Source organism: Sphingobacterium sp. UBA6645 (assembly GCF_002455685.1).
Lineage (GTDB): Bacteria > Bacteroidota > Bacteroidia > Sphingobacteriales > Sphingobacteriaceae > Sphingobacterium > Sphingobacterium hotanense.
The window spans coordinates 230687-288357 of the sequence record NZ_DKLH01000045.1; the positions used below are offsets into that span (position 1 = coordinate 230687).

Here is a 57671-nt window from a genome sequence, read left to right on the forward strand (position 1 = left end):
GTGCGGGTGAATTTCCCGAGATATGTTGTCGTAAATTTGCTCAGAATTAACACCCACAGTAGAATCACCACGCTCAAGGAATAATTCCTCGGTAGTCTGATCAAAAACAGAGTCAAACTCTTGCGTATGGAAAAATTCTTTAAGCCGCTGTAACTCAGCTGCAGTTAATTGATTGTCCTTATATTTTTGGATTAAGCCTTTTAGTTCCTCTTTTTTCAATTGGTCTTTCTTTTCCTCTATAAAGGCGATGAAAAAGAAAAAGGACTAGTCTACATGAAAAAAAAGTAAAAAATAAGCAGATATAGTTTTTCTAGGTTGCTTTTGATTTTTTTCGATGCGGTAATGAGCTGGTTCTTCACCGTATTCCGAGAACTCCCGGTAATCAAAGAAATCTCCTCATAAGAATAGCCTTGAAGTTTACTCAATCGGTAGATTTCGCTTTGCTTCTGAGGCAATTGATCGATCAGTTTATTAAGAATGCCCCTAAGATCTCTTGATTTCAACTCCTGTTCTGTCTCTTCACACGGGACTTCCAATTGTTTGTTTCGTTCCAATTGATCCGTAAGGTTGAGGATTTGTTCTTTGAAGGTTTTGGCAACCAATCGTTTTGTAATAACAAAAATGTAGGGGTATAAGGCATCAGCACTGCTGATACGTGATTTATTCTTAAACAATTGAATAAATGCTGTTTGAACGATTTCCTCGCTTTTATAAACGTCGTTTAACGTGGTGTAGGTGTAGCGGAATAGAATCTTGTGATATCGATCAAAGACCAACTTAAATACTTTTTCATTTCCATCTTGAAAAAGTTGAAATTGATAGTCATTAAGATCTAAATCATGTGCTTTCATTCTTGGCTAGGCTATTCTTGGTCAAAGAAACATTTTAAAGATAAACGAATTGTTAATTCAATTTTAATAAAATGCAAAGAATATTATTCCCCTCCGAAAACACAAAAGGAATTGACTATTTCAGCCAATCCCTTTATTTATCTTTTTTCGACTTATCCTATCCCTTCCAGAGCGCCTTCAAAATCGCCAATTAAATCATCGATATGCTCAATCCCTACCGATATTCTCAACATTCCGGGCGTTATTCCCGAGGTTTTCTTTTGCGATTTATCATGATGGCTGCCCCACATACTTGCAGGATGCACCACTAAAGATTCCACACCGCCCAAGCTTGCCGCATTGGCAAAGATTTGTAACTTATTCAAAACTTGCTGCGCGTGCTGATAGGCCTGATCTTCATCGCCGAGAATCTCGATACAAAGCATACCTGTTCCGCCACGCATCTGCTCAGCCACCAATTCATATTGCGGATGCGATCTCAAACCGATGTAAGCGACATGTTTAATCGCAGGATGTTTTTCAAACCATTTGGCGAGGGCAAGAGCATTGCTGTTGATCTGTTTTACGCGCATAGAAAGAGTCTTCATGCCGCGAAGCAGAAGCCAAGAGTCAAATGGACTGAGGGAAGCGCCTAAAACCAGCGACCTGCGCCATGCCTTATGAATAAACTCTTTACTGCCACATATAGCACCCGCCGTTAAATCACTATGGCCGCCAAGGTATTTCGTCGCGCTATGCACAATGATGTCAATCCCGTAGTCTGAAGGCGTTTGATTGATAGGCGAAGCAAAGGTATTGTCGACCATGGTGGTAATTCCATGTTTCTTACCCAATTGCCCTATATATTCCAAGTCGGTCACATCAAGGTTTGGGTTGGAAGGCGTTTCCACATAAATCAATTTCGTATTCTGCTGAATTGCATGCTCAAAGGCTGCATTATCCGTTTGATCAACATGCGTAACTGTTACGCCGTAGTCGCTTAGGAATTCCTTAAAGAATAGCATCGCGCCCGAATAAAGCGAGTTTTGAGTGACCACATGGTCTCCTTGTTTTACTACGGCAAGGATAGCGGTGCTGATGGCTGCCATTCCCGTCGCCAATAATAAAGCATCTTCAGTTTTCTCTAAGCTGGCGAGGATTGCCGCAGCCTGTGAGTTCGTTGGATTGCCATGGCGATGGTAGAATGTAGGATGTTTAGTTTCTGTCGCTGCAACGATATACTGCTGCAAGTCTTCATCAGCGTAGTAAGTGGAGGTCTGATATATAGGCGTAACAACCGCTTTACTATCGTTGAAGGCTCTTCCTTGATGTATAAGGTCCGTTTCTAAATGTGACATAATCGGTAGATTGAAATAAATGAGATGGAAATTAGCAAAAATAGCGCGTAAATCGTTAATTTCAAGTCCTAAATATTCAAATGAATATTGCTTATTAACCTACTCGTATGAAGAATTTTATACTTTGCTTGCTATGTGCATGCTGTTCTTTGAGCTATGCGCAGATAAAATCACCGGCGGAGTTTCTTGGCTATCAAGTCGGAACCCGCGTGACTCCCCATTGGAAAATCCTGGCGTATTATGACCATATTGCTCAGCAGGTCCCCAACCAAGTGAAATCAGAAGCCTATGGCACTTCCGTTGAAGGACGTCCCATGCGTGTTTATTACATCTCATCAGCGAGCAACATCAGTAAACTCGAAGATATCCGAACCAATAATCTTCGATTGGCGCATGCTCTAGAAGGAGCTGGACAAACCAATATTCCCGCTATTATCTGGATGAGCAACAACGTGCATGGTAATGAAACGTCGTCGGCCGAAGCATCGATGATGACGCTATTTGAATTAGTGAACCCTGCGAATACGAAGGCAAAAGCCTGGTTAGATAAGTCCTTAATCATTATCGACCCATGCTTAAACCCGGATGGCACAGAGCGTTATGCGAACTTCCATAATGGCGTGGTCGGCAAGAATTACAATCCTGATTTATATGCCCGCGAGCACCGCGAGCCTTGGCCTGGTGGTCGATATAATCATTATTACTTCGACTTGAATAGAGATTGGGCATGGCAGACACAGGCGGAAAGCACGCAGCGCGCCGTTATTTACAATAAATGGCTCCCACATATCCACGTCGATTTTCATGAGCAAGGAATCAACTCGCCATATTATTTTCCACCGGCTGCCGAACCTTTCCATGAGGTCATTACCCCATGGCAACGGGAGTTTCAGACGACCATAGGAAAGCATAATGCAAATTATTTCGACTCCAAAGGCTGGCTATACTTTACCAAAGAGCGCTTCGACCTATTCTATCCGTCCTACGGAGACACCTATCCCTTGTATTCAGGGTCTATCGGCATGACCTATGAGAAGGCGGGAAATGGATCCGCTGGCTTAGGCGTCTACATGGACGACCGCGATACTTTAACCTTAGTAGATCGCGCTATTCAGCATCATGCCTCCGGACTCAATGTGGTCGATGTCGTTTCTGCAAACGCAGAAAAGGTAGTTCAAGAGTTCAAGAAGTTTGGTGACGATGCTATTGCTGGAAAACTGTCTTCGTATCATACCTACGTACTCAAATATGATCAGGCCAGCGATGGAAGAATAAGAGCGTTATTGAACCTCCTTGATAAGAACAAAATCAACTATTACAGTTCGGTAGGGTCCGTGAAAGGCTTAGATTACTTCAGCAAGAAAGAGCAATCGCATAGCTTAACAGCCAATGATGTCGTGATCCCGGGCAATCAAGCGAAGGCAGCCTTAATACGCGTTCTATTTGAACCGGAAGCTAAGTTAACAGACTCGGTTACTTATGATATTACAGCTTGGTCGTTGCCGTACGTATATGGCATCCCGGCGATCGCTTCTCACACCAAAACTAGCAATTTAAAACCCTATCAGCTTGCCAAGATCAGCAATGAGAGCAGCGCTGGGTTTGGTTACGCCATAAAATGGGATGGTTTCTCTGCAGCACAGCTAACTGCTGCCTTGTTGAAGAATAAAGTGAACTTAAAATCCTCCGAACAATCTTTCAAGATTGGAAGCGAAGAGTTTCCCAAAGGCTCTATCCTGATTATGAAGAATGCCAACCAGACAGTTAAGCTAGATCAGCTATTGAAAGAAAATGCCGATCGATTGCAAGTGAGAGTGTATAACCTAAGCTCAGGAATTGTAGAAGGCGGCAAGGATTTGGGAAGCTCGGACGTGAAAACGCTGAAAGCACCGAAGATCATGATGTTTGCTGGTGAAGGGCTTCGTGCTACCAATGTTGGCGAGGTATGGCATTATTTTGATGAGCAATTAGACTATCCAATTGCCCTGGTTAATCCTTTAGATTTTTCACGCGTTAAATGGGACGAGATCGATGTGGTGGTGTTAGCAAACGGTACACACCCTTTTCTCAAAGATAAAGCGCAAGCCGCACGATTCGCTTCCTGGTTAAGTGCAGGAGGAAAAGTCATCGCGCTAGAATCTGCAGTCGGGCAGTTAGCCTCGCAGGAGTGGAGTGCCTTGAAGCCATTAAAGCAAGACTCCGTGGCGAAAAGCAAAGCAAGTCCATTGCGGAAATATAGCGATCGCGAGCGCGAATCGCTAAAAGAATACACGGCCGGAGCCATCTATAAAGTAACATTTGACAACTCGCATCCCTTGATGTTCGGTATCAAAGATTACTTCACTTTGAAACAGGATGCAAATCTTTACCAATACTTCGAGGCAGGCAAAGGTTGGAACGTCGGCTATATCAACGAAGGTGCAAAAATGAGCGGCTTCGTGGGGAACAATCTAGCAAAAAAACTAAAGAATGGGCTAGTATTCGCGGAGCAAAAAGTAGGGCAGGGTTCTGTCATCTACTTAACCGATAATGTGTTGTTCCGTAATTTCTGGGAAAATGGAAAGGTGATTATGGCAAATGCCGTATTCCTAACGGCAGATTAAAATACCCACTTATAGGGATTGTATGATGTTCTATTGATAGCTAAATTAGCTCCTCAATAGAACATCTTATTTTGAAAAAGTACCTCATCCGAATTAGCAGATCCAGTAAAAAGGCAAGCGCGTTCATAAAGTTTATCTTGGGCTATTTAAAATTCCTTTATCAAACTGCTATAAAGCCCTAATTACCTCATCTCAGACAACAAGCTGATCGCATATTCTATGCTGTTCACATTGCTGATAGCAATACGGAGCTGCCCTTTTACCTCTTTCAGGTTGCTGATGCTGGCATGTCTTTGTACAAATGCCAATACCTTCCCAAACTGCTCAGATTGATAATAGCTCGACTTGGTATTGCTGACAAAGAATCCTTTCAATGTTTCTTTCTTATAGGAAATCTTTTCTAAGCCGATCTCTTTACCTAGCCATTGCAATCTTAAGGTATTGAATAGCTCAAATACAGGGGCAGGGATAGGTCCGAAACGATCGACCAGTTCCTGCTCAAATGCCTGTAGCTCCGTCTCATTTTTTAACTTCGCAATATCATTATACAGATTATAGCGCTCGGAGATATTCGTCACGTACTCATCCGGAATCAATACTTCCAAATCAGTATCTATCTGCGTGAAAGTCACATACTTTCTGTCCTTGTCGTCTGCGAAGAGCTCGCCGAACTCATCATCCTTCAGCTCCTGTACGGCTTCGTCCAATATCTTATTGTACATCTCGAAACCGATCTCTGCAATAAATCCAGATTGCTCCGCACCCAACAGATTACCGGATCCGCGGATATCCAAATCGCGCATCGCCACATTGAATCCCGATCCTAGTTCCGAGAACTCTTCAATTGCCGAAAGGCGTTTGTAGGCTTCGTTCGTCAAAGTCGATAATGGCGGGCTCAACAAATAACAGAATGCTTTCTTGTTGGAGCGGCCCACGCGGCCGCGCATTTGGTGCAGATCGCTCAAGCCGAACATATGCGCTTGATTAATGATAATCGTATTCGCATTCGGGATGTCCAGACCCGCTTCGATAATAGTGGTTGCAATCAGTACATCGTAATCATGGTTGATGAACTTCAACATCACATCTTCGAGTTCATCCCCCTCAAGCTGTCCATGCGCTATGCCTACTCTCGCCCCGGGTACCAGCTTACAAATAAGCATGCCCAATTGCGGAAGATCAGCGACACGGTTGTGGATAAAGAAGACCTGTCCGCCACGATCCAACTCGTAACTTACCGCTTCCTTGATCAATGCATCGTTAAAAACGTGCAGTTCCGTTTGTACAGGCTGCCTGTTTGGTGGCGGCGTAGAGATAATGCTCAAATCGCGAGCACCCATTAGTGAAAAGTGCAAGGTTCGAGGAATGGGAGTCGCCGTCAAAGTCAATGAATCCACATTGGCGCGCATCACTTTCAGCTTCTCTTTCACAGATACACCAAATTTCTGCTCCTCATCAATGATCATCAGCCCCAGATCTTTAAACTTCACATCTTTGCTTACCAATCGATGGGTACCGATGATAATATCGATCTTGCCTTCCTGCAAGCGTTTTAAGCTGTCTTTAATCTGTTTTGAAGACTTAAAGCGGTTGATGTAGTCAATGTTAGCCGGCAATCCTTTCAAGCGCTCAGAGAAGGTTCTGTAATGTTGCAGGGCAAGGATGGTTGTCGGAACCAATACTGCAACCTGCTTACTATCGGCAACAGCTTTAAACGCGGCACGTATCGCCACCTCTGTCTTGCCGAAACCAACATCACCACAAACCAATCTGTCCATCGGATGTGGCGATTCCATATCCTTCTTCACGTCATTGGTAGCCTTTTCCTGATCGGGCGTATCCTCGTAGATGAAGGAAGCCTCCAGTTCGCGCTGCAGGTAGGTGTCGGGGCTAAACGCATTGCCGGTTTGGGCCTTACGTTTGGCGTATAAATGTATCAGGTCGCGGGCAATATCCTTAACCTTCTTTTTCGTTGTTTTCTTCAGTTTTTCCCAAGCATCGGTCCCTAGTTTATTCATCTTCGGAACGGTGCCTTCTTTGCCGGAATACTTAGAAATACGGTTTAGGGAATTGATATTGACGTAGAGCAAGTCATTGTCGGCATAGATCAAGCGAATCATCTCTTGGGTCTTGCCGTTCACATCAATCTTCTCCAAACCTGCATATTTGCCGACTCCATGGTCGATATGGGTAATATAATCGCCTGGTTTCAGTTCGCTCAGCTCTTTTAAGGTAATCGCTTGCGAACGCTCATAGCCCTTGCGACGCTTATATTTATAATAGCGATCAAAGATTTGATGATCGGTATAGCATGCCAACTTCTGCTCATCATCACGGAATCCTTCGCGCAAAGCCTTGTAAACCGGCGTAAAGCTAGTGGTCTTGTCTAAATCGTCTAAGATGGCATAGATACGCTCGATTTGTTTGGTCGAATCAGAGAAGATCAGGTTCTTGATTGCATTCTTCTCATTTTCATGGAAATTATGAATCAATAAATTGAAATCCTTATTGAAAGATGGCTGCGGATGTATATCGAAGCTGATCGTATGATCTGCTTTATAGTAAAACTGCTTTCCAAATTCGATGACCGGGAATTCGAACAGCATGGCTGCAAAATTCTTCTCATCGGTAAAGGTAAAACGTGGGTCGATCCAGTCTGGATTGCGTTGAATATCTTGTTCAGAAAGCGCCTTCCAGAATTTAGAAGCACGATTATAGCCTTCTTTAATAATGTCTAAGCTATACTGCACATCCTTTGCCCATATAATGGCGTTCTTGTCGATGTATTCCAACAAAGAAATATGGTTGGCAGATAGAAACTTAGCCTGAACGTTCGGGACGATGGTAACTGTATGTATTTTGCTGACCGAAAGTTGAGATTCGATATCAAAGGTCCGGATACTTTCAATCTCATCACCAAAAAACTCAATACGATATGGGAGGTCATTGGAGAACGAGAAGATATCGACGATTCCACCGCGAATGGCAAACTGCCCTGGTTCATAGACGAAATCTACACGTTCGAAATCGTACTCATAGAGGAACTCATTGATGAAATCAATGCTGAGCTTAATATTCTGCGTAATCTCCAGCGTGTTCTTTTCCAAGTCCTGCTTGTTGATCACCTTCTCGGAGATCGCTTCGGGATAAGTCACTACGATACGTGGTAATTCCGAATTATGGTTCAAGGAGCTTAACGTCTCCGCACGTTGCAAAACATGCGCGCTATCGATAATGCTGATATCGAAAGCTTTCTTGTAGGAAGCCGGGAAAAATAAGATTTGCTTATCAAACAGGCTTTCCAAGTCGCTCAAAAAGAAGGAGGCATCCTCGTGATTAGGGAGAACAAAGACGTTCATCCTTTTTTCTTCCGCATACAAGGCTGCAGCCAGCATGGCATCGGACGAACCAATAAGCCCTTTTAGCTGAATCTTCGGATTTCGTGCTTGTATATTTTCCTTAATGGAATGAACTTGTTCGGATTGACTGTATTTTTCTAAAAGGTCTTGGATGTTCACGTGTGAGAATATTTTTGCAAAGTTACAAAAATTTATGTTTTGCTATTGATACTACAGGCTGTGGTCGTGGGCGAAGTCTATCACGCGGGTCATTTGATCTTGTAAGTCAAATTGCAGATCCTCATGCAGTTTGTCAAAGGAAGTCATCGCATTCTTGATGCGTCCCTGCACGTATTTCTGCAGTTTCAATGCAGGCGCTAATGCTGATGGCTCGAAAAGACGGGGGAAGAGATCGAATGCATCTTCCAGGATAATCATCCTGCACTCGACGACACTAAATTTATCCTTAGTAATTTTCTCATGCTCATTCACCAGACCGGAGGCTTGACGTAAATAAGCATGCAGTTGTTTGTAATTACTATACATCGGCAGGTTCTTGATGGAAGTTTGCGCTAGCTCAAAATGGCGATCTAGCCTATTTTTCAGATCAGTGATGCGGTCTTCCAGATCCAATTCATCCTCCAGAAGCTCATAATGCAGCTGTTTGACCAGCATCTTATCCTTGTTGATCAGTCGAATCAACAATTTGTCCTTCTCTTTTTGCGGAAGATTGAGGACGGCTTCCTTCAGGGTTTGATCTTTGTATAATGACATTTTTAAAAATACAGAATATTTTTAACGCCTTCTAATCTGAAGTTTTAATCCCAGGGATAATCCCAAGTAATCTTGTGCTTTCAGATAGCTGTTTTGAATTCTGCTGATCAGCATCAGGTCGTTGGTATGAATATCATAAAAGAATTTTATGCCTTCGAAATAGGAGCTGAATGAGGGAATTTTATATTCAATTCCCTGCCCTATAAATGCGTTGAAACGAAGTTTTGTCGAAAAAGTATAATAATTGCTCGGATATTTCTCAGGAGCATCAAACCAAAATTGATCGCCAATCATGGTATTGATGTATAATCCAGTACGCAGGGGCTGGTAAGCGAAACGTTCGTTGAGCGAGATGCTCCACGGCGTGTAAGTTTGTCGAAGGGTTAGGGTAACCTTCGCGCGATCGGTATCATAACGAGGAACAATACCGGCCATAAATTCGGTACCCCACTGGTCTTTGCGACCGTAATCCCAACCTGCTCCAACCGATATCAAACCGATCGATCCGGCAAATTGAGTAACAAAATTGGAAGGAACTAAGGTAAATGAGGCCTTTTTTAGCTGACGCGTTTTCTTTTCTACGAGCGCCGTGGTATCAAGATATACCGTATCCTTCACGTAGGCAGAGGCGAAGCCGGACAAGAACAACAAAAGGAAAATGAGCGTAAAAAACTTAGCGTTAAAAAGAGATGGTTTCATGCGTATAGCTGTTCTTGGTGATCGTGAAAAGTAGAAATTGGCGTTTTCCTATGTTCGGCGTGCCGTAGTAGTAAATGCCATCATTGAAGATGTCTTCATTCTGATAGCGGTGGTCATGCCCATGATTTGCATAAAGTAAGTTCGGGAATAGGTTAATACTGTATTGAAATACATCCTTTACATTGTTGTTGAACTGCTCCGAAGTTGGTTTCGCATGCATAACAAAAACCGTTTGGTCAAACTTATCTTTGTCAGCATCTCGCTGGGCTTGGATAAAGGAAAAGTCAGGGATGGGGTTGGAATAATCCGACTCCAAAGCATTCGTATTTAAACATACAAACTTAGTACGCCCTGCAATAAAGCTGAAATTCAACGGGCCGAACACAATACGAAAGATATCATCACCGTTTGCAAGAACATCGTGGTTACCGATCAATGCCACATAGGGCCTGTGGAGACCTTCCAATATATCGCGTTGTAATAAAAACTCCTTCGTAACACCAAAATCGGTTAAGTCGCCGGTATGTACGATAAAATCTAAATCATCTCTGTTGTTCGCAAAATCGACAAAATCATCAAGCTCATCATACCAGCGCTGCGAATCGCTGATTAGCGCGTAGCGAATGGTATCCTTATCTCGCATCTCTTCTTCAATGCGTTGGATATTGCTGATATTAATATCCCTTTTACCTTTAATGTCACCGTCATAGGGGTGAACATCAAACATTTCACAACCGCTCATTAGCAGAATCCCTATTAATAAGAACCAAAAGGCGTGTATTATTTTCATTTTGCTGACTATTTGAACGCGAAAGTAAAATAATATAAGCCAATCCCACAATTGTACTTCCATTATTACGCGAATATGATAGACCTACGCAAAGTATTTCGCAAGTCTGAATCGTTTATATAGAGGAAACCATTATGGTACTAATTGTTGCGCATTTTTATGAAATAGGTAAAAAACACCATTAAGAAATGTTTTATTACCATATTTGATGGTAGTTATTGCCTACCTTTGTGTTGTATGGCAAAGATACCTGTTATAGAGCAATGTACAGTTTCCTACAAGGAGGATAGGCACCTTCTTGCGGATCGTTTAGACGTGTATTTGCTGAACAATAGAAATCTGGTATTTCCGCATAGGCATAATTTTTACCATTTGGTACTTTTCCTGGAAGGATCGGGTTCGCACGAGATCGACTTTAAAACTTATCCCGTTTCTGTAGGACAGGTCTACTGCATGGGGCCAGGGCAGGTACATTCCTGGATGTTCGAAGGAAATATGCAGGGCTATATCATCAATTTCGATATCGACTATTTTAAATCCCTGTTGCTCCGACCGGATTATATCGAAAACTTGTCGATATTCTCGACACTGAACGACTCCGTTTTTTCATTGACGGAGGAAACCTTAAAACAAGTCGTACCTTTATTTGATCAGTTGGTCGGTCTGAAGAACAGTCCTGCGGAAGACGATTTAAAGAAGTCTCTTTTGCTCTATATTTTGCTTAAACTCGAGCAGGATTACATGCCTAGTTTTCCTACGAAAACGATGGACTATCAGATGATGCTGATCAAGAACTTTATTGCGCTGGTCGATAAGCGCTATAAAGACTTGCACCTGCCGAAAGCATACGCCGAGTTATTATTTGTCACACCCAATCACCTCAACGGTGTTTGTAAGGAGTATTTAGGCTTGCAAGCTGGCGAGGTTATTCGAAACAGAATACATCTAGAGGCAAAACGCTTACTAATTTTGCCTGACTGGACTATATCACAGGTGGCCTACGAGTTACAGTTTAGCGACAACTCCTATTTCACCAAATTTTTTAAAAAGGTAGCAGGGATGACACCCGAAGAATTTAGGAAATCACAATGGAAGTAAATGCAAAAATGAATACGAACTATCAAATTCCCTCAGAAATAAAAAGCGCGATCGACGGCAAATGCCCTCGATGCCGAACGGGCAATATGTTTAAGGGCCCCTTATTGAGCTTTAAATCGGCAAAAATGAATGTAAAATGTCCTGCCTGCGATTTGAAATTTGAAAAGGAGCCTGGTTATTTCTACGTAGCGATGTACATCAGCTATGCCATGAGCGTAGCTGAGCTGGTAGCATCCTGTGTGGCAACATACCTAATTACCGGAAATATGGAAAGCCCTTGGTTATACGTTATCGTAGCGCTAGCGGCAACATTAATATTCGCTCCGTTCAACAACCGGTATTCCAGGATTATTTTGTTGTATTGGATGACGCCTCAGTTCAAATTCAACCCGAAGATATACCAAGAAGTAAAGGACTTCGATCAAAAGAAATAAGCGTAATTTTTAGATTTTTTTAAAGAGGCTTTCCGAAGGGGAAGCCTTTTTCCGTTCAGGTTGTTCCTGTCTCGAATAACTCAACCAATTTTATAACTCTAATCGTACCCAATGGATAATCCTTTCGGAGTGGTCTTACTTGGGTTAGACATTGGGTTTGAAAGGGATTTTTATTGGGTTACGTCGAAGCTGACTCGATGAGAAATCGAGCTTGCCCTCCTTCCCGAAAATTAGAAAATACAAAAAGGGCTAGAAAGAACGTCCTAGCCTTTTTTGTATCCATAAGTAGCCAGCTACAGGTCTACATACTATGTGCTAACTCCTACCGAGCTAGGATATGGGATTTTCGCTTAGATATTTCTCCCATGCCCAAGCTGAAGCCATCATTTCTTCGATACCCAGTTCGGCCTTCCAGCCTAGTTCATTGGTAGATTTGGTAACATCGCCCCATACTTTAATGATATCTCCTTCACGACGTGGACCGATTACATAGTTCAGCTTTTGACCTGATGCTTTTTCAAAAGCGCCGATGGCTTCCAATACCGAATATCCATTTCCAGTACCCACATTGAAGACATCGTAGTTGCCATTTGGATTACCTTTTTCCAATAGTTTGATTGCTGCTACGTGTGCTTTTGCTAAATCCACAACGTGGATATAGTCGCGTACGGCGGATCCGTCAGGTGTTTCATAGTCATCTCCGAATACGGTTAGTTTTTCACGTTTTCCGATGGCAGTCTGCGTAATGAATGGCAATAAATTCTGAGGTACTCCAATTGGTAATTCGCCGATCAACGCTGTTTCATGTGCTCCAACCGGGTTGAAGTAACGAAGAGCGATTACTTGGTAATTGTCGTATGCGCTAGCCGATTCTTGTAAGATTTCTTCAGCGATTTGTTTGGTGTTGCCATAAGGGGAAGTTGCGCGTTTTACCGGCGCCGCTTCGTTTACTGGTAATACATCCGGCTCTCCGTAAACTGTACAGCTCGAAGAGAATACAAAGTTGATAGGTTTTTGACGATAAGCCTCTAATAAGTTGATTAACGAATAGAAGTTGTTGTGGTAATATTTCAAAGGATCTTGCACCGATTCGCCCACTGCTTTAGACGCTGCAAAATGGATGATTCCTTTGATATCCGGATTCGAAGCGACAAATTCATTTACTTTAGCCGTATCGCACAGGTCGAATTGGTGAAACTCTGGTTTCACTCCGATAATTTTCTCGATTTGATCTAAAATCTTAATGTTTGAATTTGATAGATTGTCGATTAGTACAGGTGTATAACCTGCATTGTGCAATTCTACTACCGTGTGTGATCCAATGAATCCTGTTCCTCCGGTTACTAATATTTTACTCATATGCTATATAATGTGCTAAGTTTATACTATTGCTCGTTAAATAATGTCTTGTAATAGGCTATTGTTTTCTCTAGACCTTCGCCTCGACCAACCTTGGGTTCCCAGTTTAGCAGGTCCTTGGCTTTCCGAATATCGGGTCTCCTTTGTTTTGGATCGTCGATTGGCAGCTCTTCAAAAACAATCTTGGAAGAACTATGCGTGAGTTCGATAATCTCCTTTGCCATATCTAGCAGCGTCATTTCATCGGGATTTCCAATGTTGACGGGTAGGGGGTAATCGCTAAAGAGTAGCTTGCAGATGCCTTCGGTTTGGTCTGTAACATAACAGAAGGAGCGAGTTTGCATACCGGTGCCAAAGACGGTCAAATCTTTGTTCTGAAGGGCTTGAGAGATAAATGTGGGCAGTGCTCTGCCGTCGTGTAGGCGCATCCGAGGCCCAAAAGTGTTAAAAATGCGCGCTATCCTTGTTTCTAAGGAATGCGCATTGTGATAGGCCATCGTCATGGCCTCTTGGAAACGTTTGGCTTCATCGTAAACACCCCGAGGGCCTACGGGGTTTACATTACCCCAATATTCTTCTGATTGTGGTGAAATCAAAGGGTCCCCATACACTTCCGAGGTAGAGGCGACTAATATGCGCGCTTTTTTGCTCTTGGCCAGTCCGAGTAAGTTGTGCGTGCCTAATGATCCGACCTTTAACGTCTGAATGGGTATTTTAAGGTAATCGATTGGACTAGCAGGCGATGCGAAATGTAAAATATAGTGCAGTTCGCCCGGCACGTGAACGAATTTGCTAACGTCGTGATGATAAAATTCGAAGTTAGGGAGGTGGAATAGGTGTTCGATATTTTTAATATCTCCGGTAATTAGATTATCCATCCCGATGACCTGAAATTCCTCTTTAATAAAGCGGTCACAGAGGTGCGAACCTAAGAATCCTGCTGCACCCGTAATTAATATTCGTTTGGGCTTCTCCCTTTGCACAATAGTGAATTTGAAAAGGTTTAATATCTTTGACGAAGATAAACATTACTTTTAACATTATGCGTTTACTTTACGATCTGGGCATATTTCTGTACGGCACATTACTTCGGCTGATTGCTCCTTTTCATGCAAAAGCGAGGCTATGGGTTGGGGGTCGTAAGGGGCTATTGAAGCAGATCAGTCAAACGGTTGATTCAAATCAAAAACACATCTGGTTTCACTTCGCTTCCCTAGGCGAATTTGAACAGGGGCGCTCCGTCATGGAGCAGATTAAGCAGCGCTATCCTGAAGAGAAAATAATTGTAACTTTTTTCTCGCCCTCGGGCTATGAGATCCGTAAAAACACGGCTTTGGCGGATTATGTATTCTATTTACCGGAGGATACCGCGGCAAATGCGCGCAAGTTTTTAGACACTATCAATCCGAAGTTGGCGATTTTCACGAAATACGAATATTGGTATCATTACTTTGATGCGCTTGAGAAACGGGGGATTCGATTGTTGATGATTTCAGCGATCTTCCGTGAAGAGCAGTTGTTCTTTAAGCGTCATGGTGGCTTTTACCGTAGGATACTGAAGAAAGTTTCCTTTTTCTTTACCCAGAATATGGAAAGCGTGCATATGCTGAAGTGGATTGGGATTACCAAAGCAGGGTTGGCCGGCGACACGCGTTTTGATCGGGTCGTGGAGCTACCAAAGACGCATAAAGCAATTGAACAGGCCAAAGAATTTGTCGGCGATAAGCGCGTATTGGTTGGCGGAAGTACTTGGCCAGCGGATGAGGAGCTGATCAAGGACTTGTTGTCGAGGTATCCGGATTGGAAAGCGCTTATTGCTCCCCATGAAATTCATGATGAGCATATTGCACAGCTAATAAAACTCTTCCCGTCGGCCCTACGTTTCTCGAAATTCGGCACTTATGCCGCTGAAGAAATTGCTCGAGAACAGGTGTTGATCATTGATAATATCGGGATGTTGTCTTCGCTTTATTATTATGGGGATATCGCTTATATAGGTGGTGGTTTTGGCGCAGGAATTCATAACACGCTAGAAGGGGCGACCTATGGCATGCCGGTTATTTTTGGTCCTAAATACGAGAAGTTTAAGGAAGCCATGGACCTGGTTGAATTGGGAGCTGGTTTCCCGATCTGCAGCAAGGAAGAATTGGAGCACATATTTGCTACATTACAAGACCCTGAGAAGCTGAAATTGGCGGGTGAATCAGCGAAGAAATATGTGCATACGCGTTCAGGGGCTACGCAGATTATTATGAAATATTTGGAAACCGAGAAACTGATAGGTGAAAACGGATCTTAAAAGCATGGATAAAGTTAAAGCTGCGCTAGCTGCCGAACCAAATTTTATCCATGCTATTTTGTATAGCTGTCCGTAGTTAATTAAATTTTCATATCAAATTTCTCGCCGTTCTCTTGAGTCAGAAGACTTGCTCTATGCCTAGACAATGCACTTTTGCGACCGTACAAGAGAATCTTAATAATAAGTATATCTTCTAACGCCTGCTATATGTCTTGCTAGGCGCATTACTTGGTGCGTATAGCCGTATTCATTATCATACCAAACGTAGATTACGACGTTTTTGCCGTCTGCTGATACGATGGTTGCTGGCGCATCAACTACGGATGCGGCAGTGGTGCCGACGATATCAGATGATACGAGCTCAGCGTTGTTGGCGTATTGAATTTGTTCTACTAGATTGCCTTCTAAGGCTGCTTTTTTCAATAGACCGTTTATCTCCTCTACCGTAGTGATGGACTTTAACTCTAGATTTAAGATGGCTAGGGAGCCATTAGGAACAGGAACACGGATAGCATTTGATGTTAGTTTTCCGGCTAGAACCGGTAATACTTTCGCAACGGCGCTTCCAGCGCCAGTTTCTGTGATAACCATATTTAATGCCGCTGCACGTCCTCGTCTAGACTTTTTGTGGAAGTTGTCGACTAGGTTCTGGTCGTTGGTATACGAGTGGATGGTTTCGATATGGCCTTTTACAATTCCGATACGTTTCTCTAGTACTGCCAGAACCGGTGAAATTGCATTGGTGGTACACGAAGCAGCAGAGAATATATTATCCTTTTTATTATCTGCATCATATTCATTTACGCCGTAAACGATATTTGGAACGCCTTTGCCTGGAGCTGTCAATAAGACTTGCGTAGCGCCATTAGAAGTTAAATGGCGACTAAGTTCTTGTTGATCTCTAAAAGCACCCGTATTGTCGATGACAAGGGCGTTATTGATATCGTATTGTGTATAATCAATATCTTCAGGATTTTTCGAAGAGATGATATAAACAGGTACGCCATTAATGATCAATGCACCTTTTTCTACATCAATATCTACCTGGCCTTCAAAGTCTCCGTGGATAGAATCTTGGCGTAATAAGCTAGCTCTTTTTTCTAGTGTTTTTTCATCCAACTGATCTCTGGTGACAATGGCCCGTAAACGTAATTGACGACCGGCAGCAGCTTTGCTGATCAATTCTCTCGCCAACAAGCGGCCAATTCTACCAAATCCATAAAGAACAACGTCTCTTGGTTCGAAGGTTTGGTGCTGATGTGCAGGAGCTAGTTCCTTGGAAAGGAAAGCCTCTAAATCTTCGAGTTGAACATGCTGCTTGCGCACCTCTAATGCTAATTTACCAATATCAATACGAGAAGGCGTTAGCTCTAAGCTTTGTATAATCTCAGCAATCTGAAGAGTTTCCTCTATACTGATTTCTTTCTCTGCCAACTCTTTTGTCTTTTGATGTAAATTAAGAATGAAACTTACGCGACGATCAATCAGTTGATTGCGGAATAAGACCAGCTCAATAGATTGATTGAACCATAGGTCGCTTACTACTTGAATAAGCTTTACGCAAGCGTTCTGCTTGACTTTGTAACTTTTGATTTGGTTCTCAAAAGTAGAAGATTGTACCATATCGATTATAATAGATTATTTTGGCGCAAAAATATGAATTATAATGCTGGTAATCAGAGGGGTTTTTAAAAATTAGTGAATTGCTAATAAATGCTAGTTAATGGATTTTATTTGCTAATGATTTCATGTTATTGTTAACATAAAGCAAAATATTAAACTCTGGAATTAAGAAACTATAAATAAATCGGAAGCTATTTGATCTGCAATTAGCTTTCCTGAGGCGGTTAAAACGAGATATTGCTCGTCTTTCAGCAGTAAATCTTCCTGTTTCAGATAGATGTCGGCTTCTTTTTTAAGGTAGGAGAGGTAGTCGCTATCAAAGTTGTTTTTGAGGTATTCGAAATCCACTCCCCATTTTGTGCGGAGGGAGGTCATGACGTATTCATTGAATCGATCGTCTAGGCTTAGCTTTTCGGTTTCTAATGCCAATTCGTTTTGGAAAAGCTGTTTGGTGTACAATGCATTATTGGCGATATTCCATGAGCGCGATACGCCATTGAAGGAATGCGCAGATGGGCCAATGCCGAGATAGTGTTTTCCCTTCCAATAATTGCTGTTATGAATGGCATGTTTGCCGGGCTTCGCGAAATTCGATATTTCATACTGCTCGTAGCCGTTATCTGTTAAGTGGGAAATCAGCATAAGCATCTGCTCTGCACTCTGCGCTTCGTTGATAGGCGCCGTTTTTCCTTTCTTTATCAAATGGTCAAGTGCAGTTTTCTTTTCCACGGTCATCGCATATGAGGAGATATGCGGTATCTGAAAATCAATGAGCTGCTGCATGTTGGCTTTCCACTTCTGATCGGTCAATAGCGGGTATCCATAGATCAAATCGCAGGTGATGTTTTCGAAGCCTGCGTCCTGAACGCGCATGATCGCAGATTTCGCCTCTTCAGCATTGTGTGCTCTATTCATCCATCGCAAATCTTCCTCATAAAAGGATTGGATGCCAATGGAAAAGCGGTTGACGTCGGTTTGCCTTAAGGCATTGACTTTGTTTTTATCCAGGTCGTCAGGATTTGCTTCCAAGGTGATTTCCGCATCGGGTGCTATTTCGTAATGCTCGGCAACTTTTCCAATCAGGCGTTCGATCTCGTCGGCTGTTAGTGTGGAAGGGGTGCCTCCGCCGAAGTAAATGGAGTTGATGGTTTTGTTTTCGAGGTAGTTGGAACGTATGCTCAATTCCTTATGCATAGCCTGCAGCATTTCGTCTTTGTATTGCATGGAAGTACTAAAGTGGAAATCGCAGTAGTAACAAGCTTGCTTGCAAAAAGGAATATGGAAGTAGATCATGGGTGCCCGCTCAGTTTGTTAAGAAGCAAATGTACGGTTATTTAGCAGACAGACTTAATTTTAATTTATTAAACTCAGTTTGTTAGGTAATCAAAAAAACACATAAATTGATTGACAAACCTATTTGTTATAAATTTATACACATCAAACTCGTTAGGTAGTCAAAAAACTTAAAAAATGATTAACAAATCTATTTAATATAAATTTATGTACATCAAACATTTTAGATAATCAAAAAATAACAAAATTGATTAACAAACCTGTTTAGCATAAATTTATGCACATCAAACCTATTAGATAATCAAAATTAACCAAAAATGATTGACAATTGATTTTGATTTGTATATTTGATATTAATAATTGTACAAATGAAGCCTATTAATTTCGACGAATCAGTTTCATATCATTATGATAAGTTTCCACCACAAAAAATTGATTTAAATATTTTTATTAATGAATTGTTAGGAGCGACAGCAGCATTAGCAAGATATGATCAAGTTTTAAAGAATATGCATAATAGCGAGATTTTGTTAGCGCCATTGAGAAATCAAGAAGCCGTAATTTCTTCTCGTATGGAAGGTACAGTGAGTACAATGGATGAGATTTTAAAATACCAAGCTGACGAAATTAACGATCCAAATAGTATTAATTCTTATAGAGGAGATGTATTGGAAACGTTATTATATCAGAGATCATTAATTAATGCACAAAAGGCATTGGAAGATGGTTATAAGATATCATCAAGCACTATAAAAAAAATTCACCAACAATTATTGTCTTTTGGTAGAGGTGCAAATAAATCTCCTGGACAATTTAAGTCAGAGCAGAATTATTTAGCTGATAAGGGAAAGCAGAAGATACTATTTACACCTGTTTCTCCAGAAAGATTAGAAGAAGGGTTGGAAAAGTTGTTTGACTATCTAAATAATTCCAATGATTTACCATTGATTAAAACAGCATTAATGCACTTGGAATTCGAGGCTCTTCATCCTTTCAAGGATGGTAATGGCAGAATCGGACGAATGCTAATTACGTTGTTTTTATGGTCTAATGGACTCATTTCTGCTCCTCATTTTTATATAAGTGAGTATTTTGAGGAAAATAAAGATGAATACATTGACACCATGAGATCAGTTTCGTTAAAAGGGAATTGGGAAGATTGGTGTAAATTCTTTTTTAAAGGAATAGAAGAGCAAGCAAATAGAAATCTTGAAATAGCAGAATCAATATCTGAGTTGTATGAAAATATGAAAACTGTTTTTTCAAATTTGCTATCTTCGAAATATTGTATAATAGCTTTAGATTATATATTCACTAACCCAATATTTAGAAATAATAATTTTACATCAAAAAGTGGTATTCCTCCTGCAACGGCACAGCGTTTTACTAGAACTTTAGCTGAAAACAATCTTATAGAAATAATGGAAGAAGCATCAGGTCGAAGACCAGCTTTATATTCATTTGAACCACTAATGAAACTTGTTCGCGTTTAATTTGCAATGGAAATGTCAAAAAATATAGAACATTCTATGTTTTCTTTAAGTTAATTTTAAAACACAACTAACTGATATTTAACACAATTATACATGCTGGGTGGCCACTCAGTATGTTAATAGGGAAAGGTAAAATTTGTAAATGGTTATTCCGAAAATCATTAATCTACCCTGTTCTCAATTTTATCCTTAAAAATCCGTGAATCATTTCAAAACCTTCGTGTCGGATCCGTGAATAGTACTGGGGCACCAAGTCCAAGTAACAGGAAACCAATAGCCGAGGTTTTATTGAGATGACCTGCCGTCCAGCAGTACAAGGTGAACAGGTAAAGATTATCTATCCAACAATAAAAGCTAACGAGCAAAATGCTAAAACGTATTCTGTAGCGGCTTCAATATGAACAATATCTTCTACATCGTCACTCGGCTCTAATACCTGTCAGCATAAGGTTTCCTCGATAGCATCAAACGATAGTGATAAATATTTAAATGTTTTATACGCATGATTAATAGGGAAATCTCCATTTCTGCGTAGCAACCAAAAAGGAGAGAAAGCAGATCGAAACATTTCGCCGATTTACGTTGTTAAATCATAAGCGGAATTGAATTAACCGATTTTGCATCCATTAATTCCGTGAAATCATAAAAGATAGAAACTATGGCTGCTGCTAATGAACTAACTGAAAACGAATTAAAAGCTTTAATTCATAAACTGGGACTTCCTAAGATTGTGATAGATATCTATGACGAGAATGTTTCTGATGATGTATTCGAGGAGGAAATAGGTGACTACTATTCAAAACCGCTAAGCATTCTAGATTTAGCTGCGGAGGAGCAGATGACCTATCGTGCGGATCGGTTTAAGCCCATACAGAGCTAAGAAATTATGATATCATCGCGTATGATACGGAGCAGAAGGGGTTTATTGTCTACGGATTAGAAGAGGATATCGAAGATCCAATCATCTTAAATTGGGATGGCGTATTTCTATATGAAGTAGTTTTCTGGTATGAATTGGAATTAGACGTGGACAGCATCATGCATCTTGCCGATTTGTTTAATCTTAAATATGCGGAAGAAATTGTCGAAAGCCTCTATGAAGAAGAAGACAATGATGAGGTGTCGACCTTCGAGGATCAAAATGTGTGGATGGCAAATATGATCAATAGTTAAATGCGAGTACAATAAAATATCGGTATGCTGGTTTAGTTACGCGGAAACGGTATGTTTCGACTTAACTCAACCAGCATTTTCTTTCTTCTTAAACCAATCACTCCTTGAACAAAATTGGAAAACGTTTCCAGTTTCCCGACTCATGTTATTCCCCACCTCTAATTCTCTAGCATCTGACCGCTAGATTTTTAATGTCCTGTTAGTTTCTTGTTTATAAGGATAGTTTTGCCATATTTGATTGTCTTGTGTAGACAAGCTATAGAAAGAACTTAAGCTTTTCATAATGACCTTAGTAAGTGAATATGCTGATGCACAATTGTTTGCCGCTTTCAAATCGAGAGTGCGATTAATTATACCCTGGATCTTCGCTTTCTGCTTCCTATCCATGTCAAGCTGCGCTCGTATAGCCAATAACGAAGAAACCAAACCAATCTCCTATCTCCAGTTGCAGACGGTTTCGTTATTGAGGAAGCAGTCTCACCGGAACTGATATCCTTCCCCCATGTTTGCAAGCTTTGATGACCAGGACGCTTAGCCAGCACTAAAGTTCGCGCTGCAGTTTTACCTTTCGCTATTCTAAGCGCTCCAGTCCTTGGGTTGAAGGACCATTTAGCATTTTGCCATTCACGTTAAACCGAGAGCCGTGACAGGGGCAATCCCAAGATAATTCTGCGTTATTCCATCGTACTTCACACTTGGCGTGTGGACATGTGCTTTTTAAAACATGCCGTTGGCCATTGCTTTCCGAATAAACAGCGTAAGCCTGTCCTCCGTATCGAACAACTTTCGCCTTTCCAGGTTCTATATCCAATAGCGAATTGATTCTCTCCATATTAATCTTATCGCCGATCATATCCTTCAGCACAGTAGCATTTTCCTTCAAGAAACTCTTGAAGCCGGCAGTCGGTTTAAATCGCTTCGGATCGAAAAGTTTAGCAAAACGATTAGGGCGTTGCAAAATCAAATCGGTAAGGATGGTCGAAGACAAGGTTCCAAACGTCATCCCGTTGCCTCTGAAACCTGTGGCCACGAAAAGACGACCCTGGCTCGATGGTAAAACGCCAATCGAGGGGAGTCCATCTGCAGGCTCGAAGTACTGACTCGACCACGCGTACTGAATTTGATTAATATCGAAGTAGTTTCGACAGTGATTCTCCAAGCGCGCAAAGCATGCACCCTCATCTTCGCTATGTCCTGTTTTGTGGTCCTCTCCTCCCGCAATAATCATTTTCTTTCCCTGGATAATATGAGTCCTATAATAATGATAGGGATTGCAAAGGTCATAGCCTAAGGTGTTCGGATAGTCTTCACTGTTTAGAGTAAAGGCAATTGCATAGCTGCGATATGGTGCAGTGGTAAAGTGTAAAAGGTTAACTCCAGGGGGAGTATGGGTTGCAAACACAGCATGTCCACCGCGAACGGTCCCCTGACTCGTATGAATGAGAACTTCCTGGTCGCTCTCGTCATGGGATTCGTAAATACAGTTATCAATAATGGTACCTCCGGCATTTGTAAAAGCCTCGGCTAAGGCTTTGATATATTTAAGTGGATGAAATTGTGCTTGTCGAGGAATCAACAATGCCTTTTGGAACCCCATGGGGTATTCGATACTATCTGTATATGCCATCTGATAACCAACCTTTTGAGCGCCTTCGAAGATTTTGTCTAATTCCTCAACCTGTTCCTCACTTGTTGCAAACAGCACTGCATCTTTATGCTCAAAATCACAGTCAATGGTATTCTTCATGACGTTCGACGTAAAAATTTGCATAGCTTCTTTTCCCGCCTCAGCAAGTAGCCGTGCATTCTCTAACCCAAACTTGTTTATTGTTTCCTCAAAAGTCGTGTCGAAAAAGTCATTTAGGTGAGCCGTGGTGCCCCCGGTAGTACCAAAACCAATATTACTGGCTTCCAAAATGACGCATTTTAACCCTTGATTTTGAAGCCGGTAAGCCGTTGAAATACCTGTTATTCCAGCGCCGACGATTACCACGTCGTATCTGTGGCCACTTGCTAAGAATCCTTCATACTTTTTTACTTCCGATTGCCATAAACTTTTGCGTGCTCCGTCTCTAAACATGTCAATATATTATTCGTAAATACCTATTGTATAGCAGATGAACACTTCAAAGGAAATTTGGTTGTACTACCCAAAAATTTTTTATAACAGTTTTAGTCTTAACATGTTGAGTGTTAGACTGACACGTTTGTCAAAAGATGCATGCTTATAATTCCACGGGAACCAACGAGAAGAGTCATGCTGATAAGACGTCGAGTAGTACAGAAAATTCAACTGATGCATTAGCCTCTAAAGTCGACACATTGACGGCGACCAGAGAAGAAGTCACTACCTCAAATGCACCACTCGAAAGCACAGGCAGTAGTTTGACAGCCAATCAAAGTAATTTAAATATTGATATACCGTTATCTGCAGATCAACTTTTCGATTTTGATAATGCAACGCTCAAACCAGAAGCAGATGCAGAACTAACGAAATTGGCGGACCAGATAAAGAAGAGTGGAAATGAGAAAGTGCAGATCACAGGTCACACCGATTCGAAAGGCAACGACGCTTACAACGAAAAACTTTCTCTAGATAGAGCTAATGCAGTAAAGGATTGGCTTAAAAATAATGGTATCGAAAATGATATTATAGCCCTCGGAAGAGGAGAGAAGGATCCTATTGCGGAAAACACCCTAGCGAACGGACAAGACAACGCTGAGGGGAGAGCTAAGAATCGTCGTGTCGATGTAAAGTATCTCGGCACACAAAGTATTAGTAAATAAATATTTCTATTCCGGGAATATGAATGTGATAATCATTTCCCGGAATAGAAATTATCTTTTATCTTCTTTCAGCCGGCTGTCTACCTCCAGATCGATAAATTCTACGATCTCAACCTTGCCAAACTCTTTGTAAAGTGGATTTAGAATATAATTATGCTCCATCGGAACGATTGTCGATGGAACCTTCAATGCAAAGAAATCTCTATTTGTTGCCAGCTTCGTAAAAACTCCGGCAGTCTTGGACGAATACGGATATTGATTCCAACGCGCCGGCAACTCCGATAGTTCTTCAACGATAAAATCATCAGGGAATTCGATCTTCGCTACTAATATTTGTTTGGGGAGTAATGCGATGTTCTCCGAATGCACATAGTATTCCAATAAGGCTAACGAAATATTCTCTGAGCAGTAGACTGCCCGCGTTCCGACCTGATTCCAACGACCTCCAACTTTCTCAGCACCAATACCACTCAATGTAGATTCTTTGAACTTTAAATTGGCAACCCGAAAAACAACCATTAGCTATATACGTTGTGTTGAATCCTGATGATCTCATTCTCGACCAACTCAAAACCAAAACTGCTATCTAATAAGTCGAATGGCTTTTTGCCGCCCAAGGCTTTAGATGGCGTCCAGAGCCATTCTCTGAACAAATCAGGGCTGTCAAAGACTTGATAACCCAGGCCAAAAAGCCTGGAAATCTCGTAAATACGCTCCGAAGTCTCTTTATCATAGCGAGGTTTCTTCTGCATACTGCTGATTGAGCTTGGTAATACATGCTCAAATTCTTTCTCGTTCTCGCCGATGCTGTTGATCAATTCTTTCCACTCTAATTTGGTGACGCCGATACGGATGCGGTCAATCAGTTCTAGCTTATATCCGGGCGCATCATTGACGTGTTGCACCACCCATGATGGTGAAAATTGGGTTTGTTCTAACCTGGAGCGGCTAACAACTTTCGCTCCTCTACTGACTGGAAATGTTGTTTTTGCTTTCATGATTGTAATTTTACTCCTTTCTACACGTAAATGTACAATTTTTCTCTCGGTTTTTTATACCTTCCCCCAAAATTTTAGTCCTTTTCCTCCCTTATTCTTGGTTTTTACGATTTATACATTTAGCTTAGTATCAATTAACCATCCGCAAAACCTGAAGAATATCAAATTTTATAAAAATATACTTCTTCATGTAAAATGTGGTGCCGTGAACGTAAACGGGATACAGAGAGGCGAATTATATTTTATGAACAGACGACAGTTTATTGGAAATTGTAGCTTAATTTTAGCAGCAACCCAAGCAAACGCTTTAAAGGCATCAACTAATCTGCAGAAAACAATGCTTAATCAATTAAAGGTTATCCATACGGGATACGCCGTGGAAAAAGAAAAGCTTCGATTCCCCTTCGGATTCAAAGGCGCATTCCTCACCGAACTATGGCAGGCGGTTGCATATGTTAAGGACCCATCTGGCAATTATGGGATAGGCCTGGGAACTCAGAGCGTCCTATACGGTGATGCCGATACTTTTGCGTCTACGGATGAAACCACCGGCAATTCTTGGATGCTCGAGGTCAGTAAAACTGCATTAAAATGGCTGGAAAATAAAGAGTTTAATACGCCAATGGATGCGATTGAGCAGCTTGTTCCCTACTTGGAGCAGGAAGGTAAAAAAATAACAAAGCGCGACAATCTACATGTCAACTTCATTTACAATGCCCTTGTTTCGGTAGATAATGCCTTGTGGATGCTGTATGGCAAAAAAAATAAAGTAGAAAGTTTCCAGCAGATGATCCCAGAGACTTATCGGTCCGCATTTCAAAACAAGAACAAACAGGTAGCCGTCATGTTTCAAATATCCTACAATATGCCACTTGAAGATATTGCTGCTGCGGTGGATCAAGGATATTTCGTCTTTAAGATAAAAACAGGCAGCCCGGGCGCTCAACAAGTGATGTTAAAGCAAGACAAAGCTCGATTGAAAGAAATTCACGACTGCATAAACAGTAGACTAAATAATCAAAGCAATAAAAAATCCATTTATTACACCATGGATGCAAACGGTCGTTATGAGCGGAAAGCAGATTTGTCAAGCTACCTAGATTATGCAAAAGAAATTGGTGCCTTCGATCGTATTTTGCTTTACGAAGAGCCATTTGTGGAAGAAAATCAAGAAAGAGTAGATGATCTGCCGGTGCTAATAGGGGCAGATGAAAGCATTCATAGCGAGGCAGATGCTTATAAAAAGATAGAACTCGGCTATAAAGCATTCATTCTAAAAGGAATTGCCAAAACCCTTAGCTTAACCGTAAAAATTGCGAAAATAGCACATGAAAATAACATCCCCTGCCTCTGTTCCGATCTGACTGTAAATCCTGTCCTGATGGAATGGAACAAAATCATCGCAGCAAGCCTATCGCCTTTCCCGATCGTTAATATGGGATTAATGGAAACCAACGGCGATATGAACTACCTAGCATGGGAAGCAATGAAACAACGACATCCCTTCCCCAATGCAAGCTGGACAAAGGTAGAGAACGGAACGTTTCATTTAAATGAAGATTTTTTCGAAAAAATTGGGGGTATTATGACTACTTCGGCACATTATCAAAAGCTGCTGCAGATCACGTAGGGATCGAAAGCAACATTCTCTAAACCTAACCATGTATACAAAACCTGTTTTTTTAAGTATGCTAAGCATCTTGCTTCTCTTTTTAACGAGCAATAATGCTTTGATTAAGGAAGATACTCCTGCAGCCAAGACGGTGAAAATGTCCGTGCTGCCGGGGCTACGCTTCGATGTGCCAAGGTTCCATGTTCAACCTGGACAGAAAGTCGTTATTGAATTCGAGAATACCGACGATATGGACCATAACTTGCTGATAATAAATCCCGGAACAAGAGAAAAAATCGTCGAACTGGCTGGCAAACTAGGAGCGCAGGGAATGGCAAAATCATATGTACCGGATAGCAAGGACATCCTTTGGCATACCAAGATTCTTCATGCCGGTCAAAAGGAGAAACTCGCTTTCACTGCGCCAAGCGTAGAGGGCGTTTATCCTTATGTATGTACCTTCCCCGGTCATGGACATGTGATGTATGGAGCGATATATGTCAACAAATCAGGGAAGATGCCCGAATTAGCAAAAGATCCCCATTTACCCGAATTAAGTAAGCAGTCCGAACATCAGCATCATCATAAAAAGAACCATCCTTACGAACCGAAGGCGCCATATCACTACAGGATATATATGGAAGGAGCTAGTCCGGCGGCCGTTGCGGTACATCTGCCCGGGCAAATTTCTTATTGCTGGGATGCCGCTGTTTGCGACCTGCGATACATTTGGCAAGGCGAATTTCTCGACAATACAGCCATCTGGAAAGGACATAAAGATGCTAAAGCAAAAATATTAGGCGATATCTTCTACAAACAGGCAAATCTCCCATCGATAGCGATAGCATCAGCAAATAGCCCTAACAAAAGGCAGTTTAAGGGTTATAAGATCTTGAAAGACAAATACCTGGAGTTCCATTATCAAATCGACAAGATGGATATTTTTGAAACGATTAAAGAAACCGGAGACAGAAAAGGCATAATACGCACATTTAGAATACCAGATGTGAATGCGGATTTAACCTTCCAACATACCTTATCGACCGGAATGAAAACCTGGTACAAAGGAGCTCCCCTTCAAAATACAACCTTAAAGCTTAGTTCTGCGGAGGCCAAAGAATTTACCCTGGAATACAAAATAGAAGACTAAATGAAATCATTATTCTATATACTTTTAGCTTGCACAGGTTTCGCGCTAGCATGTTCCGATCATCAATCGGACGAGAAAAATGCATTCTATATCGATTCTATTGCGACTCCTGAAGGCTTGACGGCAGAAGTCGCTGCATTAGACGCCTTGCCCGACGGTCGAATAGTTGCGACCTTTATGCGTGGTGAAATCATGATTTACAATCCTGAAACCAAGGAATGGAAACTTTTTGCGAGCGGATTGCATGAGCCCCTAGGTATCAAAGCGATCAGCGATAAAGAAATGCTAGTCATGCAACTCCCGGAGCTGACGCGAGTTAAGGATACCGATAATGATGGGGAGGCAGACCTATTTGAAACGATATACGATGGATTTGGTATGACGGGGAATTACCATGAATTCAGCTATGGACCTGTACAAGATAGAAACGGAAATCTCTATATAGCGCTCAATTCTTCCTCTTCGGGTGGAGGGATGTCTGATGAACTAAGAGGCGATACCCTCATGATCGGAAAAATGAGAGAGGGAAACGCCATGTTTTCCGTTGTGCCCTATCGTGGCTGGGTAATGAAAATTGATAAAAACTTTAAAATAACCCCTTTCGCATCGGGTTTTCGTTCACCAAATGGAATCGCATTAGACGCCAAGGATAGACTTTATGTCACCGAAAATCAAGGCGACTGGGTCGGAACTAGCCCACTATATCATGTCGAGGAAGGAAAACACTACGGACATCCCGCCAGTATCGTGTGGACAAAAGGCTGGAACAGGGGCAACCCATTCGATTTGCCTGTTGATACCTTAGATAAAATGCGCGAAAAGCCTACAGTGATCTTCCCGCACGACCTGCTTGCAAATTCGCCAACCCAACCGATTCTGATCAAAGACAATAAAAATCTGAAAGCATTCGACGGACAGTTTATCATCGGCGAGATGAGTAGTGAGCGTTTGGTCCGAGTAATGCTCGAAGAAGTAAACGGTGTTATGCAGGGAGCCGCAACTGTGTTCATTCAGGGAGAGGGGCTCCGAAAAGGAAACAACAGGTTAGTATTTTCACCTAACGGCGACCTATGGGTAGGACAAGCCGACCATGGATGGCTAGGCGATCGCGGCATACAGAGAATTCGATTCACCGGAAAGACACCTTTCGATGTCAAGGACATGAAAATCAAGAAGAACGGCTTCGAATTGAACTTTACCGACAAAGTCGCAAATACAGAAAATGAACCCATCGATAGCCTCGTTCAAGTTCGCCGATATCGATACCATTACCATAAAAAGTATGGCTCCGAACAAATCGATATAAAAAATATTAAAATAAACAAAGCAGATTGGTCAAAAGGCCGAAAACAACTAAATCTGCAACTGGAACCCCTGGAAAAAGGCTACGTCTATGAAGTTGCCCTAACCAAACTGAAGAATGAAAATAACACGGATAGCCTACAGAATAAGCTTGTTATGTATACCATTAAAGAACTTCGGAAATAGTAGTTAGTATTTATAGTAGACACTAGAGATTAGGCATAAGACATTAGACCTGATCCTGCTCATCCTTACATCCTTTCTTTCTTGGTTCATAGACAACACTCTAATGTCTTAAATCTAACATCTATTGACTCACTTCCCTTTCAAACCCAATACAAACCCAATGCTAACCCCAATCAAACCCCTTTCCGAAGGGTTATGATTGGGGTTAGAAAAAGCTTTAGGTTGTGAATGACTAAAAGCAGCCAACTATCAATTTCCTTTTATTCTAATTTGAAATTCATACATGTTTTTGTTAATTTTATTGACTAGCAAGAGATAGCAAACTTTCTTGAATACATTAATGCGTAGTTGCGACCAATACTTAATCTATACGACTCAAAATAGCGTACGCTTTCTGTTAATTAGTCTCTATTTATTATATGGTTTCGTACTAAATGCACAACAGCACGAAGAAAAATATCGAATTGATACTGCTAAAGTCTCGATATCAAATTTCTCGCATCATTTCACTGCAGAAATTCGCCCTTCTTATGTTTTTCCGACCTCGCCATTTTATAGAAGTGATATCGCCAATGAACAGCTCAGCAAGAGAGCCGTTTCTGGACATCTGAAATATTCCTTCGCTTTGCCGAAAGGTAGTCTCGGGAAACAGGTTTTCTCCAAAACACAGCAGGGGGTAGGCATCGCTGTATTCGACTTTGGCAATCATAAAGAATTGGGGACACCTATTTCGACCTACCTGTTCCAAACTGCCGAACTGTCTAAGCTTAGCGAATTCGCATCTCTGAATTACGAATGGAACTTTGGTTTGTCGACAGGATGGCGACCCTATGATCCCATCAACAACCCCGGTAACATGATCATCGGATCGAAATTGAATGCATATATCAATTTGGGGCTTTTTTTGAAATGGCAAGTTGCGGAGCGTTATTACCTAACCACTGGAGCGGAACTTACCCATTTTTCAAACGGCAATACCGAATATCCAAACGCTGGTTTGAACATGGTTGGCGCAAAACTAGGATTGATGTACAGTCTTTCCAATGATAAGTCAGAAACATCGAAAGAGGAACAAGTAGTAAAAATTCCGACTTTCCCGCGCCACTTCAGCTATGATTTTGTCGTCTTTGGATCTTGGCGCAGAAAAGGAATCGAATTCGGAAACACACAGGTGGCATCCCCTGATAAATATCCCGTGCTGGGCGCATATTTTGCACCCATGTATAACCTGAATTATAGATTCCGAACCGGAATATCCTTGGATGGCCTATACGACGGAAGCGGGAATGTCTATACAGAAGATTATATTATCGGAACCGAGCAGCCTTTTATTAAACCAAATTGGAATCAACAATTGGCGCTTGGCCTGTCTGCTCGTGCTGATTTCACGATGCCGATCTTTACGATCAGTATGGGGATAGGAACGAATGTTTTGCACAAAGGTGGAGATTTTGCTGGTACATATCAGAGCTTAGCCCTAAAAACAAAGATGAGCAGAGATCTCTTCCTCCATATTGGGTACAACGTTAAAGATTTCAGAGACCCCAACTATCTGATGTTGGGAATTGGTTATCGCTTCAATAATAAAACACCATCATTGATTAGCTTTTGATAAAAATGTTAACTCAATGTTTTTGTAATGTTATAATTTTTAGTCTCCTATTACGCTGTCTTCTTTTGTAGGATATTTGTACAAAAAATAACGAAGGGTCATAAATAGTCCGCTTCCCCTACTAATTATTTTGTTATTTAGTGTTAAGTTTTTGTTAGATGTATGAGACATCTGTTTAAATTAAAGAATAAGTCTTAATTTTATCCTATATACTAAATTCGCAACAAAATGACCAACATTAAAGAACGTGTGCTTCACATCGCGGAGGTAAAAGGTATTTCTAAAATCGATTTTTTTAAAGACCTAGGTTTGTCTTATGCTAATTTTAAGGGAGTACAAAAAACTTCTGCGTTAGGGTCAGATGCTGTGGCTAGTATTTTAGCTTCCCATTCAGATATCGATCCCGAATGGTTGTTGAATGGCGCAGGGGGAATGTTTAGAGGAAATTTAAATGGAGCAGACCACCAGGCGCTGACCCTTCCATCAAAGATTGATGATCTCGACCAAACGAATGCCGTCATTGAAGCTTTGGAAAAAGTAATTTCTGCGCAGCAAACGACGATTCAATCGCAAGAAATAACGATCAACGCGCTGACAAGTAGAATAGAATCGCTTGAAAAGAAAAAGTCCAAAAAGAAAAAGTAATAGCATTAAAATTCTAAGAAAAGAAAGAGTAGCCAAGTCAAACATCATTGAGTTGGCTTTTTTATGAAATCGTTTGTTTTCAAAGACTACCATGGACTTTCACCAAAGTTTGCATTTCAATGGAAATAGGAAGATTTTAATATAAATTAAACTGTTTTCAGTATATTGGGATGAGCGTTTTATGAAAAAAATATATTTCCTTCTTTTTGCTGTTCTTTTTCTTGTCCCAGCAACTTATGCACAGGGCAGCAGTGGTGTTTGGCTGCGTTGCTATAACGCAGATAGTACCCTCGTCGGGTTTAAAGATAAGAGCGGGAAGCTGATGATCCAGACAAAATAAATCCCTTCGATGACTATTGCAGATGAATTCGATAAAATCATATCCGCAGTGGAGGAGAATGATGATCAGTGGAAATCTTACTACATTACAAAGCAGGGTCGCGTGGTGGGAAGGGATAGTCTTTATTTCTTTGACAATACCCCTGATTGTGAAAATGAGGGGTTCATTCGTTTTAAAGATCGGGATACCGAGAAGATAGGCATATTCAATTCGAATGGAGATATTACAGTTCCTGCCGAGTATAATGGACTTACCAAAGTCCGCAATGGGTTGCTTGTCGGTCTTAAAGGCGCGACGAAAGTCTACTATAAGGATAGTCAAGGGAATACTGTTGATGAGCATTTTGGATGGGAGAACGGGAAGGAGCTCTTGATTGATACGCTGAACAATCTGCTCGTTGAAAACTTTCCCTATAACGATAAACTGAATTATTATAGCGTCGAGATTGCAGATAAGCCAAGCGCAGATAGCATTCGAGATTCCTTTAAAGGTGTGAATGGGAAATTTTATAGCTTCATTAATTATGAAAGGGAAGCCGAGCAGGTAATTCGCGCATATTTGCAAAAAGGCTTGGCGCCCGAGAGGTTAGAAGAACTCTGCTTTCAAGAAGTGACCTATTGGGATAAAGACGCCGGATGGCTTAAGCTTCCGAAAAAAGAGTTTGTGCAACGGTATTGCAATCAGCTAGAAGAGAATCTACATCAGCTAAATAAAAAGCCAAATACTTACTTTTTTAGCCTCGATGGATTGAATCCTTTTATCTTCGACACGCCGCTATACGCCAAATATTTTGACAACTGCGGATTCTCCAACGAATGGAAATATCCAACAGTCAACCTCGTATTGGACAATTCAGACGAGAGTACGCGGCCTCAAACACACATGCATTTCCTTCGAACAGACGACGGATTTAAATTAATAATGGTTAGTTTTTAATAAACTTAGAACCGCGAATAAGATAATTATTTTATACGATGCAGATACGAAAAGGAGAGAAGAAAGATGCGGCAGCTATCGCCGAACATTTATTGCTGGCAATGGAAGATATTGTTTATCTATTCATTGGAGAAGAGAATTATGATGAAGCATATCGCTTTATTTCCACACTCGTTGAGCATGAGGGCAATCAATATTCATACAACAATAACTGGGTTGTAGAAGTGGACGGTCAGGTCGTTGCAACGGCGCTGCTGTACGATGGGGCTCATCTGGAGCAACTCCGGACACCGGTGGCTAACTTGTTGCGCGAAGCCTACGACTTGGATTTTAACCCGGAAGCAGAGACTCAGGCCGGGGAATATTATATCGACTGTATAGGTGTAAACCCAAGTCAGCAAGGTAAAGGAATTGGTACGAAGATATTGCATTTCCTGATCGATGAATACGTGGAAAAACAAGGGATTACCCTTGGACTCCTAGTCGATGAAATCAATCCCAATGCAAAGAAACTCTATGAGCGAATAGGTTTTGAAGTAGTAGGTGAAAAGACCTTACTCGGAAAGAGATTAGAACATATGCAGAAGATACCAACCCATCTTAAATAATAAAGGGCCTATCCCAATCGGACGGCCCTTTATATTTATAGGAGTTGATATTACTTTAGCTTATTTTAACCACCACGGTTTTGCCGTTGTGACATCAGAACCGCCGAATTGACTAGCAATCGCTGCTGATACGTTTGCTGAATTATTGTTGTATTCGCCCGCTGGGTACATCCAACGGTAAGCAATGTGGTTTTTGTTAGATTTCGCAAACTCTGGGTAGCCGGTTCTTAAATGATCAAAATAGGCTGTCCAACCTCCCTGATGAAAAGAACGAAGATACTTTTGCATAAGGATTCGCTCAAGCTTAGCTTCTTTCGTCGATACTGAACTTAATTTAACTGATGACTGAGCAAGGTATGTATTGGCTACAGATTCATTCACATAACTCGCCATATTCTTAGCGTAGTTTTCATAGAATTTGAAGCCTGATTTGATACCTTCTTCATAATAGGTATTCGCATCGCCGCTTATCCATCCTCTAACTACAGCTTCCGCTAATAGGAACTGCTGCTCCGCATATCCAATTAATATGGATGGCTCATTCGTAGCATCTTTCGTAAAACGGTCCGCAACTTTAGATACTAAGCCCTTAGTCGCTTTCTCATTCACTTGCCCATAAGGCTTAATCGGGTCTCCACCTTCGTACGCCTTGAAGTCATTTACGGGTTTACCTGCTTTTGCAGCTTCTGGAGTCCTCGTAAAAAGCACAAATAAACGAGCATCTTTTAAGTCCTGAAGTCTTTTGATGTAAGTGGAGTCTACATACATCCCCGAACCATAACTGCTGGAGTTGAACTCCGGATAGCGGTTGCCTGCTTGGTCTAAATAGACTAATTTTCCATCGTCGCCAGATCCTGTAAACAGAGGCTGCGAGCTAACAATATTTGCAAACGTTTCCTTAGGAGCAATAGTCGCATCACCTTCTTTACTAGATAATGTCATCAACACTTTTAAGCGGTATGCATTTACCATCTTTCGCCATTGTGAAGCCGACCCGTTATAGATGATATCTCCATTAATCTTCGCCTCAACTTTTGATAACAAGGTATTCGCTTCTTCTAACTCTTTTAAGATGCCTAAAAACACTTCTTTTTGGCTATCATACTTCGGAGTTAACAAACCAGCGCTCTCTCCCTTTAAAGCTTCGCTATAGGGAATATCTCCAAAAGTTAAGGTTAAGTTGTAGAAATAATAAGCACGGATGAATTTGCCAATCGCAACATATTCAGGAAGAGCCATACGCTCGCCCTCCTCGATCATCTTCGTTACGTTTCTCAAATTGTTATATGCTCCAAAGTCGCTACGTTGCCATGCATAAATCTGATTCGCGTTTTCGCCGTCCGTCTGTACGATCATTTTTAATGCGTATAAAGGCCCAGTACCTTTAAAGGAGTTGAATGCGTCCCATTCAATCTTTGTTAATAAAAACTGTGGGTGTGTGGTTTTGGATTCGTTGGGATTGGTATTGATCTCCGATAGTTTACGACATGAACTATTCGTAAATGCTAAGAACAAGGCAAGCGCCAATAGAATATATGAATTGATTTTCATTGTTTAGAATTTAAAGTTTAAGGATACACCGATGTAACGTGATGATGGGTCTTGCAAGTTGTTGTCATCACCAAAGTCAGGATCTAGGTAAGGAATATTCTGCCACATCAATAAGTTATATCCGAATACCGAGGCGTTAATTGCTTTTACCTTGTCCGTTTTGATAAACTTGTTGATATCATAACCTACAGACAGACGTCTCAATTTCACAAACGAGCGGTCAAATACGTTCGCGAAGAATTTGTTCTCATCCTCTGTTACGCGCGCCTGATAAGGATATATTTGACTCCATGTTTGCCAACTAACCGCTTGTGTATTCTTCTCATATTGACGTGTGTCCGAGATTACATGACCATCAACATCTCTCTTCAATTCACCACCAGTTACTATTACACCTTCTGGTACATATACATATTTGCCAGCGTTGTATTCTGCTTCGCGATATTTGGTCGATGAAGGGTGTTTTCCTCCCCACCACATTTTTTCATGTGTAACAGAGTTAATCAACCCGCCAATTGAGCCGTCGATATCTAGATTTACAGTAACATCATGGATATTGAATCTATTCTGTAATCCGAATCTCCAATTTGGCTCTAAATGACCGATGTTTTTTGCATAACTGTCACGGATGGGCATACGCGTATTTGGATTTAAGATCACCTGACCATCCGCGGATTTCTGCCAAACCGTCGCATAGAATGAATCCGCACGGTCGCCAACCTTAAGCTCACCAAATTTCTTGGCCCCTTCAATATGCTCAACATTCTTAATCTGACGACTCCAGTTTACTCCGAAGTCCCAGCTAAATTTCTCTCTCTTAATCGGGTTGATGTTTAGCATAACCTCCACGCCATGCGTTCTATAGTCGATGACATTGGACTTCTTGTAGTTGAAAGCAGATGCTCCCGAGGTTGGTAAGTTTTGAATCTGAAACTCATCGCCTACGTTGTAATAGGTCGCTTCTGCGCTAACTCTATTATTCAAGAATGATAAAGCAAAACCAGCTTCAAAGGATGTGGAACGCTCTGGGTTAATGTTAGGGTTAGCAAGGATTTCCGGATAGCTTACAGATGGTGTTGCGCCATATGTTAAGCTCTTCGCATAAGTTAAATAGGTGCTATATGGATCTAAGTCGCTGGATACCTGCGCTAGCGATGAATACACTTTTAAGTAGTCAATTCCTGCAGGTAATTTGAAGTAATCAGATAAGATAGAACTTAAAGATACCGCTGGATAGAAATAAGAATTCTGACCTTGTGGTAATGCCGAAGACCAGTCATTTCTAGCTGAGAAGTTTAAGTAAGTAGATCTTAAGACATCAAAACTAACCGATCCGTAAACCGAACGAATAACTTTCTCGGAGAGGAACGACGTTGAAGTCGAAGGGCCTTGTGTATTTCCCAAAGCATAAAGTTGCGGTACGATAAGGCCATCAGTAGCTGAGTAGAAGTTATTGAACTTTCTTTGGTAAGTGGAAGAACCAGCATTAATGTTGATTCCGAAGTTCTCACCGAAGTTATCTTGATAAGTTGCTAGTACGTCAGCATCGAAATCAAGACGTTTGTTGTTCCAAACTTTATAGTCACCGTTTCTGGAGTCTCCATAGTTCATGTAAGATTTCGGACTTTGCATATCTTCAAAAGTCATGTTTTGTCTTGCCGAAGCGCGCCCCTGTAAGGAGAACTTTGGAGATATCTGCCAGTTTAAAGTAGACTGTCCATGCAATACATCGCGGTTATGCTGTTGATTCAACTCTTGCGCTGCGAAATAAGGGTTGTTGTACCATGCATAGTTATAATTCGCTTGGCGGAACCCTTCTTGACCGGGTATATATAAATGTTCGCTTAACTCTTTGCCATTCACGTCATTACCCATCCATAATAAGATGGTGTACATGTGGTTCTTAGGGCCATAGCCGTAACGAGGATAGTTTGGCGAATAAACTTTATTGTAAGATAAATTCACATCCAATTTCAAGGATGGGTTGAACATATAAGATGTGTTCAAAGTTGCACCTCCTGATTGTAACTGTGAGTTAGGAACCTGACCTTGTTGGATCGCATACTTTCCAGTAAAGAATACCGCTGCTTTTTCACCTTTGTAGGCCAAGCTTACGTTGTTGTCATTTACAAAACCCATGCGTAAGAAATCCTTCAGATTGTTATGCGAAACGAAGTCTGTCGGTACACGCTCATATAAAGCACGGTCATCATAAATTGTCCCTTTAACATCTCCCCACCAAGGAATGATTTCCCCAGTTTTCTTATTTCTAACGGGGCTATTCCATTGAGGTACTTGAATGCCTGCATCAAGCTTAGGACCCCAAGTCATGTCACCATCAGAGATACCGCCATCAGCGCCATCCCAGAACTCATATTTACCATTAGAACCAGAACCATACTCATTCTGTGTTTCCGGGAATACGGTAAATCCTGCAGTAACCATATTGGTTGTCGTAAAGTTAACTTCCAGGTTCTCAGATTTAGCGGATTTTGTTGTAATCAATATCGCACCGTCTTTACCGCGTGAACCATATAGCGTAGAAGCTGCTGTTCCTTTCAATACGTTGATGTTCGCAATGTTTTCGCTCGGGACATCAAAGAAGTCAGTTTCCACTACAATACCGTCAATCACGATAATAGGCTTCTTGCCACGAAGGGAGAAGTTAGGCTTTTGGAAAATACCCGTCGGATTCGTAACGTTTAATCCGGCCACTTGACCAGACAGAGCATTACCGATATTCATTGTTTTAGATTGATCTAAAACTTCAGTTTTTACTTCTTGAGTAGCATATCCAATCTTTCTCTTTTGTTGTTTAATACCCATCGCGGTCACAACCACCTCTTCGATTGCAGACTCTTTCTTTAAGAGAATGATGTCAATTGGAGAGTTGTTGAACGTGACACGTTGTGTCACATAGCCCAGAGAGCTTATCTCCAGCACATCGCCGGGATTCGCTTCAATTTGAAAACTACCATCTAGCTTACTTCCAGTAACGGCTTTATTCGTTAAGTTTCGAATGGTGGCACCTACAACGGCCTCGTTGTTCTCATTTTTAATGGAGCCATTGGAGTAGGTTACATCGATGGAGTAAATCGGGTTGGTTGAACGGCTATCAACGGGCGTCGATGCATTCGAGCTACCCAGAAAAGAACTTAAGACCAGGGTAAGACCTAGCTTAGTGCAGTTCCGGTAATTACGGAGTAGAAATAAATTCATAAAAAATAATCAGATTAATAATGTGTGTTCCTGTTCTAGGAATTTGATGCAAAACAAGGGAAGTGCTTTTAACAGGGGTTTAACCAATTGTTAAATATTCAAGGAGTTTTTGTTAAATCTAGATAAACAGTTAATATGGAGGAAATCTATAGCGCCTAGAAAAAATGCCGATTTTTATCGATATTCGTGAAGTATACAAACTTTTAGAAACAGATCGGTGTTATATTATCATACGCTATGAAAGAAGAGATCGTCAAGCTGGAAGCGGTTAATAAAATTTATAAAACCGGAGATACCAGCATCACTGCTTTAGATACGACGGATATAGGTTTTAATAGCGGCGAACTTACGCTGATCATGGGACCTTCAGGAAGCGGGAAAACCACGCTGTTATCTATCCTAGGTTTTGTAATTTATCCTACTTCCGGACGCGTTTTCTACAAAGGTCAGGAGGTAACCGAACTTAAGGAGAATGCGCTCGCCGATTTACGGCTTAAAGAAATCGGATTCGTCTTTCAGCATTTTAACCTTATTGAACCTTTAAATGCCTTAGAGAATGTGATGCAACCTTTAATTCTTCAGGGAATGCATTCAGGAAAGGCTTCGGAGAAGGCGAAGAAAGCGCTAGAGGAAGTCGGGCTGGGTGACCGCATTAAAAATCTGCCGAAGAAGCTTAGTGGCGGGCAAAAGCAACGTGTTTCCATTGCCAGAGCATTAGTAACCGAGCCATCGATGATTCTATGTGACGAGCCGACCGCGTCATTAGATGCTAAGAGTGCCGAAATGATCATGAATGAGCTTAAATCGCTCGCAGACTCGGGAAAAGCTGTAATCATTGTAACGCACGATCTACGCCTTCGCAAATTTGCTGACCGCGTAATCTATGTTGAAGAGGGCATCGTGTCAAATAACATAAAAAATGAAGATGACTACAAATAGAATATTTTACGTACTGTTCACCTCGATACTTTTCGTAGCCCTTTCTTCTTGTGGCAACAAAAAGGAGGAAAAACAACAATCCAATAAAGAGATACTCCAGGAGATCAAGGAGATCAAGGCTGTTGGAAAGGTTGTCAGTGCAAAAGACTGGACCATCATTTCTTCCAATACTTCCGCGCGCATCAAACAATTGCTGGTAAAGGATGGAGACTCCGTAAGCAAAGGACAATTGCTGATGCAGTTAGAGGCGGGTAATACCGATCTGGATGTGCAGCAAGCTAAAGCTCAGCTGAATAGCCTTAACAAGGAAAACAAAACCATTACAGAAGATATCCGCAAGGCGAAAGTATATGCGGATGAACTGAAAGCCAAGTACGAGACTTCCAAACGCCTGTTCGAACAGGATGCGGAGACGAAAGAAAAGATGACTACAGACTACTCGAATTGGCAACAACAGGAGCTTACGTTAAAAGGTCTACAGCAAAAACAGCAAGCGCAGCAAGCTTCCGCCTACGAGCAGCAGCTTGAAATTCAAAAAGCCCAAAATACAAGATCAGACTTTCAAATCATTGCCGCCTCATCCGGTGTCATTACGGATCTGGTAGCAAAAGTTGGGCAGAGTGTGCAGCCAGCTATGGAGTTAGGGAAAATCATCGATGTAGAGCAGCCTATGGTTGAAGCCGAGGTCGATGAGCTTTTTGTGAATGATGTCAAAGTCGGGCAGTCGGTACTGATTTTTCCGTTAGGGCGGAAAGATCAAGCAGCTAATGGGCGGATAAGCTACCTTAGCCCGATTCTATCGGAGAAATCTATCTTATATGAAACGGCTAATGAGGGGCAGGATCGTCGCGTCAGAAAGATAAAGATTGAGATTGAGGGAAATAATGTATTAACCATTAACTCTAAAGTTGATTGTACCATAAGGATTAGATAGATGTTAAAATTAGCGTTTAAATTTATTCGGTATGACCGCGCCAAAAGCGTAGGTATTATCATCGCTATTGTGATCAGCATCTTCTTGATCGGTCAACAGCTGGGGTTATTGTTCTTTCTGATGGGCTTGATGGGCAACTTGGTCGGCAATGCGCCGGTGCAGGAAAATGAGATGTGGATCATCGAAGCGCAAAGCAATAACATCAACTCGGTGAATACCATCGATCAGCGGTTAGTTCAACAAATTGGTAGCCTTCCTGCCGTCGATATCGCCTATCCTGTAGTCTTGGCACCCGCTCAAGCCGCCTTCTTGGATGGGAAAACTGCAGCTGTCACGCTCGTAGGGTCTCCGGTACCCGAGTTTATCATGGGGCCAATCCCCAATCGGATAGCAGAAGGAGAAATCAGTTCGCTCATAGATCCCAATGCCGTATCCGCGGAGACATTTAGTGCAAAGACTTGGAACACCGAACTCCATTTGGATAAGCCTATCGAAATTAATGGGAAACGAGCAATGATTACGGTGTTAACAAAGAACGCACAGGCCTTTGGCGCTAGCCTGATGTACACCTCGCTTGAAAATGCGCGATTGCTAGGCAATGCCGACCCGAGCAAAGTAAGCCTTATTGTAGCCAAGCTCAACGAAGGGGCAGATAAAGAACAGATTGCTCAAGACATCGGACAACTCTTTCCACAATTGCAGGCTTGGGACCCAAAAAAATTGGAAAGCTCTACTGTTCGCGAAATCCTCATTACCTCCAACATGGGGATGAGCTTCGGCACCTTAGTGCTGTTCGCTATGATCAGTGGATTCTTCATCATTGGGCTGACCCTATACTCTTCGGCATTAGACCGCATCAAAGATTATGGAACACTAAAAGCTATTGGTGCGAAAAAAGGATATGTCAATAAGTTGATCGTCGCGCAAGCCTTCCTCTACGCGATTATTGGCTATAGCATCGCCATGCTTCTATTGTTCGGGTTTAAGTTCGGTGTCGCCAATTCAGGACTAGTCATACAAATCAGTGTAGGCTTTGCCTTGTTTTTATTATTTATTACCCTGATTATTTCCATTGGAGGATCCTTGTTCGCCGTTCGGAAGATTTCCAAACTCGAACCTGCCTCGGTATTTTAACATGAAAAAGATTGTATCTATCATATTGCTTATCCTACCTGTTTGGGTTGCTGCACAATCGCTGAGCATCGAACAGCTGTGGGGAGAATTGAGCAAGAACAAGGGCTTGCAGCAAAGGCAAGTAGAAACGGCGATTAAGCAGGAAGAACTCAGCGAACAGAAAAGAACGCGCATACCTGTATTCTATATTGATGCCAATCTGCAGCATAATCTCATTATCCCGACAACGCCTGTCCCGGCAATAGCATTCGATCCGACTGCACCCGATGGTGCCATCATACCGCTCAAGTTTGCAACAAAATGGTCTTCGAAGGTCGGTGTACAGATGGAGTGGGATATTTTCGACCCTAAGCGTAGCGTCACGAAGCAACAAAAACAAATAGAAATTAATAAATCGACGATAGAACAAGCACGACAGACTGAGCAATGGAAAAAGGATGCAACCTTAGCTTATGCTGCGGTCGTCTTGGCCAGCGAGCAATATGCATTAGCCGTAGAAGATTCCATCGCTTATCAGAAGATACTTGCCGTTGTTAAATCCAGATACGAGGAGGGGAGAGAAGGGGCATTTGAATACGTACAGGCACAACAAGAACTTGAGCGCAAGCGAATAGCACTTTATGAAGCATGGTCAGTCCTGCTGGACTCTGATTTAGAGCTTGGGCGATATCAATATTTAGACAGGACGAAGGTTCTGAGTTCAAATATGCAGGATATCCGACAGTTTATCCAAGCTTTACAACTTTACAATTACGATCTTGAAACGTTGAAGCTCGACCAGCAGATGAATGAGTTGCAGCAGCGATCGCTAAAAAAAGAGCTATTGCCTACACTTAAGCTAAATGCCTATTTGGGGGAGCAGTTCTATAGCAACGAATTCCGTCTCGACCGCGGCTCCGACTGGTTCGGAAATAGTTTTGTTAACCTCGCTTTGCGCATTCCACTGAGCCGCTACTTTACGATGCAGCCGAGCCTAAAGAAGAATAGCCTTCAGCAGCAATTGACGAACCTTCAATTAGAAGAAGAACAATTGAACGATAACATTCAAAGCCAGCAAAAGGCCGTAAAAGTGCAGGCGGCGGAAAAGAAATTAGCCGCTTATCAGCGTATCGACCAATTAGCATTGGAAAACAAAGAGACCAAAGAAAAAGCGTTCCATGCGGGTCGCCTCTTATTAACAGAGCTTATGCAAGCCCATGCAAGTTATAATCAGGCAAGAAAAGATATTTGGCAAGCAGAATATGACCTCTTGAAAATAGCTTTAGAAAATTAATACCTCTCCATTTTGCGACTGATCGGATAAAAGTGAACATCCAAAAGCAAAAGTTTTTTCTTATTTTCCACATTAGAAAGCATCGGTATGATCTACCGATACTGACTATTCCGTGTAATTAAGCATTAAAAAATTATATGTTCACAAGACTATTATCACTAGAGTGGAAGTCATTTTTCCGCTCTGCGGGGTTTGGAAAGGGCCTTGCCATTAAACTATTCCTCGGATTTCTCGCCCTCTACTTTCTTTCCTCCTTCTTTGTTTTTGGTGCTGCACTTCACCCACTATTGAAGGAAGCATTCCCACAAGACGAACCGATCCACATGGTCAATAAGTTTATTTTAGTATGGTGCTGCTTAAGTTTTATTATGCGTATCATATTTCAAAATTTACCGCTATTGAATGTGAAGCCGCTTTTATTGCTCGATATTAATCGAGGAACGGTGGTGCATTATTCTTTGATGAAAACCATCTATTCCTTCTGGAATCTACTCTTTCTTGTAGCTATTATACCCTATACCTTGTTCACCATGAAGTTAGCTGTGTTTGCTCCACTGCAAATGATTGGTTGGTTCGTTGCTGTAGTCGCCTTGGAATATCTGATCAATTTCTTAGCCCTGTATATTAGCAAGAACTTCAACGCTAATTTTAAAAGGCTTTTGCCGTTCATCCTGATTATTCTATTATTGGTAGCATTAGATTATTTCAAGGTATTTTCCATTAGCGATTTATTCGGATCCTTCTTAAACCAAGTGTTGACACTGCCAATCCTTGCCGTCATCCCGATTGTTCTTGTCGCAATTGTTTATCGCCTGCTCTTTAACAATATTAAGCAGAATATGTATTTGGATGCCTACTTACAGCAGACAAAAACCGAATTCAAATCATCCGATTTATCTTGGACAAGCCGTTTCGGAGAACTCGCGCCCTACCTACAATTAGATCTAAAACTGCTGTGGCGAGCAAAACGCGCCAGAAATGTACTGGTCGTCTGTGTCTTATTCCTAGCCTACGGACTATTCTTTTATACCAACCCAAAGCTTATCGATTCCAGTATGATTTCATTTGTCGGAATATTTCTCTCTGGTATTTTCATCATCAACTTTGGACAATTTATTCCCGCCTGGGATAGCTCTTACTATCCCTTATTGATGAGCCAGAACATTACGATGAAACAATACCTGGAGTCCAAAGCCATCCTCATGTACCTATCGGTGGGTATCCTGACCATGTTAAGCACGCCCTATCTATATTTCGGATGGAATATCCTTTGGACCAATATAGCCTGTGCGGTTTACAACCTCGGCATCAACGTGCCGCTTATATTGTATTTCGGGTCCATGAACAGAAAACGCATCGATTTGGATAACGCGAGTTTCTTGAATTATCAAGGGATTGGCGCGGCACAGTGGTTAGTCGGAATACCCCTGTTGGCTATCCCAATCCTGATATGGGGCGTCGCTAAAATGACGTTAGGTATTCATATGGCGAATGTCGTCCTTGCGATGGTCGGCATCATTGGCTTTGCATTGAAAAATCAATTGCTGAACAGCATTTCGCAGCGCTATGAAACCAAAAAGTACGACATGTTAAAGGGATTTAAAGAAGTAAATAATTAATTATAAAATTGATAACAACATCAGGTTATGATCGAAATACAAAATTTAAGCAAGCATTACAACGGAGTACAGGTTTTAAATATTCCGCAATTATATATCAAGGAAGGGGAAAGCATAGGATTAGTAGGGAACAACGGGGCTGGGAAAACTACCTTATTCAGTTTGATATTGGATCTGATACAACCCGATTCGGGTTCTGTGAAGCTGAAGGGAGAGCAAGTACAGGGAAATGGGGCATGGAAAAAGTTTAGTACCGCATTTATCGATGAGAGCTTCCTGATTGGGTACCTGAGCCCAAACGAGTATTTCTATTTTCTGGGGGAGCTTCGGGGCATGAACAAGGTTGATGTCGATGCCTTCGTATCACAGTTTGAGGAATTCTTTAATGGCGAAGTCTTAAACAAAAAGGTTTTCATTCGAGACCTTTCCAAAGGAAATCAAAAGAAAGTAGGAATTATCGGCGCCTTGATCGGTGAACCTGAATTAGTAATTTTAGATGAGCCCTTCGCCAACTTAGACCCAACAACGCAGTTCCGTTTGAAGAGCCTCCTGAATAAATTGAAACAAGAACATAAAGTGACGCTATTGATCTCTAGCCACGATTTATCCCATACGGTGGATACTGCCGATCGCATTATCGCATTAAACAAGGGTGTGCTGGTCAAAGACTCCCCAAAAACACCCGAAACACTGAACGAATTGAATGCCTTCTTCGCCGTTGAATAGGGGCTAACAGAAAGGGATCGCTTCCCTTCGCATATGAAGGATAAGGCTAATAAAAAGCCCTCAGCATTTTACAACAAAGGCTGCCAGATTTTAAATCTAGCAGCCTTTTTATATTGGAATATTTATATCGGAGGCCTATTAGGGCTTATACACGTTATCCTCTTGTTTTACATCAGCCAGGCGCTGCGTAGGATCGATTACTACCTCTTTTGCTTTCTTCGGAAGTGAGATCGTGTAGCTTGGTTTTGTCCAGAACCAGTCGGTCAATACGGTGCGCTTAACGCCTTGGTAAATATCGTATGATTCTTCCGCGGGTTTCTCGCCGCGCATTTCGCGTAGCGGAATGTAGAAAAGCTCTTTGCTACCGTCAGTGTAAGTCACCAACACATCAATAGGCATCGCAAAATCGGAGTTATTACGGATGGTTACCGCGTTATCAGAGATATTCGAAATACCATAGTCTATTTTGCGCGTTGTATTTAAGAATAGATTGAAATACCATTTCAAATTAATGCCGGAAATTTCTTCAGCCGTGCGCTTGAAATCATTTGGCGTGGGATGCTTGAACTTCCATTTATCATAGAAGGCAAGGAAAGTCTTGTGCAGGTTTTCTTTTCCAATGATATAGCCTAATTGCTCTGCCAATACTGCCCCTTTGCTGTAAGCTTGGGTACTGTATGCAAAGTTCGTATTGTAATAATCTGCCAGTAGGCTCATTGGTTCCTCTTTGCCCGAAAGTGCTAATCTATAATAGGAGTTATAGGCAGCACCGATTGGGTTAAGCGCTCTTGCTGTTGGTCTTAAGAATAATTCCTGATAAGCTAAATCCTCGATGTAGCTGGTGAAACCCTCATCGAACCACTCGTCTACGGTTTCATTGATACCGAATAGATGCTGATACCAGGAGTGTGCCGCCTCGTGGAAAATAACGCCCACTAAGCCTTTCAGATCTCTACCGCCTGTTACCAAAGTCGCTGTCCCATATTCCATTCCACCATCACCACCTTGAACTACCGTATAAGTAGACCATGGATAGGCACCGAACTTCGTTGCGGTGAAGTCGAAGAAATCAGTAGCCATGCCTAATGCTGTTTTCCAGTTTGAAACGATGGTCGGATCGGTAGGTAAGAATACCGTGTAAACCGTAATACCACCCTTGGATTTCGCTGAGTCTACCACAAATTTCGGATCTGCGGCCCATGCGAAGTCATGGATATTTTCCGCTTTGTAGCGCCATGAAGCCTTATTGTTCTTCGTCTTCACTTTAGCGTTCTTTACATAGCCCTTCACTTCCGATGGGTTCTGCAATTTGCCGGATGAACCGATTACATAGTCTTTATTGATATGGATAGTCACATCAAAGTTCCCGAAAGGAGCAACAAATTCGCGACCTACATATTCGTCTAAGTGCCATCCGAACTCATCGAAATGCGCCATCTTAGGATACCATTGTGTCATGGAGAAAGCAACGCCCTCTGCCGAGTTGCGTCCGCTGCGGCGGATTTGCTCAGGCACCTGAGCTTCCCATGTCAGCTCGAATGTTGCGCTGCTATTATCTGCAATTGCCGACGGCAAAGTTACTTCCAAGATCGTACCGTCTTCTTTGAAAGTCGCGTCCTGACCGTTGAACTTTACGGTTTTTATTTTCTGATAACCGATTTGGTTGGGTTTTAAAGTCGATATTCTGCTCTGTAATTGCGGTTTTTCTTTGCTTCCGGTATTCTGCATCATGCGGCGATCGGGATCAGGGATCACCTTCAAGCGCTCGTCCATCATGCTCCCAGGTTGGAAAGCATTAAAATAAAGATGGAAATACACCTTGTTTAACGACTGACCGGAGTTATTGCTGTATTTCAAGGTCATCTTTCCATCATACTGAAAAGTCTTTTCATTGACATCAATATCCATTGTATAGTCAACGCCTTGTTGCCAGTAGCCTTTACGCTGTGCAAATCCAGCAAGCGATACTACCGTTAAGAATAGAAGGGTTATCGAAAATTTAAGTTTCATAACCCCAAAAATACAAAAATGTTTGATTGATTGATTAGCTATCGATGTAGCAATCACGATACCTAAATTTTTAGGCAATGACAAACTCGATGCCCAGCTCACGAAGGCGAGCCGTCAGCTCGTCAAACTGATCTGTATTGACGAATAATTTGTTTCTCCAAACCCGCATCGGCGTGGATTTGCCCTTGCGGTATATCGCTAATAGATTGCCGCCGGAGCGCATATGATTCTTGATGTATTCAATTTGATCGATCGCCACTTCCGAAGTCCTACCGGCCTTCTCAATAATCAGGCGGTTGCCATCGATAGTCCAAGCGGAATCCTGATAACTGAGCTTGGCACCAAGAAACATAATCGCGGGAATACAGAACAGCAACGCAATAATCTTGATCAGCTCGCGTAGCTCAAAAAAAGAAAGGATATAGCCAACAGCGAAGAGTCCGCCAAGGAGTATCCAAATAAATTTACCACGATGTAGGGTATGAATTTTATATTCCATCCGACTTAATAGTTCACATTAGGCTTCACTTCCTCGCCTTTCTGGTTGATGTAGATCATTTCCTCTTCTCCTGTCTTAACCACATTAGCATAGCCGTCGACAAATTGCCCGGCAAAGCTGTAGTTAAAAGGAATTACCGTCTCGCCTTTACCATTGATGTATCCGTAGCTCACGCCATCACGACTGGCTACAAATAGATCGTCTACATAGGCTAGAAATAAATATTGGAAATCGCCAACAACTAGCTTCTGGTCTTTGATCGTATATACCTGCATGTTAGAACCATCCAATACTACATAGTATTTCTTGTCGAACTGCATAATGCTTTCGTAAGCCGCAGGAACTACGACTTTACCGGATTGATCAACCAAACCATATTTGTCTCCTTCAGAATACACGCCATATCCATCAATGAAAGGTGCAAGCGATGAATAGCTGACGTTCCATAATTTTTTGCCATGCTTATCCATCAATCCAGCTTGCCCATCTTTGGAGTAGATATAGGCATTGACAGCAGGGTCGAATAGTAATTCATCATATTCCAACGGAACCATGAAATTTGCAGTCGTATCGATGATCCCATATTTATAGTCTTCGGTGACAACGATGAATGTTCCATCGATGTATTCCCCAACAGATGAGTAAATAGGCTGAGTTAACACGCGTCCGTCCTCTGTTTTTAGACCATAACTGAAGCTTGTAGAGTCATGATAAGCGATATAGCCAGCACCGAGCTCGATATCGTTCGTTACTTCTAATTCGTGAATGGAGATAGTTTCTTCTTCTTGAGCGAAAGCTAAATGCCCGATTAGACATAGCAAGGGGAAAACTGTAGCTAATTTCATGTTGTTGTGAATTATTTGTCAAAAATCCCTGTTTTTTTTGATTCTTCAAAAGGGATAATTCATTATTTATTAACAATGCGCGCTCAAGCCGATTAAAGCATTCATGATTCCATTTTTTAAGCCAACTCTGTGCAAAGTTTTTTCATTTGCCGAAAACCTCTTATAGAAGAGATGTTCTGATGTCTACTAAATCAAATATGTATCAAACTCAAATTAAAGCCCTTTCGAATGGGGGCTGATGGGGGTTAGCATTGGGTTTGTATTGGGTTTGAAAGGGGAGTATGCTGAAATAGGGTTATAAAAAAAGCATTGAATTATCTGTCCAATGCTTTTTGTCTTTTGATAAATTATGATAGGAGGTTAGTATTCTTCGACTAACTTAAAATCTTAATGTTTTCTCCGGGTTTAATTTTGTGCCGTTGCTCAGCAATTCATAATGAAGATGTGGACCTGTTGATCGGCCAGTATTTCCTAAGCCACCAATTATTTGACCGGCTTCTACACGTTGTCCTACGCGAACATTTGTTCTGGAAAGATGGGCGTATCTAGTTTCCCATCCATTGCTGTGTTCTATAATGACTACACGTCCGTACTGACCTTTGTAACCTGCATGCACCACTTTGCCCGCAGCAGTCGCTTTAATAGGTTCTCCGGTTCTGCCTTTGATATCAATGCCCGAATGCATTTCTCTACCTCTATTTGTAAAAGGGTTGCGACGGTAACCAAAGCGTGATGTAATCTTGCCATGATGAGGAATTCCTAAAGGAATACCTTCTAATTTCTTATCTAAATTTTTTAACTCTTTCTTGTAAAACTTGGTTAGTTCTTCCAAGTTTATTTCCTCCTCAACTGGTCCTCCGACGTTTTTTATTTTAGGGGCGATATCTTTTAATCCCCTTTTACGCATTTTGGCATTAATTTGGTTAAGAGTACTATCGATAGCGTCAAATGATTTCTGGACTTGCTCCATACTCATTTGATTTGAGGCTTCCTCCGTTGCTAGCGATTGTTTTGCAGCCTCAAGGGCTTTCACTTTCTGAGTTAACTCTTTTTCGTAACGTTCGCTGGTGTTTTTTGTAGCGAGGTAAACGATAGTACCGCAGGCTAGGCAAATCAATAAAATGCCCAAGCCAAGAACTCTTTTCCAGTTTTTTACTATAAAAGTAGGAACCTGGATCTTGCGATCAGAATCTCCGTTGGCATCTAGAATAACAACGGAAGTCTTTTGTTTAATCATACTTTTTACTTCTCTAAATACTGCTAGTCGAATTGCTAATTTATAGCAACTCTTAAATATTTAAGGATTTTTTAACATTTAATAACTTTCCTGCTAACGTTTGTTGGAATAATTTTCATCTTTGCAATATGTCATTTTCAGCACGTATACTCGATTGGTACCATGACCATAAAAGAGCACTACCATGGCGAGAAACAAAGAATCCCTACATTATTTGGCTTTCCGAGATCATCCTCCAGCAGACAAGAGTTGAGCAAGGGACACCATATTTTTTTAAATTTGTAGAGGAATATCCAAATGTAACAAAATTCGCTGCCGCTGAACAGGCAAGTATTCTTCGCTTATGGCAGGGGTTGGGGTATTACTCCCGTGCTCGAAATATGCATAAAGCTGCTAAACAGGTGGTTGATCTATATGATGGCATATTTCCGACGCATTATAAAGATCTTTTATCGCTGCCCGGAGTGGGCGAATATACAGCTGCTGCCATTGCCTCCTTCGCTGAAAATCACCCACATGCGGTGGTAGATGGCAATGTTTTCCGCGTTTTATCACGTTATTTCGGAATAGAAGAGCCCATCAACTCCACCGCTGGTAAGAAGTTGTTTTCCAAGCTTGCCGATGAGTTATTAGATCGGGTGCATCCGGGAGAATATAATCAGGCGATGATGGATTTCGGCGCTATGCAATGTAAGCCGAAGAATCCAGATTGTAGTATTTGTCCATTACAAGTCGATTGTGTTGCGTATGGGAAGGGCTTACAGGCAGAACTTCCAAAGAAATTGAAAGGAAAAAAAAGCCGGAACCGATATTTTCATTATTTTGTACTGGAGCGCGATGGCGAGGTGATGATGTCGCAGCGCCCGGAAGGTGATGTTTGGACAAACCTTTTTGAGTTTCCGATGGTAGAAACTAGTGAGATGCAATCGCACATTGAATTGCAAGCATCTGCTGCTTTTCGCGATATTTTTGGGGATGCACAGCTACGCCCGATCGTCGGGATGCAGAAACATGTCCTTAGTCATCAGAATATTTACGCGAGCTTTTATAAGCTGGAAAATATCGATACAGATATAGCGAAAAAAAGCAATTGGAATTATTATTTGTTGGAAAATTTAGATAAATTAGCTAAACATAAACTCATTAGCTCTTTCGTTGAGCGATATTTTTAGTGCTAACTAATCCTAAATTATTGATTATCGTATGTCTGGTGTAAACAAAGTTATTTTAGTAGGGCATCTAGGTAAAGACCCTGAGATCCGTTATTTGGAAGGTAATGTAAGCGTGGCGAGTTTTCCGTTGGCAACATCAGAGACCTTCAGTAAAGACGGTAAGCGTATTGAGCAAACCGAGTGGCATAATATCGTTTTATGGCGTGGACTTGCTGATGTTGCGGGAAAGTACCTAAGTAAAGGCAAGTTGGTCTACATCGAAGGGAAATTGAGAACCCGTTCCTATGAAGATAAAGAAGGTATTCGTCGATATACGACAGAAATCGTTGCTGAGAGCTTTAACTTATTAGGACGTCGATCGGACTTCGAGCCGCAAAATTCACAAGGATCATCTACCGCTACATCTACCACTGAAGCTGAGAAAGAACAATCTGTTGATTTTACGGAGAATGATGATAATGATGGCTTGCCATTTTAACATTTGCCTAATTAATTACCCGAGCATATCATAAACTTTTTAAAAATTGCTGTATCTTTGGCGCATGTTGCAAGATAAAATAACGCAGTATACCCAAGAGATTGAAGCATTTGCTCCGAATTCGGCGCAAGATGTGGAAGCATTCCGTCTAAAGTTTTTAGTGTCGAGAGGCATCGTGAAGAGTTTGTTCGAAGAGTTCAAAACCGTTTCATCAGAAGAGAAGCGCGTTTTGGGTAAAGTATTGAACGAATTCAAACAATTAGCTGAAAACAAATTCAAGGAAGTTTCAGAGCAATTTGATAATGCAGCGGATAGCGGTCAGAATAAGAGTGAAGGTGATCTTACCTTACCGGGCGAAGGTTTCCAAGTCGGTTCAAGACATCCATTATCTTTAGTGCGCAAAGAAATCGTTGAGATCTTTAAGAAATTAGGTTTCGTTGTGGCGGAAGGTAATGAAATTGAAGACGATTGGCATAACTTCTCGGCATTGAATTTTGCTCCGGAGCATCCAGCGCGTGATATGCAGGATACCTTCTTTGTGAAGAAACAAGACGGTAATGATGTGGTATTGCGTACGCATACTTCTTCGGTACAGGTTCGATTGATGGAAAACGGACAACCTCCATTCCGTGCGATTATGCCTGGGCGTGTTTATCGTAATGAAGCTATTTCTGCTCGTGCACACTGCTTCTTCCATCAGGTGGAAGGTTTGTACGTAGACGAAGACGTTTCATTTGCAGATTTGAAGCAGACTTTATATCACTTCGTGAAAGAGTTGTACGGTGAGGATACGAAAGTTCGTTTCCGCCCTTCTTATTTCCCTTTTACAGAACCTTCGGCAGAGATGGATATCTCCTGTTCGATCTGTAAGGGCGCCGGTTGTCAGATGTGTAAGCAATCGGGCTGGGTAGAGATCTTAGGCTGTGGTATGGTGGATCCAAATGTATTGGAGAACTGTGGTATCGACAGTAAGAAATATTCGGGTTATGCATTCGGTATGGGTATCGAACGTATCACCAACTTGAAATATGAGATTCGCGACTTAAGGCTATTCTCGGAAAATGATGTTCGTTTCTTGTCTCAATTCGAAACAGAGATCATTTAATATAAAGAAAATCAAACCTCTGCTGCCCATACACTGGGCAGCAGAACTTTATAAACGTTAAACTAGTTAATGGAAGATAAAATAGTCATAGCAATTAAGAAGTCTGCTCGCGAACTTTTTAGAAAGTATGGCTACAACAAAACTAGTGTGAACGAACTCGCCAAAAACGCTTCCATCGCCAAAGCGACCTTTTACAAACATTTTGCGAGTAAGGAACTGATCCTTCACGCTGTCTTGATGGATTATATCGAAGAGAATGTGTCGGACATCTTGAATAAGCATGTTAACGAAAAGGACTTGGCGACCTTTCTGGCGAATACCATCCTCAAGGTCAGCCGTGTTACCTATACGGTTTGTAATGAGTTTGTAGGCTGGGAATTCCTCCGAGAGTCTGCCAATGCGCAGGAATACCTCAAGATACTCTCGGACGATTTAGAGTTTTTGTTGTTGCGCTCCTTTATGCAAAATGAAACCATCAGCGCCACCATCCCCGAAGAACGCCTCACCTTCCTGATCAAGTGTAGCAAGAATATCGTATTCTCCTTCGCATTTACCGCAGTCTCGGTCGCAGACGTTCGCAAGAATTTTATTTCCTTCCAAAAAGATATGCTCCCTTACTTGGTTGAGGCAACCTTGTTGTAGGATAGACATCATTGAACGATTGTTTGACGAAAGAGTTGTTTGACGATATTCGCACGTTTATTGCGAAAAAGTAAACGTCATATGCTAATGTCTAAAATCTGACATCTAATATCTAATCTAAATCGTATTTTTGCACCCACTATGGGAAGAAGAATTGCTCAAGACAAAAAGTTTATTTCCGATCTGTCGATCATTGACATTGCAGAAGAGGGAAAAGGTGTAGCTAAGCAGGATAATTTAGTTTATTTTATTGAGCGTGCTGTGCCTGGTGATGTGGTTGATGTGGAGTTGATGCGCAAGAAGAAAAGCTTTGTGGAGGGTCGTGTGACGGCGATCAAGCAGGCGTCGGAATATCGTGTTGAGCCGTTTTGCTCTCATTTTGGTGTTTGTGGTGGCTGTAAATGGCAACATATGACCTATGAGGCGCAGCTTAAGTTTAAGGAGCAATATGTTGGAAACGCGCTTTCTCGGATTGGGAAGGTTGATGTTTCGGATATGGAGCCGATCTTGGCTTCGGAGCAAACGAGCTACTACCGAAATAAATTAGAATATACTTTTTCCAATAAACGTTGGTTAACGGATTTGGATGATGTGCAGCCGGGCGATTCGATGGATGCCCTAGGGTTCCACGTGCCAGGAAGATTTGATAAGATCTTGACGGTAGACCATTGTTATCTACAGCAAGATCCGTCAAACGATCTGCGCAATACCATCTTTGAATTTGCGAAGGCCAATGAGATCTCTTTTTACGATCTGAAGCAACATGAAGGGGCATTAAGAAATTTGATTATCCGTACTTCTTCTACAGGAGAATTGATGGTTATCGTTGTATTTGCTTATCCGGAAGACGGACAGGTTGAATTGTTGATGTCTTTCATTCAAGAGAAATTCCCGACAATTACGTCCTTACTATATATTATCAACCAGAAGCGCAACGATACGATCTTCGATCAGGATATTCACATCTATGCCGGTCGTGATTTTATCTATGAAGAAATGGAAGGATTGAAATTTAAAGTAGGGCCGAAGTCATTTTATCAGACCAATTCGCGTCAGGCTTATGAGCTTTATAAGATCACGCGCGAGTTTGCGGACTTAAAAGGCGACGAGCTGGTTTACGATTTATATACAGGCGCTGGTACAATTGCCAACTTCGTAGCGAAAACAGCTCGTGAAGTTGTAGGTGTTGAATATGTGCCTACAGCGATCCAGGATGCGAAGGTCAACTCGGCAATCAATGGTATCGACAATACGAAGTTCTATGCTGGGGATATGAAGGATGTTTTAACGAGCGATTTCATCAAGGAGCACGGCAAGCCGAATGTAGTGATCACGGATCCTCCGCGCGCGGGTATGCATGCCGATGTGGTGGAGCGTATTCTGGAAATGGAAAGTGAGAAGGTGGTTTATGTAAGCTGTAATGCAGCTACGCAGGCTCGTGATTTGGAAATGCTGCAAAGCAAATATGAAGTAGCGAGAATAAAACCCGTAGATATGTTCCCTCATACACAACATGTGGAGAACGTGGTCTTATTAAAACTGAAGAAATAATGGATTTACAAGATTTACTAAATAAGCCGGAAGGTGAGGGGCAAGCTCCGAAAGGAAAGAGCCCTCTAGTTAGTTTGAAAGCAGATTTAGATTTCTATAAGGAAGCTATTCAAGAGGTTTCCGTGGAGCTGATGGCAGAGGGATATACCTTGTTCCCTATTTTTGTGGCACACCAGCATGAAGTGGATTTGGGTGAGGTGATTCTAAATCGTAATGAATTGAATACCGCTTGGACTATTCACGCTAGCTCGCTGGAAGAGTTTATTGAAAAGCGACTGATTGACGAAGATAAGCGCGGCTATTTTGAGAAAAGTTTCAAGCCGGCGAATGAATTTATGTGTTTATTCGTGATCGTTCCGGAGGGTGCAAACTTCGTTTTTTATCCATATTAACGCTATCTTTTTTAAACTTTTTAACATTTGTCAGTCTAAACTATTGCTACCTTTAGCATATTCTATGCATTATAAAATAAAAAATATAGTCCTTTTAAGTCTATTACTATGCTTAGGCTGTGCTTTCTCGTTACACGCGCAGGAGGCAGGGTCTATTTCTGGTTTAGTCTTGGAGAAAGGCACGAGTACTCGGATTAGCGATGTCAATGTGAATAACCTAAAGAACGGACAATCGGCTCGCACGAATGCATATGGTGTATTTACCATTTTCGCAGCGGTGGGAGATACGCTGTCGTTCAATAAAGTGGGTTACGGTCCGGTTAAGACAGTCGTTAGGACATTGGAAGATATTCTAGTGGATTTGCAGTCTGGATTGACCATTGAAACAGTCGTGGTTACCCGTACCTCGAAGGAAGCGGAATTGCGTGGCTATTTGGACGAATATAGAAAGAAAGGTGTTTACAACAACGGACAGAATAAATTCGGAACCTACCTAGCAAGCCCTGCAACAGCACTTTATAATTTGTTTGGTCAGGAAGCAAAGAATGCGAAGCGTTTTGAGAAATATATGCATCAAGAGCTGGAAGCAACTAAAGTAGATCGGATTTTTAATAAAACTTTGGTCACGCAATTGACCAAGTTGGAGGGGGAAGAGCTACAGTCCTTTATGGATCTTTATCGCCCTTCGTATAGTACTGCACAATATTGGGGTCAGTATGATATTATGAGCTACATTACGAGGTCCTTTAAATCTTGGGATGAGCAGGGAAGACCAAAATCCCAACGCCTTCCAAAGTTAGAAATTCCAGAGCAGCAAAAATAACACGCTGATTTTTAGCAAATTATAGTGTATTGGTTTTGGTGAAATGCATTTTGGCATTGGCTTTGCAAATTCATTTCTTATTGAAACAATTAAAAGTATTAAGATAAAATTAGTGATTATGAAAATGAATAAAAGATTAGCGGTATACGGATTAACAGTTGCAACTTCAGCGATGATGTTTGCAAGTTGTTCAACTATCCAAAATACAAGTAACACAACAAAAGGTGCCGTAGTTGGTACGGCTGCAGGTGGTGCTATTGGAGCATTGATCGGTGGTAAAGCTGGTAACACAGCAGTTGGTGCTATCGCTGGTGCGGTGATAGGCGGCGCTGCAGGTACATTGATCGGTAAGAAAATGGACAAGCAAGCCAAAGAAATAGAGAACACTGTTGCTGGTGCTGAAGTAGAACAGGTTGGTGAAGGTATTTTGGTTAAATTTGATTCGGGAATCTTATTCGATTTCAATAGTACTGCGTTGAAAGCTAGCGCAAAAGAAAATATTGCGAAATTAGTAGAGACATTAAATAAAGAGCCGGATACTGAAATCTTAGTTTTAGGACACACAGATAACGTAGGTACGCTTCAGGCTAACCAGAAAGTATCTGATGGACGTGCGGCATCAGTGAAATCATACGCTGTATCTCAAGGTTTAGCGAGTGGACGTATCAAAACTGAAGGAAAGAACTACTCGGAGCCAATAGCATCGAACGATACAGAAGCTGGTAGAGCAGAAAACCGTCGCGTTGAGATCGTTATTGTAGCGAGCAAAAAAATGCAACAAGAGGCTAAGCAAGAAGCTGGTCAATAAGAACAACAGTATAAATAGATAGAAAAGGCGTATCATTTGATGCGCCTTTTCGCGTTTGGCTTTTTTTGTTAAATTTTAGTCAACTGCTGACAAACTGTCATTTCTTTTGGTTTTTATTACTAACTTTGTAGTCTTTGAAAATTGACTATGCTAGAGTTATCACATACAACTAAAACACACGATGAGACGCGCCAAGGAGAGGCTTTGGAGTTGGTGCCTACCGGAATGTCCAATGGTCGTAAGCTTTATATCGAAAGCTACGGATGCCAGATGAACTTTTCGGACAGTGAGATTGTTGCTTCTATCCTAATGGAAAAAGGGTATGAAACAACGCGTGATTATAGGGATGCGGACGTGGTGTTTATCAACACATGTTCGATTCGCGAGAATGCGGAGACCCGCGTTCGTAATCGTCTGAAAGAGTTTGAGTCAGCGAAGGCAAAGAATCCGGGTATGGTCGTTGGTGTGTTGGGCTGTATGGCAGAGCGTTTGAAAGCTAAGTTCTTGGAAGAAGAGAAATTGGTTGACGTGGTGGTGGGACCGGACGCGTACAGAGATCTTCCGAATCTGATTGATAAGGTTGACGAAGGTGGTCGTGCGGTAAATGTTTTGTTATCTCGTGAGGAAACATATGCTGATATCAGTCCGGTTCGTTTGAATTCGAATGGTATCTCGGCTTTCATTTCTATCATGCGTGGTTGTGATAATATGTGTTCATTCTGTGTTGTGCCTTTTACGAGAGGTCGCGAGCGCAGTAGGGATGCGGAATCTATCGTCAAAGAAGCACAGGGATTGTTTGACGCCGGATACAAAGAAGTAACCTTATTGGGTCAAAACGTTGACTCGTATAAATATACGCCTGCCGTTGCGGAAGGCGAAGAGCCTAAGCCTACTGTAAACTTTGCACAGTTATTAGCTTTAGTTGCAGAGGTGAGTCCGGAGTTGCGCATTAGATTCTCTACGTCGCATCCGAAGGATATTACAGATGAGGTGCTTCATACGATGGCACGCTATGATAATATTTGTAAGTATATCCACTTGCCAGTACAGTCTGGAAACTCTAGAGTATTGGAGCTGATGAACAGAACATACGACAGAGAATGGTATATGGAACGCGTAGATGCAATCCGTCGTATCATCCCTAGCTGTGGTATTTCTACCGATGTGATTACCGGTTTCTGTACAGAGACGGAGGAAGAGCATCAGGAAACCTTGTCGATGATGGAATATGTGAAATATGACTTCGCTTATATGTTCGCTTATTCGGAAAGACCAGGTACATTGGCGGCAAAGCGCTATGAGGACGATATCCCGGAAGAGGTGAAAAAGCGCCGCTTGACGGAAGTTGTCGATCTTCAGCGCGAGCATAGTTTA

General features: G+C 41.7%; 50 protein-coding genes (2 of these 50 running past the window's edge). 30 read left to right on the forward strand and 20 right to left on the reverse strand.

Annotated elements, in window-relative coordinates:
• The 3 genes from B2400_RS08305 to B2400_RS08315 all read right to left on the reverse strand — a co-directional run.
• Positions 1–219, reverse strand: partial view of a FecR family protein gene (locus B2400_RS08305; RefSeq protein ID WP_293932539.1) — the 5' portion only. 963 nt of this gene lie to the left of the window's left edge; the window shows 219 of its 1182 coding nt (coding positions 1–219); its start codon is at positions 217–219; its stop codon lies off the left edge, out of view.
• Positions 220–269: 50 nt separating this feature from the next.
• Positions 270–851, reverse strand: a complete 582-nt coding sequence (locus tag B2400_RS08310; protein WP_286650122.1) for an RNA polymerase sigma factor — start codon at positions 849–851, stop codon at positions 270–272.
• 152 nt (positions 852–1003) lie between these two features.
• On the reverse strand, positions 1004–2188 hold the full coding sequence (locus tag B2400_RS08315; protein ID WP_293932541.1) for a trans-sulfuration enzyme family protein: 1185 nt from the start codon (positions 2186–2188) through the stop codon (positions 1004–1006).
• Between the two features lie 107 nt (positions 2189–2295).
• On the opposite strand from B2400_RS08315, the gene B2400_RS08320 reads away from it, so the two are divergent.
• Positions 2296–4791: a M14 family metallopeptidase gene (locus tag B2400_RS08320; protein ID WP_293932543.1), complete on the forward strand. Its 2496-nt coding sequence runs from the start codon at positions 2296–2298 to the stop codon at positions 4789–4791.
• A gap of 182 nt (positions 4792–4973) precedes the next feature.
• Here the strand turns inward: B2400_RS08320 and mfd are convergent, their stop codons facing one another.
• From mfd to B2400_RS08340, 4 genes are read right to left on the reverse strand one after another with little or no spacing between them, the layout of a single operon-like run.
• Entirely contained in the window at positions 4974–8309 is a 3336-nt protein-coding gene (mfd, locus tag B2400_RS08325; protein ID WP_293932545.1) for a transcription-repair coupling factor, read from the reverse strand.
• 51 nt (positions 8310–8360) lie between these two features.
• Positions 8361–8903, reverse strand: coding sequence for a hypothetical protein (locus B2400_RS08330; RefSeq protein WP_293932547.1), 543 nt, complete (start codon positions 8901–8903; stop codon positions 8361–8363).
• Positions 8904–8924: 21 nt separating this feature from the next.
• Positions 8925–9602: a hypothetical protein gene (locus tag B2400_RS08335; protein ID WP_293932549.1), complete on the reverse strand. Its 678-nt coding sequence runs from the start codon at positions 9600–9602 to the stop codon at positions 8925–8927.
• On the reverse strand, positions 9583–10392 hold the full coding sequence (locus tag B2400_RS08340) for a metallophosphoesterase family protein (protein WP_293932551.1): 810 nt from the start codon (positions 10390–10392) through the stop codon (positions 9583–9585). The genes B2400_RS08335 and B2400_RS08340 overlap by 20 nt, the downstream gene beginning before the upstream one ends.
• A 237-nt stretch (positions 10393–10629) precedes the next feature.
• Between B2400_RS08340 and B2400_RS08345 the strand changes: the two genes are divergently transcribed.
• Complete coding sequence (locus B2400_RS08345; protein ID WP_293932553.1) at positions 10630–11490, forward strand: AraC family transcriptional regulator; 861 nt, start codon at positions 10630–10632, stop codon at positions 11488–11490.
• The gene (locus tag B2400_RS08350; protein ID WP_246172401.1) at positions 11481–11924 is read left to right on the forward strand and encodes a DUF983 domain-containing protein; all 444 of its coding nucleotides are present in this window, start codon (positions 11481–11483) and stop codon (positions 11922–11924) included. The genes B2400_RS08345 and B2400_RS08350 overlap by 10 nt, the downstream gene beginning before the upstream one ends.
• Positions 11925–12254: 330 nt before the next feature.
• Here B2400_RS08350 and galE read toward each other — a convergent pair whose 3' ends face one another.
• Both galE and B2400_RS08360 read right to left on the reverse strand, forming a co-directional pair.
• Positions 12255–13283: a UDP-glucose 4-epimerase GalE gene (gene galE, locus B2400_RS08355; protein ID WP_293932556.1), complete on the reverse strand. Its 1029-nt coding sequence runs from the start codon at positions 13281–13283 to the stop codon at positions 12255–12257.
• 26 nt (positions 13284–13309) lie between these two features.
• Positions 13310–14266 (reverse strand): UDP-glucuronic acid decarboxylase family protein, encoded by a 957-nt coding sequence (locus B2400_RS08360; RefSeq protein ID WP_293932558.1) that lies wholly within the window; start codon positions 14264–14266, stop codon positions 13310–13312.
• Between the two features lie 59 nt (positions 14267–14325).
• Here B2400_RS08360 and B2400_RS08365 point away from each other — a divergent pair, with 59 nt between their 5' ends.
• Positions 14326–15582, forward strand: coding sequence for a 3-deoxy-D-manno-octulosonic acid transferase (locus B2400_RS08365; protein WP_293932560.1), 1257 nt, complete (start codon positions 14326–14328; stop codon positions 15580–15582).
• A gap of 174 nt (positions 15583–15756) precedes the next feature.
• On the opposite strand, the gene B2400_RS08370 is transcribed toward B2400_RS08365, so the two are convergent.
• Entirely contained in the window at positions 15757–17205 is a 1449-nt protein-coding gene (locus B2400_RS08370) for a glyceraldehyde-3-phosphate dehydrogenase (protein WP_293932562.1), read from the reverse strand.
• A 165-nt stretch (positions 17206–17370) separates the two neighbouring features.
• Entirely contained in the window at positions 17371–18498 is a 1128-nt protein-coding gene (hemW, locus tag B2400_RS08375) for a radical SAM family heme chaperone HemW (RefSeq protein WP_293932564.1), read from the reverse strand.
• Between the two features lie 368 nt (positions 18499–18866).
• Here hemW and B2400_RS08380 point away from each other — a divergent pair, with 368 nt between their 5' ends.
• From B2400_RS08380 to B2400_RS08390, 3 genes are all read left to right on the forward strand, one after another.
• Positions 18867–19991, forward strand: coding sequence for a Fic family protein (locus tag B2400_RS08380; protein ID WP_293932566.1), 1125 nt, complete (start codon positions 18867–18869; stop codon positions 19989–19991).
• Between the two features lie 658 nt (positions 19992–20649).
• Positions 20650–20871: a hypothetical protein gene (locus B2400_RS08385; protein ID WP_293932568.1), complete on the forward strand. Its 222-nt coding sequence runs from the start codon at positions 20650–20652 to the stop codon at positions 20869–20871.
• Positions 20872–21005: 134 nt separating this feature from the next.
• On the forward strand, positions 21006–21164 hold the full coding sequence (locus B2400_RS08390; RefSeq protein ID WP_293932569.1) for a hypothetical protein: 159 nt from the start codon (positions 21006–21008) through the stop codon (positions 21162–21164).
• 571 nt (positions 21165–21735) lie between these two features.
• On the opposite strand, the gene B2400_RS08395 is transcribed toward B2400_RS08390, so the two are convergent.
• Positions 21736–23244, reverse strand: a complete 1509-nt coding sequence (locus tag B2400_RS08395) for an FAD-dependent oxidoreductase (protein ID WP_293932571.1) — start codon at positions 23242–23244, stop codon at positions 21736–21738.
• A gap of 137 nt (positions 23245–23381) precedes the next feature.
• On the opposite strand from B2400_RS08395, the gene B2400_RS08400 reads away from it, so the two are divergent.
• On the forward strand, positions 23382–23951 hold the full coding sequence (locus tag B2400_RS08400; RefSeq protein ID WP_293932573.1) for an OmpA family protein: 570 nt from the start codon (positions 23382–23384) through the stop codon (positions 23949–23951).
• A 51-nt stretch (positions 23952–24002) separates the two neighbouring features.
• Here B2400_RS08400 and B2400_RS08405 read toward each other — a convergent pair whose 3' ends face one another.
• Positions 24003–24470 (reverse strand): RES family NAD+ phosphorylase, encoded by a 468-nt coding sequence (locus B2400_RS08405; RefSeq protein WP_293932575.1) that lies wholly within the window; start codon positions 24468–24470, stop codon positions 24003–24005.
• Positions 24470–24949 carry an antitoxin Xre/MbcA/ParS toxin-binding domain-containing protein gene (locus B2400_RS08410; RefSeq protein WP_286650145.1) on the reverse strand — a complete coding sequence of 160 codons (480 nt, stop codon included), beginning with the start codon at positions 24947–24949 and terminating at the stop codon, positions 24470–24472. The genes B2400_RS08405 and B2400_RS08410 overlap by 1 nt, the downstream gene beginning before the upstream one ends.
• 337 nt (positions 24950–25286) lie before the next feature.
• On the opposite strand from B2400_RS08410, the gene B2400_RS08415 reads away from it, so the two are divergent.
• The 7 genes from B2400_RS08415 (at position 25287) to B2400_RS08445 (ending at position 33340) form a co-directional block, all read left to right on the forward strand.
• Positions 25287–26579 (forward strand): mandelate racemase/muconate lactonizing enzyme family protein, encoded by a 1293-nt coding sequence (locus B2400_RS08415; RefSeq protein WP_293932577.1) that lies wholly within the window; start codon positions 25287–25289, stop codon positions 26577–26579.
• Positions 26580–26637: 58 nt separating this feature from the next.
• Positions 26638–27711, forward strand: coding sequence for a plastocyanin/azurin family copper-binding protein (locus B2400_RS08420; RefSeq protein WP_293932579.1), 1074 nt, complete (start codon positions 26638–26640; stop codon positions 27709–27711).
• Entirely contained in the window at positions 27712–29199 is a 1488-nt protein-coding gene (locus B2400_RS08425; protein WP_293932580.1) for a PQQ-dependent sugar dehydrogenase, read from the forward strand.
• Positions 29200–29527: 328 nt separating this feature from the next.
• Positions 29528–30811, forward strand: coding sequence for an acyloxyacyl hydrolase (locus B2400_RS08430; protein WP_293932582.1), 1284 nt, complete (start codon positions 29528–29530; stop codon positions 30809–30811).
• A gap of 228 nt (positions 30812–31039) precedes the next feature.
• A complete protein-coding gene (locus B2400_RS08435; RefSeq protein WP_293932584.1) occupies positions 31040–31456 on the forward strand; it encodes a hypothetical protein in 417 nt (138 codons plus the stop codon).
• 349 nt (positions 31457–31805) lie between these two features.
• Entirely contained in the window at positions 31806–32732 is a 927-nt protein-coding gene (locus tag B2400_RS08440; RefSeq protein WP_293932586.1) for a hypothetical protein, read from the forward strand.
• A gap of 38 nt (positions 32733–32770) precedes the next feature.
• Positions 32771–33340 carry a GNAT family N-acetyltransferase gene (locus tag B2400_RS08445; protein WP_293932587.1) on the forward strand — a complete coding sequence of 190 codons (570 nt, stop codon included), beginning with the start codon at positions 32771–32773 and terminating at the stop codon, positions 33338–33340.
• 60 nt (positions 33341–33400) lie between these two features.
• Here the strand turns inward: B2400_RS08445 and B2400_RS08450 are convergent, their stop codons facing one another.
• Both B2400_RS08450 and B2400_RS08455 read right to left on the reverse strand, forming a co-directional pair.
• Entirely contained in the window at positions 33401–34891 is a 1491-nt protein-coding gene (locus B2400_RS08450; protein WP_293932589.1) for a SusD/RagB family nutrient-binding outer membrane lipoprotein, read from the reverse strand.
• Between the two features lie 3 nt (positions 34892–34894).
• On the reverse strand, positions 34895–38110 hold the full coding sequence (locus B2400_RS08455) for a SusC/RagA family TonB-linked outer membrane protein (protein WP_293932591.1): 3216 nt from the start codon (positions 38108–38110) through the stop codon (positions 34895–34897).
• Between the two features lie 237 nt (positions 38111–38347).
• Between B2400_RS08455 and B2400_RS08460 the strand changes: the two genes are divergently transcribed.
• From B2400_RS08460 to B2400_RS08485, 6 genes are all read left to right on the forward strand, one after another.
• The gene (locus B2400_RS08460) at positions 38348–39049 is read left to right on the forward strand and encodes an ABC transporter ATP-binding protein (RefSeq protein WP_293932593.1); all 702 of its coding nucleotides are present in this window, start codon (positions 38348–38350) and stop codon (positions 39047–39049) included.
• Positions 39030–39983: an efflux RND transporter periplasmic adaptor subunit gene (locus B2400_RS08465; RefSeq protein ID WP_293932595.1), complete on the forward strand. Its 954-nt coding sequence runs from the start codon at positions 39030–39032 to the stop codon at positions 39981–39983. The genes B2400_RS08460 and B2400_RS08465 overlap by 20 nt, the downstream gene beginning before the upstream one ends.
• The gene (locus B2400_RS08470; protein WP_293932596.1) at positions 39984–41117 is read left to right on the forward strand and encodes an ABC transporter permease; all 1134 of its coding nucleotides are present in this window, start codon (positions 39984–39986) and stop codon (positions 41115–41117) included.
• Position 41118: 1 nt separating this feature from the next.
• Entirely contained in the window at positions 41119–42390 is a 1272-nt protein-coding gene (locus tag B2400_RS08475; protein ID WP_293932598.1) for a TolC family protein, read from the forward strand.
• A 137-nt stretch (positions 42391–42527) separates the two neighbouring features.
• Positions 42528–44009 carry a DUF5687 family protein gene (locus tag B2400_RS08480; protein ID WP_293932600.1) on the forward strand — a complete coding sequence of 494 codons (1482 nt, stop codon included), beginning with the start codon at positions 42528–42530 and terminating at the stop codon, positions 44007–44009.
• A gap of 27 nt (positions 44010–44036) precedes the next feature.
• Positions 44037–44735 (forward strand): ABC transporter ATP-binding protein, encoded by a 699-nt coding sequence (locus tag B2400_RS08485; protein WP_260041009.1) that lies wholly within the window; start codon positions 44037–44039, stop codon positions 44733–44735.
• Positions 44736–44873: 138 nt separating this feature from the next.
• On the opposite strand, the gene B2400_RS08490 is transcribed toward B2400_RS08485, so the two are convergent.
• The 4 genes from B2400_RS08490 to B2400_RS08505 form a co-directional block, all read right to left on the reverse strand.
• Positions 44874–46745 carry a M1 family metallopeptidase gene (locus tag B2400_RS08490; protein ID WP_293932603.1) on the reverse strand — a complete coding sequence of 624 codons (1872 nt, stop codon included), beginning with the start codon at positions 46743–46745 and terminating at the stop codon, positions 44874–44876.
• 70 nt (positions 46746–46815) lie between these two features.
• The gene (locus tag B2400_RS08495) at positions 46816–47244 is read right to left on the reverse strand and encodes a hypothetical protein (RefSeq protein WP_293932605.1); all 429 of its coding nucleotides are present in this window, start codon (positions 47242–47244) and stop codon (positions 46816–46818) included.
• 5 nt (positions 47245–47249) lie between these two features.
• Positions 47250–48089 carry a WG repeat-containing protein gene (locus B2400_RS08500; protein ID WP_293932607.1) on the reverse strand — a complete coding sequence of 280 codons (840 nt, stop codon included), beginning with the start codon at positions 48087–48089 and terminating at the stop codon, positions 47250–47252.
• Between the two features lie 379 nt (positions 48090–48468).
• A complete protein-coding gene (locus tag B2400_RS08505) occupies positions 48469–49326 on the reverse strand; it encodes a M23 family metallopeptidase (protein WP_149524601.1) in 858 nt (285 codons plus the stop codon).
• A gap of 128 nt (positions 49327–49454) precedes the next feature.
• On the opposite strand from B2400_RS08505, the gene mutY reads away from it, so the two are divergent.
• From mutY to miaB, 9 genes are all read left to right on the forward strand, one after another.
• Entirely contained in the window at positions 49455–50498 is a 1044-nt protein-coding gene (mutY, locus tag B2400_RS08510; RefSeq protein ID WP_293932610.1) for an A/G-specific adenine glycosylase, read from the forward strand.
• Positions 50499–50529: 31 nt separating this feature from the next.
• Positions 50530–50976 (forward strand): single-stranded DNA-binding protein, encoded by a 447-nt coding sequence (locus B2400_RS08515; protein ID WP_293932612.1) that lies wholly within the window; start codon positions 50530–50532, stop codon positions 50974–50976.
• Positions 50977–51040: 64 nt separating this feature from the next.
• On the forward strand, positions 51041–52081 hold the full coding sequence (gene pheS / locus B2400_RS08520; protein WP_293932614.1) for a phenylalanine--tRNA ligase subunit alpha: 1041 nt from the start codon (positions 51041–51043) through the stop codon (positions 52079–52081).
• Between the two features lie 69 nt (positions 52082–52150).
• A complete protein-coding gene (locus B2400_RS08525) occupies positions 52151–52723 on the forward strand; it encodes a TetR/AcrR family transcriptional regulator (protein WP_293932616.1) in 573 nt (190 codons plus the stop codon).
• A 141-nt stretch (positions 52724–52864) separates the two neighbouring features.
• Positions 52865–54274: a 23S rRNA (uracil(1939)-C(5))-methyltransferase RlmD gene (gene rlmD / locus B2400_RS08530; RefSeq protein ID WP_293932618.1), complete on the forward strand. Its 1410-nt coding sequence runs from the start codon at positions 52865–52867 to the stop codon at positions 54272–54274.
• Positions 54274–54666, forward strand: a complete 393-nt coding sequence (locus B2400_RS08535) for a hypothetical protein (RefSeq protein WP_293932620.1) — start codon at positions 54274–54276, stop codon at positions 54664–54666. The genes rlmD and B2400_RS08535 overlap by 1 nt, the downstream gene beginning before the upstream one ends.
• A 64-nt stretch (positions 54667–54730) precedes the next feature.
• A complete protein-coding gene (locus tag B2400_RS08540; RefSeq protein WP_149524608.1) occupies positions 54731–55489 on the forward strand; it encodes a hypothetical protein in 759 nt (252 codons plus the stop codon).
• A gap of 124 nt (positions 55490–55613) precedes the next feature.
• Positions 55614–56297 carry an OmpA family protein gene (locus B2400_RS08545; RefSeq protein ID WP_414712986.1) on the forward strand — a complete coding sequence of 228 codons (684 nt, stop codon included), beginning with the start codon at positions 55614–55616 and terminating at the stop codon, positions 56295–56297.
• Positions 56298–56444: 147 nt separating this feature from the next.
• Positions 56445–57671: the 5' portion of a tRNA (N6-isopentenyl adenosine(37)-C2)-methylthiotransferase MiaB gene (gene miaB, locus B2400_RS08550; RefSeq protein ID WP_149524609.1), read on the forward strand. Its footprint extends 207 nt past the window's final position; 1227 of the gene's 1434 nt are visible here — the first part of the coding sequence; the start codon lies at positions 56445–56447; its stop codon lies off the right edge, out of view.

What these genes read in the sequence shown, in the direction of transcription:
- B2400_RS08480 (WP_293932600.1), top strand. Translation starts at nt 42,528, where the DNA reads ATGTTCACAAGACTATTATCACTAGAGTGGAAGTCATTTTTCCGCTCT.
- B2400_RS08350 (WP_246172401.1), top strand. Translation starts at nt 11,481, where the DNA reads ATGGAAGTAAATGCAAAAATGAATACGAACTATCAAATTCCCTCAGAA.
- B2400_RS08315 (WP_293932541.1), bottom strand. Translation starts at nt 2,188, where the DNA reads ATGTCACATTTAGAAACGGACCTTATACATCAAGGAAGAGCCTTCAAC.
- B2400_RS08395 (WP_293932571.1), bottom strand. Translation starts at nt 23,244, where the DNA reads ATGTTTAGAGACGGAGCACGCAAAAGTTTATGGCAATCGGAAGTAAAA.
- B2400_RS08345 (WP_293932553.1), top strand. Translation starts at nt 10,630, where the DNA reads ATGGCAAAGATACCTGTTATAGAGCAATGTACAGTTTCCTACAAGGAG.
- B2400_RS08545 (WP_414712986.1), top strand. Translation starts at nt 55,614, where the DNA reads ATGAATAAAAGATTAGCGGTATACGGATTAACAGTTGCAACTTCAGCG.
- B2400_RS08340 (WP_293932551.1), bottom strand. Translation starts at nt 10,392, where the DNA reads ATGAAAATAATACACGCCTTTTGGTTCTTATTAATAGGGATTCTGCTA.
- B2400_RS08335 (WP_293932549.1), bottom strand. Translation starts at nt 9,602, where the DNA reads ATGAAACCATCTCTTTTTAACGCTAAGTTTTTTACGCTCATTTTCCTT.
- B2400_RS08405 (WP_293932575.1), bottom strand. Translation starts at nt 24,470, where the DNA reads ATGGTTGTTTTTCGGGTTGCCAATTTAAAGTTCAAAGAATCTACATTG.
- B2400_RS08455 (WP_293932591.1), bottom strand. Translation starts at nt 38,110, where the DNA reads ATGAATTTATTTCTACTCCGTAATTACCGGAACTGCACTAAGCTAGGT.
- B2400_RS08450 (WP_293932589.1), bottom strand. Translation starts at nt 34,891, where the DNA reads ATGAAAATCAATTCATATATTCTATTGGCGCTTGCCTTGTTCTTAGCA.
- B2400_RS08320 (WP_293932543.1), top strand. Translation starts at nt 2,296, where the DNA reads ATGAAGAATTTTATACTTTGCTTGCTATGTGCATGCTGTTCTTTGAGC.
- B2400_RS08465 (WP_293932595.1), top strand. Translation starts at nt 39,030, where the DNA reads ATGAAGATGACTACAAATAGAATATTTTACGTACTGTTCACCTCGATA.
- B2400_RS08330 (WP_293932547.1), bottom strand. Translation starts at nt 8,903, where the DNA reads ATGTCATTATACAAAGATCAAACCCTGAAGGAAGCCGTCCTCAATCTT.
- B2400_RS08440 (WP_293932586.1), top strand. Translation starts at nt 31,806, where the DNA reads ATGACTATTGCAGATGAATTCGATAAAATCATATCCGCAGTGGAGGAG.
- B2400_RS08370 (WP_293932562.1), bottom strand. Translation starts at nt 17,205, where the DNA reads ATGGTACAATCTTCTACTTTTGAGAACCAAATCAAAAGTTACAAAGTC.
- B2400_RS08515 (WP_293932612.1), top strand. Translation starts at nt 50,530, where the DNA reads ATGTCTGGTGTAAACAAAGTTATTTTAGTAGGGCATCTAGGTAAAGAC.
- B2400_RS08525 (WP_293932616.1), top strand. Translation starts at nt 52,151, where the DNA reads ATGGAAGATAAAATAGTCATAGCAATTAAGAAGTCTGCTCGCGAACTT.
- B2400_RS08460 (WP_293932593.1), top strand. Translation starts at nt 38,348, where the DNA reads ATGAAAGAAGAGATCGTCAAGCTGGAAGCGGTTAATAAAATTTATAAA.
- B2400_RS08420 (WP_293932579.1), top strand. Translation starts at nt 26,638, where the DNA reads ATGCTAAGCATCTTGCTTCTCTTTTTAACGAGCAATAATGCTTTGATT.
- B2400_RS08445 (WP_293932587.1), top strand. Translation starts at nt 32,771, where the DNA reads ATGCAGATACGAAAAGGAGAGAAGAAAGATGCGGCAGCTATCGCCGAA.
- B2400_RS08490 (WP_293932603.1), bottom strand. Translation starts at nt 46,745, where the DNA reads ATGAAACTTAAATTTTCGATAACCCTTCTATTCTTAACGGTAGTATCG.
- B2400_RS08535 (WP_293932620.1), top strand. Translation starts at nt 54,274, where the DNA reads ATGGATTTACAAGATTTACTAAATAAGCCGGAAGGTGAGGGGCAAGCT.
- B2400_RS08500 (WP_293932607.1), bottom strand. Translation starts at nt 48,089, where the DNA reads ATGAAATTAGCTACAGTTTTCCCCTTGCTATGTCTAATCGGGCATTTA.
- hemW (WP_293932564.1), bottom strand. Translation starts at nt 18,498, where the DNA reads ATGATCTACTTCCATATTCCTTTTTGCAAGCAAGCTTGTTACTACTGC.
- B2400_RS08310 (WP_286650122.1), bottom strand. Translation starts at nt 851, where the DNA reads ATGAAAGCACATGATTTAGATCTTAATGACTATCAATTTCAACTTTTT.
- pheS (WP_293932614.1), top strand. Translation starts at nt 51,041, where the DNA reads ATGTTGCAAGATAAAATAACGCAGTATACCCAAGAGATTGAAGCATTT.
- B2400_RS08485 (WP_260041009.1), top strand. Translation starts at nt 44,037, where the DNA reads ATGATCGAAATACAAAATTTAAGCAAGCATTACAACGGAGTACAGGTT.
- B2400_RS08415 (WP_293932577.1), top strand. Translation starts at nt 25,287, where the DNA reads ATGCTTAATCAATTAAAGGTTATCCATACGGGATACGCCGTGGAAAAA.
- B2400_RS08425 (WP_293932580.1), top strand. Translation starts at nt 27,712, where the DNA reads ATGAAATCATTATTCTATATACTTTTAGCTTGCACAGGTTTCGCGCTA.
- B2400_RS08475 (WP_293932598.1), top strand. Translation starts at nt 41,119, where the DNA reads ATGAAAAAGATTGTATCTATCATATTGCTTATCCTACCTGTTTGGGTT.
- B2400_RS08470 (WP_293932596.1), top strand. Translation starts at nt 39,984, where the DNA reads ATGTTAAAATTAGCGTTTAAATTTATTCGGTATGACCGCGCCAAAAGC.
- B2400_RS08505 (WP_149524601.1), bottom strand. Translation starts at nt 49,326, where the DNA reads ATGATTAAACAAAAGACTTCCGTTGTTATTCTAGATGCCAACGGAGAT.
- B2400_RS08540 (WP_149524608.1), top strand. Translation starts at nt 54,731, where the DNA reads ATGCATTATAAAATAAAAAATATAGTCCTTTTAAGTCTATTACTATGC.
- B2400_RS08365 (WP_293932560.1), top strand. Translation starts at nt 14,326, where the DNA reads ATGCGTTTACTTTACGATCTGGGCATATTTCTGTACGGCACATTACTT.
- B2400_RS08380 (WP_293932566.1), top strand. Translation starts at nt 18,867, where the DNA reads ATGAAGCCTATTAATTTCGACGAATCAGTTTCATATCATTATGATAAG.
- B2400_RS08410 (WP_286650145.1), bottom strand. Translation starts at nt 24,949, where the DNA reads ATGAAAGCAAAAACAACATTTCCAGTCAGTAGAGGAGCGAAAGTTGTT.
- B2400_RS08495 (WP_293932605.1), bottom strand. Translation starts at nt 47,244, where the DNA reads ATGGAATATAAAATTCATACCCTACATCGTGGTAAATTTATTTGGATA.
- B2400_RS08435 (WP_293932584.1), top strand. Translation starts at nt 31,040, where the DNA reads ATGACCAACATTAAAGAACGTGTGCTTCACATCGCGGAGGTAAAAGGT.
- galE (WP_293932556.1), bottom strand. Translation starts at nt 13,283, where the DNA reads ATGAGTAAAATATTAGTAACCGGAGGAACAGGATTCATTGGATCACAC.
- rlmD (WP_293932618.1), top strand. Translation starts at nt 52,865, where the DNA reads ATGGGAAGAAGAATTGCTCAAGACAAAAAGTTTATTTCCGATCTGTCG.
- B2400_RS08385 (WP_293932568.1), top strand. Translation starts at nt 20,650, where the DNA reads ATGGCTGCTGCTAATGAACTAACTGAAAACGAATTAAAAGCTTTAATT.
- B2400_RS08400 (WP_293932573.1), top strand. Translation starts at nt 23,382, where the DNA reads ATGCATGCTTATAATTCCACGGGAACCAACGAGAAGAGTCATGCTGAT.
- mutY (WP_293932610.1), top strand. Translation starts at nt 49,455, where the DNA reads ATGTCATTTTCAGCACGTATACTCGATTGGTACCATGACCATAAAAGA.